The organism is Pseudomonas sp. NFACC16-2, from assembly GCF_900119205.1.
Classification (GTDB): Bacteria; Pseudomonadota; Gammaproteobacteria; order Pseudomonadales; family Pseudomonadaceae; genus Aquipseudomonas; species Aquipseudomonas fluorescens_Q.
This window is the reverse complement of the sequence record NZ_FPIX01000038.1, coordinates 1-57,124: the sequence shown is the minus strand read 5'-3', so window position 1 is coordinate 57,124 and position 57,124 is coordinate 1. Positions and strand designations below refer to the sequence as shown.

The following is a 57,124-nucleotide window of genomic DNA, read 5'->3' as shown; positions in this document are numbered from 1 at the left end:
CATTGGCCGTGGCAGGTGGGAAAGTCGATACAGGCCACGGCGGCGTAATTGGAGCTGACCCAGCCACCGAGGGCGATCTGGCCGATCACCAGCAGCAGCCCGGCGGTGGCCCAGTGTTGCAGGCGCTTGGGCACGGTCAGCGCCGGTAGCACGCCGGACAATCGCAAGGTCAGCAGGAACAACAGGCTCAACGTCGCGAAGCCGCCCAGCAAATGTCCGGTGACCACCTGGGGCCAGAGTTTCAGGGTCACGGTCCACATGCCGAACGCCGCTTGCGCAAAGACCACGGCCAGCAGGAACAGCGGCAACTTCAATGGCTGGCCCGGACGGCGGCGGTTCATCCAGGACCGTGCCGCCAACGCTACGATCATCAAGCCCAGGGTCCCGGCGAAGTAGCGATGGACCATCTCGTTCCAGCCCTTGTGGGCCTCCACCGGGGTGTCGGGAAAGTGCAACTCGGCATGGGCCAATTGGGCTTCGCTCTTGGGCACGCTGATGAACCCGTAGCAACCGGGCCAGTCCGGGCAGCCGAGGCCGGCGTGGGTGAGCCGGGTGTAGGCGCCCAGCAGGACGACGATCAGTGCCAGCAGCGTGGCAAACAGCGCGAGGCGAAATCCTGGTTTGGCCATGTCGATGCCCTCATCCGATGTTCGACAGTTTCAGCAGGTGGCGCAGGTCGTTGAGCAGGTCCTTGCCCTTGACTCGGGCGTCGTAGCGCAGCACCAGGTTGCTGTGGGGGTCGATGATCCACAGTTGGGCGCCACCGGAGCCCTGGGCGCCTTTCTGATAGGCCGGCAGGTCCAGTGGGTAGCGTTGCAGTTGCGGGTATTCGCGCTGCAGTTGGGCGTCGTACTCGGCGTCCAACGGTTGCGCCACCGCCAGGGCATGGCTGGCGCGAGAGGCTTCGCGGCCCAGGCCGATCTGGACTTGCCGGGCCAGGTACACCAGTTGCCGGCAATCCACCGAGCATTCCTGTGGCGCCGTGACCAGAATCTGCCAGCGCTGTTCATCGGCCTGCACGCCAATCTCGGCGCGAGTCTGGCCGGTGCCGATCAGTTCGCCGTGGTAGCTGCGGCTGTCGGGCACCCAGAACTGGAATTTGTACATGCCGGTGGCCAGGATCATCGGGCCGATCACCCCGAGCACGATCAGCAGCAATTGCACGCGGCCCTTGCGACGGTTGTGTGCCACGGGCGCCTCAGACGTGTTGGTTGGATTCATGGTGCTTCCCATGGTGTCTCCCTGCGTTGTGCCATCCGAGATAAAGAAAAAGGCCGAACAGCGCCGCCGCCATGGCGAACCACTGCACGGCATAACCGAGGTGTTTTTCCGGCCCCATGGCCACCACCGGCCAATCGGTCCGGTAGGCGCCGGGGCCGTTTTGCTGGCGTAATTCATAGGTGAAACCACTGCGGCCCAGTTCGGCCCAGAGCTTGTCGGGCTCCACGGCGGTGACCAGGCGCGGCCACGCGGCACCGGCCGGATCGGCGTGCAGTTGGAACGTGGCGCCAGGCGCTACGTAGACCCAGGCTTGCAGGCTCACCGGGGGTTCAGGTGTTTCGAACACCGGCGGCGTACGCCGGTCAGGCCAGGGCAGCCAGCCGCGATTGACCAGCAGCCATAGCCCGGTCCGGTGGTCGAGGAAAGGTTGCAGCAACTCGACCCCGACCTTGCCGTCGTGCTGGCGGTTGTCCAGCAGGACGCTGTGCTCGGCGTCGAACTGGCCTTGCAGCGTGACCGCTCGAAAGGCCGGATCGGCGGTGTGCGCCAGCTCGGTGCTGTCCATCGGCGGCGCCACGCGGCGCTCGGCGTAATTTTCCATGAGCACGCGCTTCTGTTCGCCCCGGCTCAATTGCCAGAACCCCAGGCACACCATCACCGGCACCAGCACGGCCACCACCAGCGACGGCACGATGCCCGGCCGGAAGCCTTTCATGGTGCCGTCCGAAAGCCGTCGAACGGGATAGCTATACTCACGTGCATCGCGTCCCCCCGGAGTGTCCCTAATGCTAAAAGCAGCCATCGTCCTGATGCTGATTGCCACGATTGCCAGCCTGTTCAGTGGTCTGTTTTTCCTGGTCAAGGACGACAGCAGTTCCAATCGCCTGGTCATCGCCCTGGCGATTCGGGTCAGTCTGGCCGCCGCCACCGTCGGCTTGATCGCCTGGGGCTTTTTCAGCGGCCAGTTGGTCTCCCACGCACCCTGGTAACGTTGGTTTCAGAGTACGTAGACGAAGATGAACAAGCCGATCCACACCACATCGACAAAGTGCCAATACCAGCTCGCCGCCTCGAAGCCGAACTGGTGCTCGTTGTCGAAGTGCCCACGCATGATGCGCATCAGCATGACGAACAGGATGATCGTGCCGATGGTGACGTGGGCGCCGTGGAAACCGGTGAGCATGAAGAAGGTCGCACCGTAGACGCCGGAGCCCAGGGTCAGGCCCAGCTCTTTATAAGCGTGGATGTATTCCTCGGCCTGGAAGCCCAGGAAGGCGCAACCCAGCAGCACGGTGATCGCCAGCCAGAGTTTCAACGCGCCACGATGGCCTTTTTTCAAGGCATGGTGGGCGATGGTGACGGTGACACTGGAACTGACCAGCAGCACGGTATTGAGCAACGGCAAGCCCCAGGGGCTGATGACTTCCTTGGGCGCCGGGAAGAGTTTCGGATCGGGGTTGTTCAGTAATGGCCAGGCGAACTCGAAGCTCGGCCAGAGCATGTGTGACAGGCCCTTGGTGCCTTCACCTGCCAGGCCCGGCGCCGAGATGTTGCGCACATAGAACAGCGCACCGAAGAACGCGATGAAGAACATCACTTCGGAAAAGATGAACCAGCTCATGCCCCAGCGGAACGAGCGATCGAGCTGTGCGCTGTACAGCCCGGCGCGGCTTTCCTTGACCACCGCGCCGAACCAGCCGAACAGCATGTAGGCCACCAGCAGGCCGCCAATGAAAAAGATCAGCGGGCCATGGGACTCGGGTCGGGCGGCTTTGAGGTCGTTGAACCAGGTCGCCAGGCCGTACACCGTGACGAACATCCCGACCGTGGCGATGATCGGCCATTTGCTCTGGGCCGGAACGTAATAGTGTTCGTGAGTTGCCATTTATTGTTCTCCTTATCGGGCACGCTATCGGTCAGTGTTTAAAGCCACCGGTGGATGACGAGCGGTGATATCGAACAGCGTGTAGGACAGCGTCAGGTGCTTCACTTCCTTGGGCATGTCCCGGTCGACGATGAAGCGCATGGGCATTTCGATGCGTTCGCCGGGTTGCAGCACTTGCTGGGTAAAACAAAAACATTCGGTCTTGTGGAAATACGCCGCCGCATTGCTCGGCGCGATGCTTGGAACCGCCTGGGCACTCATCGGCCGGTTGGTGGGGTTGTGGGCGACGAAGACCATCTCGTTCACCGCGCCCGGCCGCACCACCAATTGATCACCCTTGGGGTAGAAGTCCCAGGGCATGTCCACCGCATTGGTCGACACGAACTGCACGCGAACCTGCCGCGACTCATCGACGACCTGCTCGCCCTCGTACTGCCCGGCGGTCTTGCCATTGATGCCGAACGCCTTGCACATCACGTCGTAGATCGGCACCAGGGCAAACCCGAAGACGAACATGGCCACCACCACCAGCAACAGACGGGTGACCAACTTCTTCATCGAAATCGAATCAGCCATGGTTACAGCCTCTTGCACGGAACCCTGTGGGAGCGAGCTTGCTCGCGATAGCGGTGTGTCTGACACACCGAGTCGCGACCATCGCGAGCAAGCTCGCTCCCACAGGGATTCCATGCGTCATCTCATTTCACTTCCGGCGGCGTAGTGAAGGTGTGATACGGCGCTGGCGACGGCACGCTCCACTCCAGTCCTTCGGCTCCATCCCACGGCTTGGCCGGTGCGGGTGGGCCGCCGCGGATGGTCTTGATCACGATGAACAGGAAGAAGATCTGCGTGGTGCCGAACATGAACGCGCCGATGGACGAGACCATGTTGAAGTCGGCGAACTGCAGGTTGTAGTCGGGAATCCGCCGGGGCATGCCCGCCAGGCCCACGAAGTGCATCGGGAAGAACGCCATGTTCATCCCGACGAACGACAGCCAGAAGTGCAGCTTGCCGAGGGTTTCGTCGTACATGTGGCCGGTCCATTTCGGCAGCCAGTAGTAGGCCGAGGCGAAGATGCCGAAGATCGCGCCGGGGACCAGTACATAGTGGAAGTGCGCGACCACGAAGTAGGTGTCCTGGTACTGGAAGTCCGCCGGGGCGATCGCCAGCATCAGCCCGGAGAAACCACCGATGGAAAACAGGATCACGAACGCCACGGCAAACAGCATCGGTGTCTCGAAGGTCAGCGAGCCTTGCCACATGGTGCTGGCCCAATTGAACACCTTCACCCCGGTGGGCACGGCGATCAGCAGGGTCGCGTACATGAAGAACAGCTCGCCCACCAGCGGAATGCCGACCACGAACATGTGGTGCGCCCAGACGATGAACGACAGGAACGCGATGGCGGCCGTGGCATAGACCATCGAGGTATAGCCGAACAACGGCTTGCGCGAGAAGGCCGGAATGATCGAGCTGACGGCGCCGAAGGCCGGCAGGATCATGATGTATACCTCGGGGTGGCCGAAGAACCAGAACACGTGCTGGAACAGCACCGGGTCACCGCCACCGGCGGCGCTGAAGAAGCTGGTGCCGAAGTGGATGTCCATCAGCATCATCGTCACGCAGCCGGCCAGCACCGGCATCACCGCGATCAACAGGAACGCGGTGATCAGCCAGGTCCAGACGAACAGCGGCATTTTCATCAAGGTCATGCCGGGGGCACGCAGGTTGAGGATGGTAGCGATCACGTTGATCGCGCCCATGATCGAGCTGATGCCCATCAGGTGGATGGCAAAGATGAAGAACGTCACGCTTTCCGGCGCATAAGTGGTCGACAGCGGGGCGTAGAAGGTCCAACCGAAGTTGGGCCCGCCACCAGCTGTGAACAACGTCGACACCAGCAGCAGGAACGCGGCCGGCAACAGCCAGAAGCTGAAGTTGTTCATGCGCGGCAGGGCCATGTCCGGCGCGCCGATCATCAACGGGATCATCCAGTTGGCCAGGCCGACGAACGCCGGCATCACCGCGCCGAAGACCATCACCAGGCCATGCATGGTGGTCATCTGGTTGAAGAACGCCGGCTCCACGATCTGCAGGCCGGGTTGGAACAGCTCGGCGCGGATCACCATGGCGAACGAGCCGCCCAACAGGAACATGGAGAACGCGAACCACAGGTACAGCGTGCCGATATCCTTGTGGTTGGTGGTCAGTACCCAGCGCATCAGGCCCTTGGCGGGGCCATGGGCGTGGTCGGCGCCGGCATGACCGTGGTCATCGATCACAGCACTCATGTCCTGTCTCCTTCGAACGAGTGGGCTGGACGGCCCGGGGCAGTGAGCCCCGACCGGTTGCGGGAACGAACGTCAGGCCGGCTCATTTGCTTTCCGCCTGTTTGAGTTCCAGCACTTCTTTCGGCGTCACCATGTCGCCCTTGTTGTTGCCCCAGGCGTTGCGTTCATAGGTCACGACGGCGGCGATATCGACTTCCGATAACTGCTTGCCGAACGCGGCCATGGCGGTGCCGGGTTTGCCGTGGAAGACAAGGCTCAGGTGATCAGCCTTGGGCCCGGTGGCGATTTTCGAACCCTTGAGGGCCGGGAACATCGGCGGCAGGCCCTGGCCTTCGGCCTGGTGACAGGCCACGCAGGTGGTGTGGTAGATCTTGTCGCCACGCTCAACGAGTTCTTCGCGCGTCCATTCCTTGCTGGTCAGCTCTTTAAGCTGCGCGGCTTCGGCCTTGCGTTCGCCCAGCCATTTCTCGTAGTCGGGCTTGCTCTTGACCTCCACCACGATGGGCATGAAGCCGTGGTCCTTGCCGCACAGCTCGGCGCATTGGCCGCGGTACAGGCCGGGCTTGTCGACGCGGGTCCAGGCTTCGTTGACGAACCCGGGGATCGCATCGCGCTTGACCGCGAAGGCCGGCACCCACCAGGAGTGGATCACGTCGGCGGAGGTCACCAAAAAGCGCACCTTGGCATCGACCGGCAGCACCAGCGGCTTGTCGACCTCCAACAGGTAGTGCTCGCCCTTGGCGCTCTGGTTATGAATTTGTTCGGCGGGGGTCGCCAGGTTGCTGAAGAACTCGACGTCCTGGCCCAGGTACTTGTAGTGCCACTTCCATTGATAACCAGTGACCTGGATATCGATGTCCGACTCGCTGGAGTCGTACATCTTGATCAGGGTGGCGGTGGCAGGAATCGCCATCAGCACCAGGATCACGAAGGGTACGATCGTCCAGAGGATTTCGACGCGGGTGTTTTCGTGGAAATGCGCGGCATTTTGGCCGGTTGAGCGGCGGTGCATCATCATCGACCAGAACATGGCGCCGAAGACGATAATGCCGATGACCACACAGATCCAGAAAATGGTCATGTGCAGGTCGAACACTGCATTGCTGATCTGTGTCGCTCCAGGCGCCATATTCACAGTCCAGGCCGCTTGCGCCTGGCTGAAAATCGACCACAACAGGAGGCCCATCCATACGTGTGGATGTCGCGTCATTGCGGGTTCCCCTTATCGTTCTTGTTATCCCGTAGGCGTAAAGCCTGCGGCAAGGGATCGGCTATTCAGACTGCTTAATTGACTCGCCGCGCCTTGCTGCACATGCAATCGGGTGTCATCAGCTAACTCCATTCCAAACCGAGTATAGACAGCACCTGCAACCTCGCAACGCGATGGCGTAAATCGTTTGAAACAGCCGGGGCTTGCGCTAGAGCCCACGAATGGAGAAGGATGCAACCTGAGTGATGGCAAATCGATATAACTGCGACGTAGCAAGGAAGCGACGGTTATGAAAAATAGGTCTTAGGAGTGTTTTTGCGCCAGCTAAGTTATGTCTTCCCTATTTCATTGCCTTTGTTTCCTGGAGTTTTCATGAACACCGCCGCATTGCGCGAGCAGATCCAAAAAGCCCAACAACACGAGGCCGAGACTGGCCAGTTGGCCCGTCAGTTGACGGCCCAGCTGCCGAACCTGCACCGAGCCATTCAATTGCCGGACGCGGACGCCAACGACGTCCTGGCGCGTTTTGTCGCCGCCTACATTGAGGAAGTACCCGACCTGCTGGATGCAGCCAATGATGTCGCCAGGGAGGCGGGTATCGAGTCGCAGATCAAACCGGTATTGAAGATTGCCGAACAGTACTTCCTCCAGCCGCCGACCATCATGGCCGGGCATGTCGGGCTCGACAGCCTTCTGGACGAAGCCTACCTGGCACATCGGTTCGTCGAAGAGGTCAACGACCTGTACATCAAGCATTTCGGCCAGCCATTGATCCCCTTGGACATGACGGTCGCCAATCTGATCGCTCACCAGTTGATCGGTGAGGAGTTTGCCAACCAACTCGATGAAGTGGTCCATCACACGTTCGATGAGATGCTCAACGACGAGACGTTTGCATTGGAGTCGGTAGAAACCTACCGCGAGAAGCTCAGCAGCCCGCAAACCGGCGCGGCCTGGAAGCGCTGGCCGTGCATGTCCCGCCGCCTGGGCGTTGGGCTGGAGCTGGATCAGCCGGCGGCTTGATGGGCCACTCAAGAAAATAGCGGCCCCCGTGGCGAGGGAGCTTGCTCCCGCTTGAGTGCGAAGCACTCACAAAAATGGACCTGCTGCGCTGTCCAGCGGGAGCAAGCTCCCTCGCCACAATGAATCAAGCAAACCTTAAGTGAGCGGTTGCCCGTGGGAGCGTCAGGCAGAAGCCGCGCCAACCCCCACCGTGGTGCGCAACCGCCCCTCCAACCTGCGCTTGAGCCCGCGGGATTCGATCAGCAGCTTCGAACCCTTGCTGGCATTCGCCCGGCCCCATTCTTCCAGTAGCTCCAGGCACGAGTGATCGATGTAGCTCAGGTTATTGAGCGGCACATGCACGGTCGCGCCTGTCGGTATGCTGCCCAGCACCTGGGTCAGCGCCGGCACCTTGAGGAAGGTCGCCGCTCCGACCAGTCGCAGTTCCATCTCGCCTTCCTGGGGCAGGTCGATCAGGCTGATTTTCAGCCGTGAGGCTTTCCAGGCCAGTTTCGCCAGGGTCAGGCCGAAACCGATCAGCACACCGGTCAGCAGGTCGGTGAAGATGATCGCCAACGCCGTCGCGGCGTAAACGAACATCGGCATCCGGCCATAACGGCCCAGGCCGCGAAACGCCTTGAGGTCCACCAGTTTGAAACCGGTGTACACCAGCACGCCCGCCAGGCTCGCCACCGGAATGCTTTGCAGCACGCTGGACAGCAACAGCACGAAGAGCAACAGCCACAGGCCGTGGAAAATCGTCGACATCCTCGTGGTGGCCCCGGCCTGGACGTTGGCCGAGCTGCGCACGATCACCCCGGTCATCGGCAGGGCGCCGAGCAGGCCACAGAGCATGTTGCCGATACCTTGGGCCGACAGTTCGCGGTCGAAGTCCGCACGATCTCCGCTGTGCATACGGTCCACGGCGGCTGCCGACAGCAGGGTTTCGGCGCTGGCGATGAAGGCGACAGCGAAGGCGGCGATCAGCAGCGTCGGGTCGGCCAGGTTCAGCAGGTCCGCCGGGCGCAGCCAATCAATGGCTTCGGCGAGGTTCTCCGGGACTTCCACCCGTTTGACCTGCAAGGCTAGCAGCAGGCTGGCAATGGTCGCCAGGCCCACGCCAAGCAAGGCGCCGGGAATGAAGCGCAGGCTGTGAGGACGAAACTTCTCCCACAACCACATCACCGCAATCGTCGACAAACCTAGCAAGCCGGCCTGCCAGCCGAAGGACGGCAAGGCCTGGGCCACCGCCGCCGGGAACGCCGCGAGGTTATCCAGCCCCGACGGCTTGGGCGCGGCGTCGAGCATCACATGGACCTGGGACAATACGATCAGCACGCCGATACCCGCCAGCATCCCGTACACCACCGCAGGCGCGGTGACCCGGAACCAGCAGCCGAGGCGAAAGCGCCCGGCCAACAATTGCAACAGACCGGCCAGCAACAGGATCGGCCCGAGCATGGTCACGCCATGCTGGCGCACCAATTCGAAGACCAACACCGCCAACCCGGCGGCCGGGCCACTGACTTGCAGCTTGGAACCTGCCAGGAAACCCACCACCAGGCCACCGATGATGCCGGTGATCAGGCCTTTGGCCGGTGGCAGGCCGGACGCGATGGCAATGCCCATGCACAAGGGCAGCGCCACCAGAAACACCACCACCGAAGCCAATAGCTCCCGTGGCAGAACAGCTTTTAATTGAGCACGCATGGCGACTCTCCCGAAGTTTTCTTCAGGCATGGCGAGGCCCTACCGCGCAAATGGCGGCAAGGCTTGAACCACACAAGTTTAGGAGTGGTTAGAAGCGCGCTTTGGGCGTCGCCACCGGTATCGGATGGCTGCCATCGAGCGGCAGGAAACGTCCCTGGTCCGCGTCATAGGCTTTGATCTCGCTGGTCTCGATGTTGTACACCCAGCCATGGATGAACAACTGACCATTGGCCATGCGCGATGCGACCGAGGGATGCGTTCGCAAATGCTGCAGCTGTGCGATCACGTTCTCTTCGGTGAGGATCGGCATGGTCTGTTTTTCGTCGCCACACGGACAGTTGTCGTGGACCATGGTCTTGGCCACTTCGGCGTGGCGCAGCCAGGCCTTGACCGTGGGCATTTTTTCCAGGGTGTCCGGGTTGAGCACGGCACGCATGGCGCCGCAATCGGAATGGCCGCAGACAATGATGTGCTGTACGCCGAGGGCCAGTACGGCGTATTCGATGGCGGTGGAGACGCCGCCGTTCATTTGCCCATAAGGTGGAACGACGTTGCCGACGTTACGGGTCACGAACAGGTCGCCGGGGGAGCTATGGGTGATCAACTCGGGCACGATGCGCGAGTCGGCGCAGGTGATGAACATCGCCCGGGGTTTCTGGGCGGTGGCGAGTTTCTTGAAGAGCTCTTCCTGTTGCGGAAAGATTTCGTGATGGAAATGCAAAAAGCCGTCAACAATATGCTGCAGCGCTGCATCGGCGGTTTCCGCCTCGGGTTGGGCTGAAGCCGACGCAGCCAACGGCTGTTTATCCTTGTCACTCATGATTCATCCTCTTTTGACGGTATGACGCCAGTGGCTGGTTAAAATACGTCCAGGTCGGGGTGTTCGACCTGTCAGTCACTCGCTGAACAAGGTAGCGGCCGAAACTTAACTCAAACTGAAATCGAAGGCTCTAGGACAATGATTCCAGGGGTGGCGAAACGCTGGCGCAGATCATGTCCAGCGCCGTTCCAGGTTCAACTTTAATCAAATCAACGACATCTGTCGGCCCGGCGGACAGAAGGCATCGCAGTCAAGATTGTATCCGTCGCGGCGCTCCAGCCCCAGGCGCTTGAGTGCCTTGGCAAATCGCTGGGCCAGCAGGTCGGCGAACGGGCCTTCGCCGCGCATCCGCGCACCGAAGCGGCTGTCATACAGTTCGCCACCGCGGCTCTGGCGCACCAGGCTCAGCACGTGGGCGGCGCGTTGCGGGTAATGCGCCTGCAACCACTGCTCGAACAGCGGCGCGACTTCCAGCGGCAGGCGCAGCATGACGTAGGCGGCATTCTGCGCGCCGGCGGCGTGGGCTTCGGCCAGCAGGCTCTCGATCTCGCTGTCGTTGATCATCGGGATCATCGGTGCGCACAGCACCCCCACGGCGATCCCCGCCTCGCGCATGACCTTGATCGCCCGCAGCCGAGCCTTGGGTGCCGCCGCGCGGGGTTCGAGAATGCGCTTGAGTTCATCGTCCAGGGTGGTGAGGCTGATCATCACGTGCACCAGGCGTTGTTGCGCCAGCTCGGTCAGCAGGTCCAGGTCGCGCAGGATCAGCGAACCCTTGGTGACGATGGTCACCGGATGCCGATAACGCAGCAGCACCTCGAGAATCCGGCGGGTTATCCGTTGTTCGCGTTCGATAGGCTGATAGGGATCGGTGTTGGACCCCAGCGCGATCGGTGCGCATTGATAGCCGCGCCGGGACAATTGCTCTTCCAGCACATCGGCGGCATTGGTCTTGGCGATCAGCTTCGTTTCGAAATCCAGCCCCGGCGACAGGTCCCAATAGGCATGGCTGGGTCGTGCATAGCAGTAGATGCAGCCGTGCTCACAGCCTCGGTACGGGTTGATCGAGCGGTCGAACGGGAGATCGGACGAGGTGTTGCGGGTAATGATGGTCTTCGCCGTTTCGATGCGCACTTCGGTGCCCTGGGTCTGCGGGACTTCCTGATACCAGCCGTCGTCCTCGATCACCGAGCGACTCGGGGCAAAGCGGTTGTGCGGATTGGTCGCGGTGCCGCGGCCGCGCGGTGGAAGGGGGGCTGGCATGGGGATACTCCATTTGCTGTATATGCATACAGTATTCGAGTGCGCTGTTTTCAACCAGAGCCGTTCAGCAGTTGATTGCCTTCAGACGGTGGCACTATTCGATTCAAAGTTCGTTTACACAAACTTCCTGTGCTTGCAATTACTCTTCGTACAGCGGCGCTACTCCACGCAGTGCCCTACTACTGAATCGTGGGGCTTGTCAGTCGTCCCTCGCGGGCAAACCTGCGTCCCGCATAAGTTGCAGCTACGCTGGTTCGCCTTTGACGGACGGACACCCATGTACTTGAAGGCGACCCGCAGGCATCCCGCAGCTAGTACCTAGTACCAGTTGGCGGCGAGCACCGGCTGTAGGGCATGTGCCTGAGATACGTGGAAATTGCCGGAAATGTCGGTAGACAGCGTGAACGGAGCCATGGCCTGGACCAGGTTTTCGACATTGCGTTCAGCTAGACGCCGGCCGTTGCCGGCGATGATATCGCCCGGACGGGCGGACGAGGAGGCGTACCAGTTATGCACGATGACCTGCTGAGCGGTGCCAATACGACTCACCAGCAAATCATCGTCTTTGCGTTTGAACCACAGTTGATCGGGCATTACGTCCTCGCCGAAGCTAAGGGAACCCATAACACCACGAAACTCAATATCGGTCTGGCTGTCACCGACTTCGACACGGGCTCTTGTGCCATGTGCAATCACCGTATTGTGGCCTCTACCCAACTTGATGCTGGCGAAGGTGGCGGTATTATCGATCTGGTTGTCACCATCGCCGACCATCAGTTTGCTGACCCCTCCTTTAACCGTGTTGTTGCCATTGCCCAAGGTCACTTGGGCCCGGGAACCGGTCGCAATCACGGTCTGGTCCTCCTCTCCCAGCAGGGTCGCGGTGGCTCCGCCGCTGCCGATCAATACAATATGACGACCGCCGCTGGCGCTCACCTGAGTAAATGGGTTGGACAGGTCCACTGCCACTTGGTCATCGGTCAGGGTGACGCTTTGGAAGGTCGGCACAGTCAGTACTGTAGGTTGGACTATCAGATGCAGCATGGCGTTGGCCTGTGAGCCGGCATTAACCTTGAGATCGTAGTTGGTGCTGAGACCAGCCTCCGGTGTGCCGCTCAATGTCGCTTGGACCGGGTCGAAGGTCATCCAGGCGGGCAATGGCGAGCCGTCAGCCAGGGTCACTTGATAGAGAGGGGCTTGTTCTGACACCGATGTGCCAAACAACCCGGACAATGCTCCAGCGCTCCAGGCCATACCTGCGGCAACCAGTTGGTAGGGTTGTGCCGGTCTGACAGTGGAGTGACCGCTGCCTTCGAGGGTGGAAAACTCCCGTATAGGGGGCCGTGGGATATTGACAGTAGGGATCTCGAAGTTTGGGATTTCAATCGGTGGCCTTGATGGGAGGGTGACCTTTGCGGTGTGGTTCAAGTAGTCGCGCCAGTGGTCGTTCATTCTAGGATCCCGGCTCGGGCTCGTCAGGTCCGGGTTGAGCAAACGGTGCGGCGATGTGGGCTGCGTGGTTTCCATTGGCAGGTGCTGGGTGGCGAAGATGAAGTCTCCGACATTGAGCTGGGCCACTTCGATTGCGTCGATGTAGATCAGTTTCACCGGCTGGTCGGCGCCACGCAGAACCGTGGTGCTCAGCTCAACGCCATGGATCTGTGACAGACCGTTGATCGTGCCGCGGTCGTTCTGGACGATGTTCAGCTCTTCGAAACGCGTCACTCCAACCTGACTCAGGTCGATCTTGTCAATGCCATGACGGAAGCCTCGTAAGGCGTTGCGGTAGTCACTGGCATTGGTCTGGTGGGCGATGACAAACCTGTCGGATGTGGCGCTGTCGTGGCTGTAAACTTTACCCGCCAACGAGGCAACTAATTGGCCGTCCGGCCCGCTGGCCATGCTCACGCCTTGGGCACCGCCATTGAGCACCACGGTGTCGACGTCATTCGTGTGCATGGGTATTTGAGTGCTGCTGACGTAGTGGGCCGGAGCAACGAAGTGCTCTTGGAACTGGAAGTTCGCTGCTGTGATGGTCTGTAGCGATTGTCCGCTCAGCAGGATGTGTTGGCCATTGCCCAGCTCCACCCGGACATCATTGCCCTGCTGTTGCAGCTTCAGATCTGCGAAGGTCTTGCCGGTGAAGCCGACCAGACAGACGATTTCACCTTTTGCCGGTTCGAAACGGTGAAGAGTGTCTTGGCCACCTTCGCGGCGGTGCACAACGAAGAAATCCTTACCATTGCCGCCGGTCAGGCGATTGTCACCGCGGCCACCATTGAGTAGCGCATCGATATTGCCAGCGACCAGAGTGTCGTTGCCCTCCCCGGTGATGATGTTATGCAGGTTGCCCGGGTTGCGTATTATCAGAGCGCCGCCGCCGATGTTGGCCCTGCCCGTAAGAAGATCAATTTGGGTATCGTCGCTCACCGCAGCGGCATTAAGGGTGTTGCGTCCTCCCGCGGTACCGTTGATAGGGTCGTCCAGCACCCCGCGATCGGCTTGGTTTTGCACGGCCTTGAGGTATTCGTCAGTGTAGTAGTAGGTGTCATCGTCAGTGGCCTTGCTGCCATACAGGCGCAGGGTCCAACTGTTGAGAGTCAACGGTAGACCGTCAGCGGCGTTCATGACCTTCAGGGTCCAGGTACCGGCGGAGTGTTCAGCCCTGTCTCGGTTGCTCATGAAGCTGTATTTGAATGCACCGGAACGGTGGCTACCACGGTCTGTCTCGCTCGCTCCCTGCATGCCCTCGGGTACCTTTCCCGCGCGGTCGAGCAGGATACTTCGAGTGCCCTGTGGCGATATCAAGGTGACGATCAGGTCGCCAAGGCGACCGACCGTGGCATCAAGGTCAACCTCGACGTGTTCGATGCTCAATCCAGCATCCATTTGCAAGAGGTTATTCAGGTTGGCTCCCCCGGTCAGGGATTTGCCCAGAACACCGCTGTGGGCGCTGAACACAATTTCGTCGCTACCGGTGCTGCGTACCATCCAACTCTCGGCCAGGCGCACGGCGGCCCGGGCATCCACTTCCCCGAAACCATAGTCGTGGCTGATGTGCATACCGCCGCCGTTCCAATTGTGTGCCGCATTGTCATCCCAACGGGTGGCGCGGTCGTTTACCTGGTGAGCGGACAGCGCAAGGATCTGCTGGACGTCGCGGTAGCCAAGGTTTGGGTTCGCCTCGAGCATCAGTGCGACGACGCCCGAAATGATCGGTGCGGCGAAACTGGTGCCCTGCATGCTGGTGTAGTCGTCGCCGAAGGTCGAACCTCGTTCGGTCTCGAGCCGTCGGCTGGTGGACAGCACATTGCTGCCGGGGGCCGAAACCAGCAGACTGGCGCCTGGGTTGGAGAACGGCGTGGAACCTATCTGTAATGTCGATAGATCACTTTGGGCATTGATTGCGCCGACTTGGATCGAGAAGCGGTTGTTGTTGGTCAGCGAACCCTGGGCGCTGCCGCCGTGGGCGCGCTGGTTGCCACCGGCAGTAACGATCACCGTACCCAGACCGCCGCGGCCGTTGTGCGCGGCATAGCGGGCGTTGGCTGCCAGGGAGGTGGCGGTGTCAATGGTGCCGTTCTGCAGATTACTGATGGCAAAGTCTTGCTCGAAGTCCCAGCTGTGGTTGGCGATATCGTGGTTGACCATATTGCCCAGGTTGGTCAGATCGTTGCCGCTATTGGCCAGGTAGTAGCCGCTGAGTTTCGCGTCAGGGGCCACACCGACGCCACCGGTATCGTTGCGTGCAGCGACCATTACTCCAGCAACCATGGTCGAGTGGTTGGAGGCCAGTTCCGGCAGCACCTCTTTGTCGCGCTGGGTCTTGAGCCAGGTCTGATCGACGTTAGCGGCCAGATCGGGATGCTGGATGTCGAAGATCTCCGGCGCTGTGGCGAACTGGCCGCCAGGCTCGAACATGGCGATACGCACGCCCTTGCCGGTGTAGTCGCGCCATACCGGCAGCACGTTGGTATCGCTCAGGTACCACTGTTGAGAAACCAGCGGGTCGTCCGGCATGTCGGTGCTTCTCAGTGTCACGCTGGCGCGCATCGGTGCGCTCTGGCCGCTGCTGAGGTCGACCGCTGAGGCCGACTTGTTACCTTGGGCGTCGATGATGCCGTACTTGAAGCTCATCATGCCGGTGTAACCGGCCTTTGGTGTGAACAGGATATCGCCATGGCCAGTGAGGCTAACCGAACCACCGGTGGCGTCGCCGACGTTGTCGATGCGCAGGCCACCCTTGCTGCCTAGCAGCAGATCGTTGGCAAGTAAGCTGGCAGCGGCGATCAGGTGCGTGCGTCGGCGGTCGAAGCGTTGTCCGTCCTTGTCTTGTCGCAGGAAATCGGCGACTGGCATGGCATGGGGCTGTGACAGGTCGACTGAACTAATGTCGGAGAAGTTGAGTTTTTGTATGTTGCGCAACTGCACCGTGCCATCACGCCCGGGGAGACTGTCAGCCACTTGGTAGCCGGTATTGGTGCGGGTGATGCGGTATTCGCCATATTTTCCGTGCAGGCTGACCAGGTTCGTGCCACCGCCGCCGTCAATCCGTGCGTTACCGTGGCCGACCTCGATCACATCGTTACCGGCTCCGCCGTGGATGACGTCGTTGCCGCCGCCGGCATAGATGATGCTGCCTCCGGCGGAGGCATAAATCAGATCGCCCTGAGGACCGGCATAGATCACAGCCTTGCCGTTGCCGCCAATGAGGGTGTTATGTCCGCTGCCGCCGACCAGCACGTCGTTGCCCGCGCCTCCGATCAGCGTCGCATGTCCCTCGCCCCCCTTGATAAACACACCTGCGCTGCCGCCACTGCGGATCACGTCGTCGCCACGGCCGGCCTGAGCAATGGTCAGGCCGGCTTCGGCCATGTTCAGTGTCACGCCGCGGTCACCAACGATCAGCGCGGTATTACGACCGCCGTTACCGTGGATGTTCCTTGGATCGTCGCTGGCGCTGATTACGAAGACATCGTCACCGATACCGCCGATGTAGGTATCGCTGCCTCCACCTCCAACCAACCAGCTTCCGTCGGCTGCTGCGGTGAGCTGATCGTCGCCGCTGCCGCCATATAGGTTGTTCACGCCCAGCGCCGTGGCATCCAGATGCTCACCGTTGCTGTTGGTACTGCTATAAGCGATGGTCGTAACATCACCGCAGGTAGAGACCACACGGATACCGTTGCCTTGGCGGGTCGTGGTGCTGCTAACCGGTTCACCCAGGAAGTCCACCGCCAATACCTCTCGGCTAGCACCGCCTATGACAAACGAACCCCGAGCCAGCACGCGACTGCCATCGCGGGTCTCTCCCGGTGTACTCGAGGCCCGCACATTGATCTGCGTGATGCCCAGTTCGGTCAGGGTCTTAAGCTCACCGCCGTCAACCTTGGCGTCATGACTGGCATCCACCCATACGCGCAACTGGTTCCAGATCGGGTCCCGATCATCGATAACCCCATCGCCGTTACTGTCCTCGCTGGCAAGTGCGGCAAAGCTGTTCTTAAAGCGTGCCTCGCCTGCGGTTCCTCCGATGCCCGTCTTGCCCTTGTAGTACTCGGAGAACATCTGGCTGACGTCTTTGATCTGACCGCTACCATCGTCAATCACCAGCATGCCGGTGCGTCTGTCGGCCCAGGCAGTGCGCTTGAGTGTGCCGCTGTGGTCGGTATCGAATAGTACGGCGTCGCTCAAGTCGGTCATGCGCGCACCATCGCCGCCGAGATCAAGCAGCAACGGATCGACGAAAGTGTTAAACGTGGTCATGGCCGACAGGGCATTGAGGGTGACCGCATTGCGCAGACTTAAATTAGTGCTGCTTAGGTTTAGCTCGTTCTTGTAAAACTTTGACAGATGGCTATTGGGGCGGGCGTTCGGGTCCAGTTGCATTTCACCCGGGCGGATGCCGCCGGAGGTTAGGCTGGCCATTTGGGTCGAGGCGAAGTCGGTATTGTTCAGAATGCCGCCAAGGGCGAAAACATTGTGGGTCGCGGCGTTCAGCACGTAGCCGTTGGCCACGTCCTGGCGCGCCTGATCCTCGCCTTGGATACGCTGCTGCGGTTTGGGCGAAGTGTCGATGTGGATCTGGATCGACTGGTTGACGTCAGGCTGGGCAGGGGTGTTGTCGCCTGCGCCGAACCATTGGAAGACCTTATGACGGTTGTCGGCAGCGTAGCGTTCAAGTTCTCGCGCGTACTTGAACGCCGGTACGATATCCATTTCAGTGAAACTACTGAGATAGCGACTCAGGCCTGCGGCGTTTTGCATCGTCGCGATGATGAGATTTTTGGCGTACTCGGGACCGTCGCCGGAGATCTGTACAAAGTCGCGGCCCAAGCCGCCCGTCCAGGTAGGCAGGGCGTCGGCAACGGTACCCGCCCAGTTCCAGTTCTCAAGATTTAGCCCTTCTACCGCAGATTTGACATCTTCGCGGATGATGTAGCCGATCGGCGGGACACCGCGGCTATCGCGAATATGCTGACCTACCTTCTCAGCCAGATCATCCGAAGCCTTCTGAAATTGCGCATCGGTAAGTGGTCGTTGTTTTGCGGCAGCCGCAAATTGCATTGACCCCCGAACCATTTCGTTACTGAAGTTGCCGTCGTTTGCATTGATGCTGGTTGCAACACTTAACCAGTTCTCGGCGATTTTCATGTCCTTGAGTCGTGAGGGGGCTGTGGTTGCTCGGCGCTGGGCAGCGACTAAGCCGCGTAGGTACTGATACATCTGAGGGTAACGCTTGGCTTGACGCAGGCGCTCGACTTCCGACAGCTGTTCAGCTGTCATATTGATCATGTTCATCCGTTAACCTTTAATCAATAATGATGCGTTCCAGGAACTCCAAGGCAAACTCGTCCATAGCCTTGAAGTCTGTATGGGTGGCTCGGTATTGGTAACTGACTGCAAGCCCATGGAACATCCGCCTCGCTACCCACGAGATACCCATCTGGCTGATGGCAACGCTTTCCCCATCTGAGCCGCTGAAGTGAAGGCTTGTATATCCTCCTCTCTTGTAAATGAAGAGGCCGTTTTCTTCGCGGGTAGGGGTGAGCCCTTCGAATGACCCAATGACGCTATATCCGACGTCCACTTCCTTTAGCCAAAACAGCATGTATCGATCCCCGATTGCGTTCGGGACGACTTTGGCCGAGGGAAATTCAACAGTCATCTCTAACAGCGCCAAAGGGCTGGGATCTATCGTACGGCACTCTTCGGTATTCAAGTTAAGACGTGTGAGTCGCGATGACTTTCCGTCTATGTCAGGTGTGCAGTCGGCCAGTGCCAGTTGCTGGTATAAAATGATTAGCGCCGCCATCGACAATTTAATGGTATGCAGCATCCATGCTCCTTATTTGTCTTCAGTTATGGGGAAGGTTTGCTTAAGAAAATTCAGTACAATGTCGTCCACACCTCGGAGGTCTGAGCATGTTATCGAATATTTATAATTGACTATGTACGTATGAAATTTCCTGTGCCCTATCCAGATGTTATCTAATTTACTGACATACAGGTCCTGGCCATCTGAGCCAGTGAATCGGTACCGACTGACTTTCCCGTCCTCATAGATCTTCATGCCTTGCTCTTCTTGAGTCGGGATCGCGCTATCGAAGATCGCCAGCAAATCATGGTTTTGGTCTGCTTCGACAATGTGCACCCTGACGTCGGGATGGCCCACGGTTTCCGGTGCGTCCCATTCCAGCGGGTAGCCGATTGTCATCGCGACGCTGGGGTAACCGATGCGCTCGCTACGAGGGCAATTCTCCTCCCGAACGTTCAAGTGTTGCGCGCGAGAGGTTCGGTGATCGTTTTCCGCTGCCCAGCCGGCTTCAATGCCTTGGAAAGAAAACGTCAATAGTGCAGCGTAAATTTTCACAAGAATATTCATGTAACTTCCCTTTACATTTGTACTGCGTTCACGCAAATCCTATTTTGTTTGTTGTTACTGCGGTGAGGAAATAACCGATTACTGCTTCAGGTCGCCCGAGAAGGCGACCTATATAAGGGGGAGGGTTATAACAATTCGTGTTAACAGGCTCTGAAGAGAGTCCTATGCTTTCAAGTGCCTCTGAACAATTTGGAGATTGCCATACAGTTTTTCGAAAAAACGGATTCTAATATGACAAGGAGTTACACATGCTCCAACGGAGTGTCGTCAGTCGTCGGTCGTGTTGGTACAGTCCAGTTTTCCCGGCCTTCGATTTACAATTCGTTCACACACGTCTCACAGTATTTTGACTGGATCAGGCCGAAGCTACCTGCGCCCGTACTGTTGTGATCATTGAGCATGTTGAAACCCTCCGTTGTTGCCGTACTTTTCATTTCACTTTTGGGCTTGCTGGTGGTCGACCGATCAGAGGCAGACGAACTTGGCGAGCCTCGACCTGCGGAATGGGCGCAGCCAGTGGAAAAGGACTACAACCTCTACCAGATGTCCCCCACGCTCTACCGCAGCTCCCTGCCGGACGGCGGGGCGGTGCCCTTGCTGACGAAGCTCAGGATCGGCACGGTCATCACCTTCCTGCCGGAGTCGGACAAGCGCTGGCTGTCCACCCCCGGCATCGAGCAGGTGCAGTTGCCCTATCGCACCAATCACGTCGATGACAGCGACATACTCAGGGCCTTGCGCGCCGTCAAGGCGGCCGAAGCCAAGGGGCCGGTGCTGATGCACTGCAAGCACGGCTCGGACCGCACCGGGCTGGTGGCCGCCATGTACCGGGTGGTGGTCCAGGGCTGGAGCAAAGAAGATGCCCTGAACGAAATGACGGAGGGCGGCTTCGGTGACAGCCATCACTTCAAGGATGGCGTTCGCTACATGATGCAGGCCGATGTGGAAAAACTTCGCACGGCATTGGCGAACGGCGACTGCAGCACCAGCGTGTTTGCCCTGTGCTCCCTGGAAAGCTGGGTCAATTCAACGACGACGGCGCGACACCTCGATCCTCAGGTTTTGCAGCCGGAGCATTGACCGGCGGTGTGCCGATAAAGGCGGCGATGGATTCGGACAGTGGCCGCGAGTCGCCCGGACCAAACACGGTTTCGCGCAGCGCCCGGCCTGTCGCCGGGTTGAACAGGCCGTCGCGCTTGAACCGCTCGAGCACGCTGAGGGCCCATTCCTTCGACCAGGCATAGGCGTAAATCTTCGCCGCATAACCGGTCACCATATAGTCCAGGCCATTGGGCCAGCGTTCGTTCACGAACACAGGCAGATGCCCCGTGTGCGCGTTGACCTGGTCGAACACCTGCTGGACGCTACGGCCATCGCCGTGGGTTCGATGCAGCTCCATGTCGAATAACGCATTGCGCAACAGCACGGCGGTTTCCCAACTGGCCTGAGTATTGGCGAAGGTCAGCAGTTGATCGGCGACCTTCTCCGGCATCGCCGCACCGGTTTGGTAGTGCTTCGACACGCGGACCAGGCATGGCTTGGAGAAGCACCATTGTTCCAACAGCATGCCGGCAAACTCGGACGTATCGCGGGATAGATCGGTGATGCCCGAAATCTCGCGGTACTCGGCCCGGGTCAACAGATGATGCAGGCAATGGCCGAACTCATGAAACAGAATGCGCAACTGCAGGTGGTCGAGCACGGCTGGCTGGGCTCCCGAGCCGCGCGGCAGCCATCCGTGCAGGATCGCGATAGGGTAACGGGGCCGGCCTTCGGCGGTGATGGAGCGGTTTCGCAGGGTGGTGGTATTGGGGTAGCCGTTGCGGTTCGCGTCGTCGAACGGATCGAAATACAGGTAGCCGATGAGCTGATCCCATTCACGAACTTCGAAAAGCCGCACCTCCGGATGCCAGGTGGCAACCTCCTGACGTTCGATGAAATCCACCCCGAACAGCTCCGTTGCGATCAGCAGCAGTTGTGTAAATGTCGATGCCAAGGGAAACCAGGCACTGAGCGCATGTCGGGAGGTTCCCGCCGCCTGCTGGCGAAGCTTTTCCGTCAGGTACGGATAGTCCCAAGGTTGCAGCTCGCTGAAACCCTGCAGGCGGGCAAAGGCCTTGAGCTGTTCGGTTTCTTTGGCAAAAGCGCTTTGGTGCAGGGCGAGTTGCCCGCGCAAGAATGTCGTGACCTGCTCGGCCGATTCGGCTTGTTCTGGCTCGAGCGCCATTTGGGCGAAATTCGCGTAGCCGAGTGCTGTCGCGTACTGGTGTCGATCATCGAGCAATTGCTGGAGAACCTTGCCGTTATCGAACTGGCCGGCGTGGGGCCCCTGGTCCGATGCGCGGGTGCTGTAGGCCACGTACAGTGCTTGGCGCAAAAGGCGATTGTCGGCGTAGCCCGTGACAATGCCAAAAGACTCATCGCTGAGGGCCAGCCGCCATCCGGTGTGCCCGGCCTCGCGCGCCTGGCGGGCCATCTGCTGCTTGAAGGCCGATGGCAGGCCGCTCAACTCGCTTTCATTGTCGAAGGTTTTGCTCCAGGCGTTATTGGCCTTGTGCAGGTTCTCCAGAAACAGCTGTTCGGCCCCTTTGATGCGGCGCTTCAAGGCGTCCAGGTCGGGTCGCGACGTGTGCGCCAGACTGTTCTGGCGAAATTGTCGGAGGATTTTTTCCAGGACGCGTGTGCGCGCCGGTTCGAAATGCTGGGCGATCTGGCTGTCTGCCAGGCGCTGATAAAGTTGGAACAGTTCCGGATGCTGCCTCAGCCAGCGCTGGAAATCATGCAGCCGCTCCGTGCAGTCCAGTGAAGCCTGCGCCCACGCGTCCCCGCTCCGGGCCGAGGCCAGAAGGTCCAGCAAGGCGTCGAAACCTTCCAGCCGTGTATGGATTTCATCCATGGCCAGCACCAGGTCGTCCCACGTGGGAAACGCTGCCTGGGTCTTGATGATATGGGCGACTTGGGCGCGGCTCTCGGCCAGGATCCGGTCGAGGGCCGGTGAGAAATGCCTGGCTTGAATCCGGGCGAAAGGGGGCAGGTCGTGGGCCTGCAACAGCGGGTTGTCAGCGTGGGGCATGGAAGCCTTCCTGTCAGTGGACTTGATGAACAAGTCTGGGCAGGAAGGCCTTAAGCCCTGCGGTATATATGTACCGCTTCCGGGCCGGGCGGCCCGGAAGGTGATGCCGCAGATGTCAGTCGGTTTTTTTCTTCAACTTGGGGTTGGGGAAAAACTGCACCGCCTGGACATTGGCGTCCGGCGCCTTGGGCGCCGGGGTATTGACCCGGGTGCCCAATTCCTTGGGCACTGACAGGCCTTGCTCGTTGAGTGTGTCGGAATAACCGCAGGCCACACATTCACGGTGCGGTACACCGTCTTCGTTCCACATCATCAATTTATCCGGCTCGCTGCAGGCCGGGCAGACCGCCCCGGCGATAAAGCGTCGCTTGGTAATCACAGGTCCCTCACTCATGCTGCCGCGTCCTCGGTCAGGCCGCTGTGGCGCAAGAGTGCGTCAATCGACGGTTCACGGCCACGGAAGTCGACGAACAGCACCATCGGCTCCTGGGAACCGCCGCGGGCCAAGATCGCCTCGCGGAAGGCGCGACCGGTGTCGGCGTTGAGCACCCCGTCCTCTTCGAACTTGGAGAATGCATCGGCTGATAGCACTTCCGCCCACTTGTAGCTGTAATAGCCCGCCGCGTAACCGCCCGCGAAGATGTGGGCGAAGCTGTTAGGGAAACGGTTGTAGGCCGGCGGACGCATGACCGACACCTCGTCGCGCACGCCTTCGAGCACTTGCGCCACGCTGCGGCCGTCACCGTGAGTGGCGTGCAGCTCGAAGTCGAACAGCGAGAACTCCAGTTGGCGAACCATCATCAGGCCGGACTGGAAGTTTTTCGCCGCGAGCATTTTTTCCAGCAGGTCCTGGGGCAACGGTTCGCCGGTTTCGTAGTGGCCGGAAATCAGCGCCAGGCCTTCGGGTTCCCAGCACCAGTTTTCCATGAACTGGCTCGGCAGCTCCACCGCATCCCAGGCCACGCCGTTGATGCCGGACACGCCGGCGTGTTCGACGCGGGTCAGCAAGTGGTGCAGGCCATGGCCGAACTCGTGGAACAGGGTGGTGACTTCATCGTGGGTCAACAGCGCCGGTTTGCCACTGTCGGCCGGGGTGAAGTTGCACACCAGGTTGGCCACCGGGCTCTGCAGGACGCCTTCGAAGGTGCGACGACGGTCGCGGGCGCCATCCATCCAGGCGCCGCCACGCTTGTTGGCGCGGGCGTAGAGGTCGAAGAAGAAGCGGCCGACGTGCTGGCCGTTTTCCTTGATTTCGAACAGGCGCACGTCCGGGTGCCAGCTGTCGAAGCCTTTCAGTTCGGCGATTTCGATGCCGTACAGACGCTGGACGATGGCGAACAGGCCGCTCAGGACCTTGTCGATCGGGAAATAGGCGCGCAGGGCTTCCTGGGCCACGCTGTAACGCTGCTGGCGCAGTTTTTCACCGTAGAAGCCGCTGTCCCAGCTTTGCAAGTCGGGGCAGCCCTGTTCGGCGGCGAAGGCCTTGAGCTGTTCCAGGTCCTGGGCCGCGAACGGCTTGCTGCGCTTGGCCAGGTCGCGCAGGAAACTGAGCACCTGGTCGCTGGATTCGGCCATCTTGGTCGCCAGGCTCAACTCGGCGAAGTTGGCGAAACCGAGCAATTGGGCCAGTTCCTGGCGCAGGTCGAGGATCTGTTCCATCACCGGGCCGTTGTCGTTCTGGCCGGCGTTCGGGCCCTGGTCGGAGGCGCGGGTGCAGTAGGCGGCGTAGACTTCTTCGCGCAGGGCGCGGTCTTCGGCGTAGGTCATCACTGCGTAATAGCTGGGGAATTCCAGATTGATCAGCCAGCCGTCCAGCTCCTTGGCCTGGGCAGCGGCGGCCATTTGCGCCTTGGCCGAGTCGGTCAGGCCAGCGAGGGCGGCTTCGTCAGTGATGTGCTTGGTCCAGGCCTGGGTCGCGTCCAGCAGTTGATTGGAGAAGCGGCTGCCCAGCTCGGACAGTTTGCTCTGCACCTCGGCGTAACGCTTCTGCTGCTCCGGTGGCAGGTCGATACCCGACAGGCGGAAGTCACGCAGGGAATGTTCCAGGATGGTTTTCTGCGCCACGTCGAAACCCGCGGCTTCAGGGCTGCTCGCCAAGGCTTCGAAGGCCTGGAACAGCTCGCGGTTCTGGCCCAGTTCGGTGGAGTAGGCACTCAGTGCCGGCAGGCAGGCCTCGTAGGCTTCGCGCAGTTCCGGGCTGTTGCGCACGGCGTTCAAATGACTGACCGGGCTCCAGGCGGCGCCCAGGCGATCATTGAGCTCGTCCATCGCCAATACCAGGCCGGCCCAGGTAGGCTGGCTGCCCTGGGTCTTGAGAATTTCAGCGATGGCGGCACGGTTGTCAGCCAGGATCTGCTCGATGGCCGGTTGCACGTGCTCGGCACGGATCGCCGAGAATGGCGGCAGGTCATAGGATTGCAAAAGAGGGTTGTTCACGCTCACGGTTGACACCTTGGCTGGAAGAAACATGGGCCCATCTTAATTACAATCGACGTTCACCGCAGCTAGCAGCGCCTATCACCGGATAAGAGAGAGCCTATCGTGACCCTTCGCACGTACCAGAACCACAGCCCGCAGTTAGCCCGTGGCGCTTTTGTCGACAGCACCGCGGTGGTGATCGGCGACGTCGAAATCGGCGAAGACAGCTCCGTCTGGCCGCTGACGGTCATTCGCGGCGACATGCACCGCATCCGCATCGGCGCCCGCACCAGTGTCCAGGACGGCTGCGTGCTGCACATCACCCATGCCGGGCCGTTCAATCCCGAGGGCTTCCCATTGCTGATCGGCGACGACGTGACCATCGCCCACAAAGTCATGCTCCATGGCTGCTCCGTGGGCAGCCGGATCCTGATCGGCATGGGCAGCATCGTCATGGACGGCGCGGTGGTCGAAGATGATGTGATCATCGGTGCCGGCAGCCTGGTACCGCCGGGCAAACGTCTGGAAAGCGGCTTTTTATATGTGGGCAGTCCGGTGAAGCAGGCCAGGCCGCTGACGGACAAGGAGCGCGCTTTCTTCACCTACAGCGCGGCGAACTACGTGAAGCTCAAGGACCTGCATCTGGCCGAAGGCTACGACCAGCCACAATCCTGACCGACCTGCCCGGGACCCTGTGGCGAGGGGATTTATCCCCGCTGGGCTGCGCAGCAGCCCTCTGAGGTGTGTCAGGTTGGATAGTTTTCAGCCTGATCGGGGCTGCTTCGCACCCCAGCGGGGATAAATCCCCTCGCCACAAAAGCATTCGAGCCCGTCCATTACTCTGGAACTGACATGCATTACCAAACCGTACTCTTCGACCTTGACGGCACCCTCACCGACCCCCGCGAAGGCATCACCCGTTCGATCCAGTTCGCCTTGAGCAAGCTGGGCATTGACGAGCCCGACCTGAGCCGCCTCGAGCATTTCATCGGCCCGCCGCTGTTGCAGGCCTTCATGCGGTTTTACGACTTCGACGAAGCGAAGGCCTGGGAGGCGGTGAATTTCTATCGCGAGCGCTTCAAGGTCACTGGCCTATACGAAAATCGCGTCTTCGACGGCGTGATGCCACTGCTGGAAACCTTGGGCGGCCAAGGGCGCCAGTTGTACATCGCCACCTCCAAACCCTGGGTCTTCGCCCGGGAAATCGCCCGCCACTTCGACTTCGCCCGGCACTTCAAGGTGATCTACGGCAGCGAACTGGACGGCACCCGCACCAACAAAATCGAGCTGATCGCCCACCTGCTGGCCGAAGAAGGCCTCGACCCGGCCAGCACCCTGATGATTGGCGACCGCAAACACGACCTGATCGGCGCCCGCAGCAACGGCCTGGATGCGGCAGCGGTCGGGTACGGGTTTGGCAGTCATGAAGAACTCAGCGCCGAGGGCCCGGCGTATCACTTCGATACGGTGGATGCGTTGCATCAGGCGTTTTTGCGGCGCTGACTGGGCCTCAAGGCGCACACCATCTGTGGCGAGGGAGCTTGCTCCCGCTCGGCGGCGCAGCCGTCGTAATTCGGCTGATGCGGTTTGTCTGTGGGACTGCGCTGACCATCTTTGGGACGGCTTCGCCGTCCAGCGGGAGCAAGCCCCCTCGCCACAGTACTAGCCATATCCCGGTCCCCCCAAGTATTGGAAAGCGACGGTTCAAGGCCTGAACTGGCTGGGCGCCACGCCGCTCCAGCGCACGAAGGCGTGGCGGAAGCTGGCGGTTTCGCTGAAGCCCAGTCGTTCGGCGATTCGATAGATCGGCAATTGATCCTCGCAGAGCATCTGCTTGGCCCGTTCGAAGCGCAGTTCGTCCAGCAGTTCCTGGTAGTTGCAGCCCAGGTCCTTGAGGTGGCGTCGCAAGGTGCGCGCCGAGCAGTTCATTTGTTCGGCCAGGCCTTCCAGCCCGGGGGCGGCGTTCAGTTGGGCGTCGAGCAACTGGCGGATCCGTCCCAGCCAGGCCTGGCGTCCGGTGAATTCGGTGTTCTGTCGGCGGCAACGTTCGGCCATGGCGTGATGGGTGACGGGGTCGGCCAGGGGCAAGGGTTGGTCGAGCCAGTGACGGTCGAAGGCGAACGCGTTATCGACGCTGTCGAAGCGCACCGGGCACATGAAGAGCTCGGCGTAGCGCGCCTGGTAATCGGGCGCCGGATGTTCGAAGCGTGCCGCACGCAAGGGCAGTGCATGACCGAGGAGGTCGTTACAGATGACCCTCAGCGAAACCATGCAGAACTCGGCATTGAACACCGCCAGGGCCGGATTCTCCCGATAATCGCTGGCGCTGAACCAGATGTACTGGCCGTCATCGTCCAGGTTCAGTTCGAAGAGTGTTCCCAATAGCGCCGGATAGCGCAGCGCCAGGCGCAAGGCGTCACCTAAGGTGGCACTGGTCAGCAGCGCATAGCCGAGCATGCCGTAGGACGAAACGTGCATGCGCAGGCCCAATTCCAGGCCGATGTCGCGCTTGAGGGCCACTGCGTTGGCGCAGACCTGCATCTCCTGGTTGGTGGTGATGCGCGTATCGGCCCGGCTCAGGTCCGCCGCGCTGATGCCGCTGCCGGCCAACAAGGCATCGCTGGGCAAGCCTTCGCTTTTGAAGGTGCTCAGTACCAGTGAGACGGCGTTGAGGGTGGTGAGGTGGGAATGAAGCATGTCCGTTTCCAGCCTGGGGAAGCTGGAAACGGAGCAAGTTATATGCCTGACTTCGCAAGGGCGTGCCGCTTTTGTGGCGAGGGGGTCAGATAAGCTCGCCGCACAGATCCAGCTCTACCAGCCGCCGCACCTCTTCCACCGGCAGACCGGCGCCAATCAAAGCCTGCAACTTGCCGAACGCGGCTTCGCGGGTCATGCCGCCGCCGGAGAGCACGCCAACGCCACGCAAGCGATTGCCAGCCTCGTAAACGTCCAGCTCGACGCCCCCTTCATGGCATTGGGTCACCGCCACGATGACCACACCGCTGTCCCGCGCCCGCTCGAGGCTGGCGAGGAAGGCCGGGTTGTCGCTCGGCCCGGTGCCGCTGCCGTAGCATTCCAGCACCAGGCCCTGGATGCCGCTGCCCAGCAGGCCGTCCAGGATCTCGGCGCTGATGCCTGGAAACAGCGGTAGCGCCGCGATGTTCGCCAGTTGCTTGGGCTGGTTGTAATTCAACTGCGCCGGCAGCGAGGAGGCTTTGAGGCCGCCACCCTGACGTTCGAGGCGCTTGAACGGGTGACGGCCAAAGCTGCGCACTTTCGCACAACGGGTTGGCGCCAGCAGTTCACCATGGAAGTACAGATGCACACCCGGCGCCAGGCCTTGGCCGAGAGCGACCAGGGCACCGCTGAGGTTTTCCCAGGCGTCACTGTCGGTCACGCCGGCAGGCAGCATGGAGCCGGTGAAGCAGACCCGCGCATGCAGGCCCAGCAGTTGGAAACTCATCGCCGCGGCGCTGTAGGCCAGGGTGTCGGTGCCATGCAGGATCAGTACGCTGTCACAGCCCTGCACGTCCACGGCATCGACCACCGCTTCGCGCAGTTGCTGCCAGTAGGCCGGTGTCATGTTGGCGCTATCGATCAGCGGCGACATTTCCCGGAAGCGCCATTGCGGGACGACTAGTTCAGGTTGGCTGTGCAGGTAATCGCGCATCCGCGCTTCGAAACCGGATGCCGGGGCCAGGCCGTGGGCGCTGGCTTGCATGCCGATGGTGCCGCCGGTGTAGAGCACCATGACGTGCTGGGCGGCAGGGTAGGTCGAGCCATTCATGGGGGTGTTCTCCGAGGACGAAAACGGCAGCGTGGGTTAGCTGCCACAACATAAGGTCGAGCATGACGCCGACCTTAGGTTGTGTCACGCCGGACGCAGGGGATGCGTCCGGTTTTTACAAACAGCTTTTACCGATCAGCGTTGCGCTGCGGTCGCGCCAGCAACAGCGGCGTCAGGTTTGGCAACCGGCGTCGAGGGGCTGGCAGGCCAAGCCTTGCGGTCCAGATCCAGGTCCGGGAACTTGCTGGAATCGAACACAGGGGTCTTGATGCCGGCCGAACGCTGGTCATCGTAGTCACGCAGGATGCGCATGCCGACCTTGAACAGCAGGAACAGCGCGATCAGGTTCACGAACGCCAGCAGGGTCATGGTGATGTCGGCGAAGGCGAACACGGTGCTGAGGTTTTCGATGGCGCCCCAGAAAATCAGGACCAGGACCAGTGCGCGGTAGGCGATCAGGGCCTTGCGGTTTTCACCCAGCATGAAGCGCAGGTTGTTCTCGCCCAGGTAGTAGTTGTAGAGGATCGAGGTGAAGACGAACAGCGCCAGGGCTACAGAGATGAACATCCGGCCCCAGTCACCCACGACGGCCGCCAGGGAGTTCTGGGTCAGGGCAATGCCATCGCCTTCGAAACCTGGGGTGTAGAAGCCCGACAGCAGGATCAGCAGCGCGGTGCAGGTGCAGATCACGAAGGTGTCCAGGAACACGCTGAACGCCTGTACCACACCCTGGGCAACCGGGTGTTCGACCGACGCGACAGCAGCGACGTTAGGCGCACTGCCCAGGCCGGCTTCGTTGGCGAACACGCCACGCTTGACGCCCATGACGATGGCACTGCCGATCAGGCCGCCAAAGGCCTGGTCCAGGCCGAAGGCGCTCTTGACGATAGTCGCCAGCATGGCCGGTACGTGGTCGAATTGCAGCACGATCACGTAGATGGTCACGGCGATGTACGCCAGGGTCTTGACCGGTACCAGCAGGTCGGCGACCTTGGCGATACGCTTGATCCCGCCAATGAACACCAGGCCCAGCAGCACCGCCAGGCCTATGCCGGTGTAGGTGGTGTCGAAACCGAAGGCGTTGTTCAGCGAGTGGGTGACGGCATGGGCTTGCAGGCCGTTGAAGGCGAAGCCGAAGGTAACCAGCAGCAGGAACGCCATGATCATGCCCAACCAGCGCTTCTGCAGGCCGTGCTGGATGTAATAGGACGGGCCGCCGCGGAACTGGCCTTCGGAGTCGCAGCGCTTGTAGAGCTGGCCGAGGGAGCATTCGAAGAAGCTGCTGGACATGCCGACCAGCGCGGTCACCCACATCCAGAACACCGCACCAGGACCGCCGAGGGTCACGGCGATACCGACACCGGCGATGTTGCCCGCGCCGACACGACCGGCCAGGCTGAGCATCAGGGCCTGGAAGGAACTGAGCTGGTCAGTGCTGCTTTTCAGGCTGTCACGGAACACCGTGAACATATGAAAGAAATGACGGAACTGGACGAAACGCGAGCGGATCGTGAAATAGCTCCCGAGCCCGACAATGAGCACGATCAGCACTTTCCCTGAGAGGAAGTCGTTGATGACTTCAAGCATGAGTATTCCTCGCTGTTTTTTGTTTAAGCAAATGCTGGCCATTTGGAAATATCGCGTTACATCGGTCGGCGCGCGGCACAACAGGTGAGGCGATGTTTCGTCCCGGTCCATTTTCGCGGGTTTGTTATTAGTTCGGTTTTCGCATGTTTAAGGATCTCGCTGCAGACGACCGCTCATGCGAAGAGGGGCGGCACTATACCTATCAGTGCGGTGCCCGTCTGCACAGTTGTGGTGCGTCCGACGAAGCGAACCCTTTGAAACACCTGGCCTTTCGGTCAGGTTATTGTGGGAACGAGCCTGCTCGCGTTGGCTGGCGACGCGGTTTACAACGGGCAGCGTGTCGTCGTTTATCGCGAGTAGGTTCCTTCCCACAGGTCCAGTCATCCTTTGCTGCTATCCATTAAAAAAAGGGCTTGGGGAAGATCCCCAAGCCCTCAAAAGGTGAGAGGTGTCTAGTCCCTCGACCTGGTGAGCGGTGGTCGTGTCGATCACGCTTTGAGCGGGACCAGACGCGGAGCAATCATGTTTTCCGGGCGCAGGATGTCGTCGAGCATGGCGTCGTCGAGCAAGCCTTCTTCGCGCACCAGTTCCAGCACGCCGCGGCCACTTTCCAGGGCAACACGGGCGATGCGGGTGGCGTTTTCGTAGCCGATGTACGGGTTCAGGGCGGTGACCAGGCCGATCGAATGCTCGACCAGTTCACGGCAGCGCGCTTCGTTGGCGGTGATACCGACGATGCAGTGCTCGCGCAGCATGTCCATGGCCCGTTGCAGCAGGCGGATCGAGTCGAAGATCTTGAAGGCGATCAGCGGCTCCATCACGTTCAGTTGCAGTTGGCCGCCTTCGGCCGCGATGGTCAGGGCCAAGTCGTTGCCGATGATCTGGAACGCCACCTGGTTGACCGCTTCCGGGATCACCGGGTTGACCTTGCCGGGCATGATCGAGCTGCCTGGCTGGCGGGCCGGCAGGTTGATTTCGTTGATGCCGGTGCGTGGGCCGCTGGACAGCAGGCGCAGGTCGTTGCAGATCTTCGACAGCTTGACCGCGGTGCGCTTGAGCATGCCGGAGAACAGCACGAAGGCGCCCATGTCAGAGGTGGCTTCGATCAGGTCCGCGGCCGGAACCAGCGGCTGGCCGCTGATGGTTGCCAGGCGCTGCACGGCCAGGGCCTGGTAGCGCGGGTCGGCGTTGATGCCGGTGCCGATGGCGGTGCCGCCCAGGTTCACTTCGGTGAGCAGCTCAGGCGCCAGGGTTTTCAGGCGTGCCAGGTCTTCGCTCAGGGTGGTGGCGAAGGCGCGGAATTCCTGGCCGAGGGTCATCGGCACGGCGTCTTGCAGCTGGGTGCGGCCCATTTTCAGGACGTGGCTGAATTCTTCACCTTTGGCCGCGAACGCCTGGATCAGGCTGTCGAGGCTGGCCAGCAACGCGTCGTGGCCCAGCAGCAGACCCAGGCGGATCGCGGTCGGGTAGGCGTCGTTGGTGGACTGCGCCATGTTCACGTCGTTGTTGGGGTGCAGGTACTGGTACTCGCCTTTCTGGTGGCCCATGGCCTCCAGTGCGATGTTGGCGATGACTTCGTTGGCATTCATGTTGGTCGACGTGCCGGCGCCGCCCTGGATCATGTCCACCACGAATTCTTCGTGGAAATCGCCGCGGATCAATCGTGCACAGGCTTCACTGATGGCTGCGTGCTTGGCTTCGCTGAGCTGGCCCAGTTCGCGGTTGGCGTCAGCGGCGGCCTGTTTGACCATGGCCAGGCCGACCACCAGCTTAGGGTAATGCGAGATCGGGACGCCAGAGAGACGGAAGTTGTTTACCGCTCGCAGGGTCTGGATGCCGTAATACGCTTGCGCTGGTACTTCGAGTACGCCAAGCAGATCTTTTTCTGTGCGGAATGATGCAGCGGAGGACATGATGGAAATCATCTCGATAAGGACCCGGTCTGAGCCGGAACGCTGCGAATCCTAGGCTCTCGAAAAAAATAGGGCCAATGCTGTTAAGCACTGGCCTATGCATATTCGGCATAATGTCGGTGTGACGTCGGCGGTGCGACGAACGTGTGACCTGTTTTGGTGCGTTTAAGGGAGGCGTGATGAATCTTGAAAGCAAATGGCTTGAGGACTTCAGTGCCCTGGCCGCCACCCGCAGTTTCTCCCAGGCGGCCGAGCGGCGTTTCGTCACGCAACCGGCCTTCAGTCGGCGAATCCGCAGCCTCGAGGCGGCGCTGGGGCTGACCCTGGTCAACCGTTCGCGCACGCCCGTCGAGCTGACGGCGGCGGGGCAGTTGTTCCTGGTGACGGCGCGCACGGTGGTCGAGCAACTGGGTGAAGTGTTGCGCCATTTGCATCACCTGGAGGGCGGGCAGGGCGAAGTCATACAAGTGGCGGCCGCCCACTCCCTGGCGCTGGGCTTCTTCCCGCGTTGGATCGCCCAACTGCGCAACGAAGGGATGAACATCGCCACGCGGCTGGTGGCGACCAACGTCGGCGATGCCGTCCATGCCTTGCGTGAAGGGGGCTGCGACCTGATGCTGGCCTTCTACGATCCGGATTCGGCCATGCAAATGGACCCGGAAATCTTCCCGTCGCTGCACCTGGGCCAGACCGAGATGCTGCCGGTGTGCGCCGCCGGTGCCGATGGCAAGCCGCTGTTCGACCTTGAAGGCGAGGCCAGCGTGCCGCTGCTGGCCTACAGCGCCGGCGCCTTCCTCGGGCGCTCGGTCAACCAGTTGTTGCGCCAGCGGGCGTTGCGGTTCACCACGATCTACGAGACGGCAATGGCCGACAGCCTCAAAAGCATGGCCCTGGAAGGCCTGGGCATCGCCTGGGTGCCTCACCTGAGCGTACGCGCCGAACTGGCCCGGGGCGAACTGGTGATCTGCGGTGGGACACAATGGCACGTGCCTCTGGAGATCCGCCTGTACCGCTGCGCCCTGGTGCGCAAGGCCAATGTGCGGTTGTTGTGGCGCAAGCTCGAAGGTGGCGTGGCGCAGGGTGTGGCCGGATCCTGAAGACAACGCGGATCCCCTGTGGTGCGGGCTTGAGGCTACCTCAACTCAACAGCACTTGGGCCCACCCTTGCCACCGTAACCAACAGCGCAATCAAGCCAGGCAACTACCCTGTGGCGAGGGAGCTTGCTCCCGCTCGGCTGCGCAGCAGTCGCAGAACCGGCTGATACGGTCGGCCTGAAGGACCGCCGGGGCCTGCTTCGCACGCCAGCGGGAGCAAGCTCTCTCGCCACAAGGGATCTGTGGCGTATGCAAATCTTGAGAACACCCAAAATAAACTGTGGGCTTGCTCGCTCCCACAGGGGATTTGCGTCGTTGCTCTGCTGACCTGAGAGTCAATAAAACCGCCCTTTCACCGCAAATGACAGATGGTCGGCGAAAGTGCGTTTAACGCACCATTTTCGGTATACTGCCCGGCCTTCGGTCGGTTCGCCCGGCCATAATTCGTACAACAAGCCACGCCGGTTTCCTGCGTGGCTTGTTGTTTTTTGACGCGCCTGCGGGCGCCCAGAGAGAAGAGGCACGACGATGAGTGCACTGGTTGGCGTGATCATGGGCTCCAAGTCCGATTGGTCCACCCTTAGCCACACCGCCGATATGCTGGAAAAGCTCGGCATCCCTTACGAGGTGAAAGTGGTCTCCGCCCACCGTACCCCGGACCTGCTGTTCCAGTACGCCGAAGAGGCCGAGGCGCGTGGCATCGAGGTGATCATCGCCGGTGCCGGTGGCGCCGCCCATTTGCCAGGCATGTGTGCGGCCAAGACCCACCTGCCGGTGCTGGGCGTGCCGGTCCAGTCTTCGATGCTTTCGGGCGTCGATTCGTTGCTGTCGATCGTGCAGATGCCAGCCGGCATCCCTGTCGCGACCCTGGCCATCGGCAAGGCTGGTGCGATCAACGCGGCCCTGCTGTCGGCGAGTATTTTGGGCGCCAAGCATCCACAATTTCATACCGTGCTGAAAAAATTCCGCGCTGAGCAGACAGACAGCGTCCTGGACAATCCAGACCCACGCATTGCCTGAGGTTGTTGACGAATGAAGATCGGTGTAATCGGTGGCGGCCAGTTGGGTCGCATGTTGGCCCTGGCAGGTACGCCGCTGGGGATGAACTTCGCTTTCCTGGACCCGGCGCCGGACGCCTGTGCTAGCGCGTTGGGTGAGCACCTGCGGGCCGACTACGGCGACCAGGATCACCTGCGCCAATTGGCCGATGAAGTCGACCTGGTGACCTTCGAGTTCGAAAGCGTCCCGGCCGAGACCGTGGCCTTCCTGTCCCAGTTCGTCCCGGTCTACCCGAGCGCCGAAGCCTTGCGGATCGCCCGTGACCGTTGGTTCGAAAAGAACATGTTCAAGGACCTGGGCATCCCCACGCCGGCTTTTGCCGACATTCAGTCCCAGGCCGACCTGGACGCCGCGGTCGCTGCCATCGGCCTGCCCGCCGTGCTCAAGACCCGTACCCTGGGTTACGACGGCAAGGGTCAGAAAGTCCTGCGCAAGCCTGAAGACGTGGTCGGTACGTTCGCCGAACTCGGCAGCGTGGCCTGCCTGCTGGAAGGCTTCGTGCCGTTCACCGGGGAAGTCTCGCTGATCGCCGTGCGCGCCCGTGACGGTGAGATCCGTTTCTATCCGCTGGTGCACAACACTCACAAGGACGGCATCCTCAAGCTGTCCGTCGCCAGCACCGACCATCCGTTGCAGGCCCTGGCCGAGGACTATTCCAGTCGGGTGCTCAAGCAGCTCGATTATGTCGGCGTGATGGCATTCGAGTTCTTTGAAGTGGACGGCGGCCTCAAGGCCAACGAAATCGCCCCTCGGGTACACAACTCCGGGCACTGGACCACTGAAGGCGCCGAGTGCAGCCAGTTCGAAAACCACCTGCGGGCGGTGGCCGGGCTGCCACTGGGGTCGACCGCCAAGGTCGGTGAGAGCGCGATGCTCAACTTCATCGGCAAGGTTCCGGACAGCGACAAGGTCCTGGCGATTGCCGACTGCCATTTGCATCACTACGGCAAGGCGTTCAAGGTCGGGCGCAAGGTCGGTCACGCCAACCTGCGCTGCGCGGACCGAGCGACGCTGGCCCAGCAGATCATCAAGGTCGAGACGCTGATCGCCGAGCAATAATTCGCGCCATCGGTGGAACCATTCGTCGGCTAATCTCTCTCATGGCTAAGTGCCAAAGCCTGATCGGGCTTTGGCATCGCTATCCAATCAGAGGGCAATGCCATGGGAATCATCGGAACCATCTTTATCGGCTTGATCGTTGGCCTGCTGGCGCGCTTCCTGAAACCGGGCGATGACAGCATGGGCTGGATCATGACCATTCTGCTCGGTATTGGCGGTTCGTTGGCGGCCACTTACGGCGGCCAGGCCCTGGGCATCTACCAGGCCGGCCAAGGCGCAGGTTTCATCGGTGCCCTGGTCGGTGCGATCGTGTTGCTGGTGATCTACGGCCTTATCAAAAGAAACTGATTCAAATGCGATAAAGCCCTCTCTGCCTGGCGCGCAGAGGGGGCTAGAATGCTCGGCGTTTCACTTTCCACTCATTGCCGAGCCCTTTCATGCGCCGTCTAGTATTGACCCTTCTTCTGCTGGGCAGTGGCCTGGCCCATGCTGCCGAGCTGCCGGAAACCGACTGGCTCGAACTGATGCCCAAGTCGGACCAGAAAGCCCTCGAGGCCATGCCTGAAATCGACCACGACTCCCCCGAAGCCAGCGGCACTTTCACCGAGAAGGGTGGCCTGAAGCAGAGCAAAGGCTTGCCGGCGGTGATGTATTCGACCAAGACCGTGGCGTCGATGAACGACAAGCACATCCGCATTGGCGGTTACCCGGTGCCGCTGGAGACCGACGCCAAGGGCCGCAGCACGCTGTTTTTCCTGGTGCCTTACCCCGGCGCCTGCATTCACGTCCCGCCACCACCGCCGAATCAACTGGTGCTGGTGCGCTACCCCAAGGGCCTGAAGCTGGATGACATCTATACACCGCTGTGGGTGACCGGCACGCTGAAGATCGAAAAGGTCGACAACGACCTGGCGAGCGCGGCGTATGCGTTGGATGCCGAGAAGGTGAGGGTGGTGCAGGAGGCGGATTTGTAACCGGCTGGTTGGCTCGACCCAAAATCCAATGTGGGAGCGAGCAAGCTCCCACAGGGGTATTTGTGGTGTGGGTTAGAGCGGCTTGCTACTGATGCTCACGCCAAGGGTATGGCTGGCGTCGGGCAACAACGTCACCACATCGTCCATCACATTCGCCGTCTCGATGCACAGCATGCGCTGCCAGCCGTCGTCGGCCATGTCGCTGAAGGCCTTGGCGCGTTCGGTCCAGGGGTTCCAGATCACCGCCGAGCGCGAACCGCTGCTGGCCAGCTCGATCCGGCGTTCCCACTGCGGGTCGATGATGCTCAGCTTTGGTGGGGTATCGAGGTAGATGCGGTCGGTCTCGCCAGCGAAGTGCAGGTTGCCGGCCTGGGTGACGGTTTTCCAGTCGTCCAGGGTCTCGATGTAGCTCAGACCATCGACCCCTTCGACCTGCACGTTGCGCACGTCGCTCACGGCGAAGTAGCTGTGCAGCGCCTGGCTGAGGCTGACGGTTTCGCTGCCACGGTTATGACTGGTGAGGCGGATGCTCAGTTGCTCGTCCATCACGATGGTCAGCGTCAGGTCCACCTGGTGAGGCCAGCCCGAGAGGCCGTTTTCGGGGTAGGGCAGCACGAATTCCACCTTGAGGCTTTCGCCTTCGGCTTCGATGCCCTTCAATTCCCAATCCATCGCCCGCACCAGGCCGTGGGCCGTGGCCGGGTCGTTGCTCACGCGCATGGCCTGTACGCTGTCGGGGTTGCGCGTCAGGTTGCCGAACCACGGCCAGCACACCGGCACGCCCGCGCGAATGCTCTTGCCGGCCTTGAACGTGGCCTGGTCGTTGAGCCAGATCAGCGGCGGCTGGCCGTCCACTTGATAGCTGAGGATATGCGCGCCTTGTTGGGCCACCAGCAACTCGGCCTGACCGTGGCGGATGCGCCAGGCGTTCAGTTCATCCAGTTTGACGGCTTCGACGTTGGGCGTAGGCATGTTGCAAATCTCGCTCGGGGAACAGGAACTGCAATGGACCGCAAAACGGCCGCCGTGTTTAACGGGCGCGCGGCGGAACCGAACGGGTCCGACCACTACCGTCGATGGCGACGAAGACAAACACCGCCTCGGTCACCTTGCGCCATTCACTGGACAACGGATCGTCGCTCCAGACCTCAACCATCATCTGGATCGAGCTGCGGCCGATTTCCAGCGCCTGGGTATAAAAGGAAAGTTGCGCGCCCACTGCCACCGGCACGAGGAACGCCATGCGATCGATCGCCACGGTGGCCACGCGTCCGCCGGCCACTTTGCTGGCCATGGCGGTACCGGCCAGGTCCATCTGGGACACCAGCCAGCCACCGAAAATATCGCCGAAGCCGTTGGTCTCGCGAGGGAGCGCGGTGATTTGCAGGGCCAGGTCGCCTTGCGGGATTGGATCTTCTTGTTCGAGCTCTATCATGCAGGGGGTGCCTCTGACCCGTAACGCTGTCTTGTACTTCAGGTGAATAGCCGTCTTTGTAAAAAACGATTCAGCCCGAACATACTGCGTTCGTCACGTTTTTCGTAAAGGCGTGCCAAAGGGAAACTCTGCGAAACCGGCTGGTTCTGGTACTACGCCACCAACGACGTTTTCGCACAGCAACCCCTTACAGAGTACTGCAAGGTTGCGAGTATATCGGGCGATAGACGTCGAGACGACCATTCGGTTCTGATTTTGACTATCAAATACGCACCTCTATGTGCTTTTTCGAACAATTTGCTATCGTGCCGGACCTGCCCAGGCCCCCCGACCCGTGTTGCCAGGGTTGCAGAACCGACTATAAGAGAAACCCTTGCCATGACCACTGCGCCTTCGAGCACGGCGACGCCCGCACAACCCGCGCGTCCATTGACCCGCAACGATTACAAGACCCTGTCGCTTTCTGCCTTGGGCGGTGCGCTGGAGTTCTACGATTTCATCATTTTCGTGTTCTTTGCCACCGTGGTCGGCAAATTGTTCTTCCCGGCCGAAATGCCTGAGTGGCTGCGCTTGATGCAGACGTTCGGCATTTTTGCCGCCGGTTACCTGGCCCGGCCGCTGGGCGGGATCGTCATGGCCCACTTTGGCGATCTGCTGGGGCGCAAGAAGATGTTCACCCTGAGCATTTTCATGATGGCCGTGCCGACCCTGATCATGGGCCTGCTGCCCACTTATGCACAGATCGGCATGTGGGCGCCCATCCTGCTGTTGCTGATGCGGGTGATCCAGGGCGCGGCCATCGGCGGGGAAGTGCCAGGCGCCTGGGTCTTCGTTTCCGAACACGTTCCGGTGCGCCACATCGGCTATGCCTGCGGCACGCTGACCTGCGGCCTGACGGCGGGGATTTTGTTGGGTTCGCTGGTCGCCACGGCGATCAACAGCCTCTATACACCGGTGGAAGTGGCCGATTACGCCTGGCGGATTCCGTTCTTGCTGGGTGGCGTATTTGGGCTGTTTTCGGTGTATCTGCGCCGCTGGTTGCACGAAACCCCGGTGTTCGCCGAGCTGCAACTGCGCAAGGCCCTGGCCGAGGAAGTGCCGCTGCGGGCCGTGCTGCGTGATCACCGCGGCGCCATCGCCATTTCCATGCTGTTGACCTGGTTGTTGTCGGCCGGCGTCATTGTGGTGATCCTGATGACCCCGACGGTGTTGCAGACCGTTTATCACTTCAGCCCGACCACCGCGTTGCAGGCCAATAGCCTGGCGATCGTGTGCCTGAGTTTCGGCTGCGTCGGTGCGGGTGTGCTGGCCGACCGTTTTGGTGCTGGTCGGGTGTTTGTCTTCGGTAGCGGTTTGCTGTTGATCACATTCTGGACCTTCTACCATTGCCTGTTCGATCACCCCGAATGGCTGTTCCCGCTGTATGCCTTGAGTGGCTTGCTGGTGGGTACCATCGGCGCGGTGCCTTATGTCATGGTCAATGCTTTCCCGGCCGTGGTGCGTTTCAGCGGCTTGTCGTTCTCCTACAACCTGGCGTACGCCATCTTCGGCGGTCTGACCCCGATGATCGTGACCCTGCTGTTGAAAGAGAGCTCGATGGGGCCGGCGTATTACGTGGCGGCCATCTGTGGGATCGGGATTGTGGTGGGCGGCTACCTTTGGAAGAAAGGGCGCTAGATGGCGCTGAACAAGCTTCTGTGGCGAGGGGATTTATCCCCGTTGGGCTGCGTAGCAGCCCCCCATGGCTGGATGCAATCAGCCTGAAGCACCGAGGCGCTGGCTTGAGGGCCGCTTCGCACCCCAACGGGGATAAATCCCCTCGCCACAACATCTTGTAAAACTCGATACTGGCCTTTCATCCAATTGTCATATTTCAGCCATAGAGTGTTCACACGGCTTACCGATACTTGGCCGACTTAACACACTCTATCTGCTAGGAGTAAGGCATGAAACTGAAGCGTTTGATGGCGGCAATGACTTTTGTCGCTGCTGGCGTTGCGACTGCCAACGCGGTTGCCGCTGTTGATCCTGCGATCCCGAGCTACACCAAGACCACTGGTGTGTCGGGCAACCTGTCCAGCGTCGGCTCCGATACCCTGGCCAACCTGATGACCTTGTGGGCCGAGAACTACAAGAAAGAATACCCGAACGTAAACATCCAGATTCAGGCCGCCGGTTCCTCCACCGCGCCACCTGCTCTCACCGAAGGCACCTCCAACCTGGGCCCGATGAGCCGCAAGATGAAGGACAACGAGCTACAAGCCTTCGAACAGAAGTACGGCTACAAACCAACCGCTATCCCAGTTGCCGTGGACGCCCTGGCAGTATTCGTACACAAGGACAACCCGATCCAGCACCTGACCATGGAACAGGTCGATGCGATCTTCTCGTCGACTCGCCTGTGCGGCGCTAAAGCCGACGTGAAAACCTGGGGCGACCTGGGTGTGACCGGCGACCTGGCCAACAAGCCAGTGCAACTGTTCGGTCGTAACTCGGTATCCGGCACCTACGGCTACTTCAAGGAAGAAGCCCTGTGCAAAGGCGACTACAAGCCAAACGTCAACGAACAACCTGGCTCGGCTTCGGTCGTGCAGTCGATCAGCTCTTCGCTGAACGGCGTTGGTTACTCGGGCATCGGCTACAAGACCGCCAGCGTGAAGACCGTGGCCCTGGCCAAGAAAGGCAGTACTGAGTTCATCGAAGACACCGAAGAAAACGCCCTGAACGGCAAGTACCCGCTGTCGCGCTTCCTCTACGTTTACGTCAACAAGGCACCGAACAAGCCTCTGGCCCCGCTGGAAGCCGAGTTTGTGAAGCTGGTCCTGTCCAAGCAAGGCCAGGAAGTTGTAGTCAAGGACGGTTACATCCCGTTGCCAGCCAAAGTAGCCGCCAAGGCACTGGCTGACCTGGGTCTGTCGGAAGGCGGCAGCGTCGCCAAGAAGTAATACCTGAGCCCGGGCCGAAGCCCGGACTGCTGTGGGAGCGGGCTTGCTCGCGAAGAGGTCAGTGCATTCAACAGGGATGTTGACTGACTTTGCGAGCACGCTGTCCCACAACCCCAAATTACTGTCCGCTGCCGGTTCCCTCGGCGGCGGATTTGTTGCGTCACTGCATTGTCATCTTTCTGTCATACAGGATCGCTAGGGTGTGCGCATGAATGATCTGGCCAATTCCACAATGACTACGACTTCCCCTCCCAAGCGCATTGACTTCAATACGCCTGAGCTGCAACGCAAGCGCCGTATTCGTGCGCTCAAGGATCGCCTGACCCGCTGGTACGTGCTGGTCGGCGGCCTCGCTGTCCTGGCTGCCATTACGTTGATCTTCTTCTTCCTGGCCTACGTGGTGCTGCCCCTGTTCCAAGGCGCGGACCTGACCGCCAAGGACTCGATCACCCCGGCCTGGATGCAAGACGCCGGCAAACCCCTGATGATCTCCATCGAAGAACAGAACCAAGTCGCCATGCGGGTTTCCGACAAGGGCCAGGCGCTGTTCTTCGACATCAGCAGTGGCGCCGAACTGCGCCGCGTCGACCTGCCGATTCCGGCCGGCGCCAGCGTGACCGCCATTGGCGAAGGCCAGCCCGGCAGCCCACTGGTGGCAATCGGTCTGTCCAACGGCCAAGCCCTGGTATTTCGTCACACTTATAAGGTCAGTTACCCGGACGGCAAGAAAACCATTTCGCCTGCCGTCGAATACCCTTACGGCGAGACGCCGATTGCATTGAACGAACAGGGCGCGGCCCTGGAACATGTCAGCCTCAACGCCACCGACTCGACCCTGCTGCTGGCCGGTTCCAGCGGTGCCCAACTGCAAGTGCTGTCGCTTACCAGCGAAGAAAACATGATGACCGGTGAGGTCACCAGCGAGCAGACCCGCATCGACCTGCCGCAGATGACCGAGCCGGTGAAGAACATCTTCGTCGACCCGCGTCAGCAATGGCTGTATGTGGTCAACGGACGTGCTCAGGCCGACGTGTTCAGCCTGCGGGACAAGAGCCTCAACGGCCGCTACAAGCTGCTCGAGAACGCCGAGGCCCAAGTCACCGCCGCCACCCAGTTGGTGGGGGGGATCTCGCTGATCATCGGCGACTCCAAGGGGGGCCTGGCCCAGTGGTTCATGGCCCGCGATCCGGACGGCGAGTTGCGCTTCAAACAGATTCGTACTTTCCAGATGGGCACCACGCCGATTGTTGAAATCAGCGCCGAAGAGCGTCGCAAGGGCTTCGTTGCGCTCGACGCCGCCGGCAAGCTTGGCGTGTTCCACAGCACCGCCCACCGCACCCTGCTGGTGGACCAGGTGGTCGACGGCCAGGGCCTGTTCGGCATGTCGCCCCGGGCCAACCGCCTGATCGTGGAGCAGGGCGGCAAGCTGCAACCGCTGACGCTGGACAACCCGCACCCGGAAGTTTCGTGGAGCGCGTTGTGGAGCAAGGTCTGGTATGAAAACTACGACGAACCCAAGTACGTCTGGCAATCGACCGCCGCCAACACCGACTTCGAACCGAAGCTGAGCCTCTCGCCGCTGACCTTCGGTACCCTGAAAGCGGCGTTCTACGCGATGCTGCTGGCCGCTCCGCTGGCGGTTGCCGCGGCGATCTACACTGCCTATTTCATGGCCCCGGGCATGCGCCGCAAGGTCAAGCCGGTGATCGAACTGATGGAAGCCATGCCGACGGTGATCCTCGGCTTCTTCGCGGGTCTGTTCCTGGCGCCGTATGTCGAAGGGCATCTGCCAGGTATTTTCAGCCTGCTGATGTTGCTGCCAATCGGCATCCTGGTCGCCGGTTTCGTCTTCAGCCGCCTGCCCGAATCCGTTCGCCTGAGAGTGCCGGACGGTTGGGAAAGCGCCCTGTTGATCCCGGTGATCCTGTTCGTGGGCTGGCTCTCGCTGTACATGAGTCCGTACATGGAAGCGTGGTTCTTCGGCGGCGACATGCGCATGTGGATCTCCCATGACCTGGGCATCACCTACGACCAGCGCAACGCCCTGGTGGTCGGTCTGGCGATGGGCTTCGCGGTGATCCCGAACATCTACTCCATCGCCGAAGACGCCGTGTTCAGCGTGCCGCGCGGCCTGACCCTGGGCTCCCTGGCCCTCGGTGCCACGCCGTGGCAGACCATGACCCGCGTGGTCATCCTCACCGCCAGCCCCGGTATCTTCTCGGCGCTGATGATCGGCATGGGCCGTGCGGTGGGCGAGACCATGATCGTGTTGATGGCCACCGGTAACACGCCGGTCATGGAAATGAACCTGTTCGAAGGCTTGCGCACCCTGGCGGCCAACGTGGCGGTGGAGATGCCCGAGTCGGAAGTCGGCGGCAGCCATTACCGCGTGCTGTTCCTGTCGGCCCTGGTGCTGCTGTTGTTCACCTTCGTCATGAACACCCTCGCCGAGCTGATCCGTCAGCGTCTGCGCAAGAAATATTCGTCGCTTTAAGAAAGGTAGAAGTCTGTGAAACAGAACTCCCTGAAAGGATGGTTCAAGAGCGGCGCCCCCGGCGTCTGGATCAGCGGTGGCGCGGTGTCCATCGCGGTCATCATGACCGTTGGCCTGCTGGCGGTGATCGCCGTGCGCGGCCTGGGCCACTTCTGGCCGGCGGACCTGGTCCATGCCAACTACAACGTGCCGGGCATGCCTGCGCACCTGGTGGTCGGCGAAGTCGTGCAGAAGGAAGAAGTGCCGCGCGAGCGCCTGAAAAGCGCTGGCCTGCCGGTGCCGGACGAAGGCCCCGAGTTCATGACCCGCGAGCTGATCAAGGTGGGCAACCGGGACCTGAACGGCACTGACTTCACCTGGATCGTCGGCGAGTGGCTGACCAACCAGAGCACGCCGCCGGAACTGATGGCCATCGAGCGCCGTGAATGGGGCAACTTCTACGGCTACCTGGTCAACGTCAAGGAAGACGGCAAGGTCATCGCCGAAGGCGAGGCCGCCTGGCCGCAACTGCAGGCCCGCGTACAGCGGGTCAACCAGTTGGCCGCCGAGCTCAAGACCCTGGAAAAAGTCGACATCGGTGCAATCAACGCTGGCCTGGAGCGCATTCGCCTGCACGGTCGCAAACTGGAGCTGGACGGTAAGCTCGACGCCGCCGCCCAAGCCGACCTGGAAAGCGAGCGCGCCGAACTCAATGCCCGCTACAAGGACATCGAAGCGCGCCTGTCCGACCTGCATGCACAATTCAACCGCGACAGCCTGACCGCCCGCGATGCCAACGGCAAGGAAGTGGAGATCGGCATCGGCAAGGTGGTACACGCCTATCAACCGAACGGCATGGGCACGTTTGACAAGCTCGGTTTCTATTTCAGCAAGGTCTGGGAATTCCTCAGCGACGACCCTCGTGAAGCCAACACCGAAGGCGGCATCTTCCCGGCGATTTTCGGCACTGTGATGATGACCCTGATCATGGCGATGATCGTGACGCCGTTCGGTGTACTGGCGGCGGTCTACCTGCGCGAATATGCCCGTCAGGGCCCGATGACCCGCCTGATCCGCATCGCGGTGAACAACCTGGCCGGCGTTCCGGCCATCGTCTACGGTGTGTTTGGCCTGGGCTTCTTCGTCTACGTGCTGGGTGGTTCGGTCGACCGCTTGTTCTTCCCCGAGGCCTTGCCGGCGCCGACTTTTGGCACCCCGGGCCTGCTCTGGGCGTCCCTGACCCTGGCGCTGCTGGCGGTGCCGGTGGTGATCGTGGCCACCGAGGAAGGCCTGGCGCGGATCCCGCGTACCGTGCGCGAAGGCTCCCTGGCCCTTGGTGCGACCAAGGCCGAGACCCTGTGGAAAATTGTCCTGCCCATGGCGAGCCCGGCGATGATGACCGGGATGATCCTCGCCGTGGCCCGTGCTGCCGGTGAAGTGGCGCCGTTGATGCTGGTAGGCGTGGTGAAGCTGGCCCCGTCGCTGCCGCTGGACGGCAACTACCCGTACCTGCACTTGGACCAGAAGATCATGCACCTGGGCTTCCATATCTATGACGTGGGCTTCCAGAGCCCGAACGTCGAAGCGGCGCGACCGCTGGTATACGCCACGGCGCTGCTGCTGGTGCTGGTGATCGCCACGCTCAACCTGTCGGCCGTGTGGATCCGTAACCACCTGCGCGAGAAGTACAAGGCGTTGGATAGCTAACAGCCAATAGCTACAAGCGGCAAGCTAGAAGCCGCTTTTGCCCAAACTTGCAGCTTGCAGCTCAAAGCTTGCAGCTACGAACGGAGTGAGCCCATGCAACACGAAGCACATACACACGGCATCAACATGTCGGCCCTGGGCCGCGACAAGCAGAGCCTGGATCTGGCGCAGGAAACCGTCGCCATCGAAGTACCTGGCCTGAGCCTGTTCTACGGCGAGAAGCAGGCGCTGTATGACGTCAGCCTGAATATCCCGAAACAGCGCGTCACCGCGTTCATCGGTCCGTCGGGCTGCGGCAAGTCCACCTTGCTGCGCACCTTCAACCGCATGAACGACCTGGTGGACGGCTGCCGCGTCGAAGGTGAAATCAACCTCTACGGCAACAACATCTACCGCAAGGGCGAAGACGTGGCCGAGCTGCGCCGTCGCGTCGGCATGGTGTTCCAGAAGCCGAACCCGTTCCCGAAAACCATCTACGAGAACGTGGTCTACGGCTTGCGCATCCAGGGCATCAACAAGAAGCGCATCCTCGACGAAGCCGTGGAATGGGCCCTCAAGGGCGCAGCGCTGTGGGATGAGGTCAAGGACCGTCTGCATGAATCGGCCCTCGGCCTGTCCGGCGGCCAGCAGCAACGTCTGGTGATCGCCCGCACCATCGCCGTGGAGCCGGAAGTGCTGCTGCTCGATGAACCCTGCTCGGCCCTGGATCCGATCTCGACGCTGAAAGTCGAAGAATTGATCTACGAGCTCAAGTCCAAGTTCACCATCGTCATCGTGACCCACAACATGCAACAGGCGGCGCGGGTTTCCGATTACACCGCGTTCATGTACATGGGCAAACTGGTGGAGTTCGGCGACACCGATACGCTGTTCACCAATCCGGCCAAGAAGCAGACCGAGGACTACATTACGGGCCGCTATGGCTAGCGGCAGCTGCGAGCCGCAAGCTTCAAGCGGCAAGTAAAAGCAGTTTAGCGTAACGACACACATCAGCTTGCAGCTTGTAGCTTGCAGCTCACAGCTTTTGCGGAGCAAAACCATGATTTCGAAGGAAGGCCTCACCCATCACATTTCCGCACAGTTCAACGCCGAGCTGGAGGAAGTGCGCAGTCACCTGCTGGCCATGGGCGGGCTGGTGGAAAAGCAGGTCAACGACGCGGTGACCGCGCTGATCGAGGCCGATTCGGGCCTGGCCCAGCAGGTGCGCGAGATCGACGACCAGATCAACCAGATGGAGCGCAACATCGACGAGGAATGCCTGCGCATCCTCGCCCGTCGTCAGCCGGCGGCTTCCGATCTGCGCTTGATCATCAGCATTTCCAAGTCGGTGATCGACCTGGAGCGGATCGGCGACGAGGCCACCAAGATCGCCCGTCGAGCCATCCAGTTGTGCGAAGAAGGCGAAGCGCCGCGCGGTTACGTCGAGGTGCGCCATATTGGCGACCAAGTGCGCAACATGGTCCGCGATGCACTGGACGCTTTCGCCCGCTTCGACGCCGACCTGGCGTTGTCGGTGGCCCAGTACGACAAGATCATCGACCGCGAATACAAGACCGCCCTGCGGGAGCTGGCGACTTACATGATGGAAGACCCGCGCTCCATCTCCCGGGTATTGAGCATCATCTGGGTGCTGCGTTCTCTGGAGCGCATCGGCGATCATGCGCGCAACATCTCGGAACTTGTCATCTACCTGGTGCGCGGCACCGATGTCCGGCATCTGGGGCTCAAGCGCATGAAGGAAGAAGTTGAGGGCACCCCGTCCGAAACTGCTAATGTTCCGGACGGAGCTGACGATAAGTAAGATTGCCAGGAAAAGTGCCCGGCCTTCTGGTCGGGCTTTTTTTTGGGTTTTTTTTATCGAAAGCAGCACCCCGCGAACGAAAAGTCCCGGCGTGACTGAAGGTTTTTGGCGATGTGCCATCAGTAAAAGCGGTATGCTTGCCGGGATTTTTTAGAGGTGTATCTGGATGAGTAAGGTCAGTGTGTTGGTCGTGGACGATGCTTCGTTCATTCGTGACCTGGTGAAGAAGTGCCTGCGCAACTACTTCCCGGGCGTGCGCATCGAAGACGCGGTGAACGGCAAGAAAGCCCAAGCCCTGCTGGCTCGCGAAGCGTTCGACCTGGTGTTGTGCGATTGGGAAATGCCGGAAATGTCCGGCCTGGAACTGCTGACCTGGTGTCGCCAGCAGGACAACCTCAAGGGCATGCCGTTCGTGATGGTCACCAGCCGCGGCGACAAGGAAAACGTGGTCCAAGCCATCCAGGCCGGCGTTTCCGGCTACGTCAGCAAGCCGTTCACCAACGAGCAGCTACTGACCAAGGTCAAGCAGGCCCTGCATAAGGTCGGCAAGCTCGACACGCTGATGAACAGTGCCCCGACCAAGATGAACTCGGCGTTCGGCAATGACTCCTTAAGCGCCCTGACAGGCGGCAAGGCACCGGTTGCCGCTGTGGCTTCGGCCCCCGCCCCCGCCGCCCCTGCTGCAGCCGCTCCGGCGCGTGGCTTGCTAAACAGCCCACCGGTCAAGGCGCCGACCGCCGCCACCGCTTCGTCGGCCAACCGCGGCCAAGGCCAGTTGCGCCTGTCCAGCGGTACCCAGCAATGCGTGATCAAGGCCCTGAGCCTCAAGGAAGCGCTGCTGGTGGTCAAGCGCTCCGACTCCCTGCCGCAAGTCCTCGAAGGTGCGGTGCTGGACATGGAGCAGGGCGACAACGCTGAAACCGCTCGTCTCAACGGCTACCTGCACGCCATTGTCGCCCATGAACAGACGCCCGATAGCGAATGGCTGCAGTTGACGTTCCGCTTCGTCGACAAAGACCCGCAGAAACTCGACTACATCTCCCGCCTGATCGCCCGCGGCACCGCGCAGAAGCACTTTGTACCGGGCGCCTGATACAGCCGCAGATCGTTCCCATGCTCCGCGTGGGATGCCTCTACGGACGCTCTGCGTTCGGCGCTCGAGGGGACGCGGAGCGTCCCTGGCTGCATTCCTACGCGGAGCGTAGGAACGATCACCAACACCGATCGCTGATCCAATTTTGAAACATCCGTCGACTACGCTGGTCCATCCCAGCTGCTAGGCTGCTGTGCAGGCCTTCATTTTTCGACAGAACCTTACCCATGCTCGCTCCCCTGCTGTTTGCCTGTGGTCTTGTCCTGGCCTCCACCTCGGCCCTGGCCATGACGATCTACAAATCCACCGATGCCAATGGCGTGGTGTCCTATAGCGACCGCCCCAGCAAGGGCGCCCAGGTGTTCGTGTTCCGCGACCGCATGGTCGAGCGCCTGGAGCGACAGGTGTTCCTGGATATCAAGAAGCAGAATGGCGCGGACGCGGTGTTCGTGCGCAACGATTTGTACGCGCCGGTGGAGATCGAGTTGAGTTTCGCTGGGCTTCGCAACGTCAGCGGGGCGCCGAGCAGGCCGATTCGTCGGGTGCTGCCGGCGCGCAGCAACCTGCGCCTGGCGCTGCTCACGGCCACCCGGCCCGGGAGGCCGCTGGTCTACACCCCAAGATTCGAATATTCCCTGGGCGACCCCGCCGGCGCGGCACAGGCTTATCAGTACCCGTTACCGTGGCGTGGCGGGCCGTTCCGGCTCAGCCAGGGTGCCAACGGCCAATACAGCCATTACGGCCCGAAGAACCGCTACGCCATGGACATCGCCATGCCCGTCGGCACGCCGATCATTGCCGCGCGGGGCGGCGTGGTCATCAAGACCGAAAACGAGCAGACCGGCCGCGGGGACGACCCTTCGGGCAACTTCGTTCGGGTGCTGCACGATGACGGGACCATGGGCGTCTACCTGCACTTGCAGAAAGGTTCGGTGAGCGTACGGGAAGGGCAGCGGGTCGGGGTGGGCACGCCGCTGGCGTTGTCGGGCAATACCGGCAACAGCTCAGGCCCGCACCTGCATTTCGTGGTGCAGCGCAATACCGGCCTGGGGCTGGTGTCGATTCCCTACCAGTTCAATCAACCGGTGGGCGACCTGCCCAACTTTGCGTTGGGCAAGCAGTAGGCTCTGCACAAGCGAAGGAGCTTTTTGTGGCGAGGGGATTTATCCCCGCTGGGGCGCGAAGCGGCCCCAACACTGTCGGCTCAATTCACCAGGCAAACTGGAATCTCAGGTTTTAGGGCTGCTTCGCAGCCCAGCGGGGATAAATCCCCTCGCCATAAAAGGGGGGCACCGGAAGGGAGGCTGACACTCAATCGAGCATCAACACCTTCGCCAGGATGATCTTGGGTCCTTTCATCTTCTTGATGATGATCCGCAGGCCTTCGACCTCCAGCACTTCTTCCTCTTCCGGCACGCGCTTGAGGGTTTCATAGACCAACCCTGCCAAGGTTTCGGCTTCGATGTGGTCCAGGTCGATCCCCAGCAGGCGCTCGACCTTGAACAGCGGCGTATCACCCCGTACCAGCAGCTTGCCCGGCTGGTAGGCCAGGATGCCGCGTTCGGCTTTGCGGTGTTCGTCCTGGATGTCACCCACCAGCACTTCCAGCACGTCTTCCATGGTCAGGTAGCCGATGATGTTGCCGTCGGCTTCCTCGACCAAGGCGAAGTGCGAACCGCCCTTGCGGAACTGCTCCAGCAATTGCGATAGCGGCATGTGCCGCGACACGCGCTCCAGCGGCCGGGTCAGTTCGGCCAGGTTGAACGACTCGGGAATGTGATCCAGGGCCGCCAGTTCCAGCAGCAGGTCCTTGATGTGCAGCAGGCCGACGAACTCCTGGCGCTCGCTGTCATACACCGGATAACGGCTGAACTTGTGGCGCCGGAACATCGCCAGGATTTCCTTGAGCGGCGCGTTGAACTCCAGCGTCACCAGGTCTTCCCGGGAGTTGGCCCAGTCCACCACTTCCAGCTCGCCCATTTCCACGGCCGAGGCCAGCACGCGCATGCCCTGGTCGCTCGGGTCCTGGCCACGGCTGGAGTGCAGGATCAGTTTCAGTTCTTCGCGGCTGTAATGGTGCTCGTGATGCGGGCCGGGTTCGCCTTGGCCGGCGATGCGCAGGATGGCGTTGGCGCTGGCGTTGAGCAGGTAGATCGCCGGGTACATCGCCCAGTAGAACAGGTACAGCGGCACGGCGGTCCACAGCGACAGCAGCTCGGGTTTGCGAATGGCCCAGGATTTGGGCGCCAGTTCACCGACCACGATGTGCAGGTACGAAATGATGAAGAACGCGGTGAAGAACGACACGCCCTTGATCACTTCCGGCGACTGTACGCCGACCGCGCCCAGCAACGGCTCAAGGATATGGGCGAACGCCGGCTCACCGACCCAGCCCAGGCCCAGGGAGGCCAGGGTGATACCCAACTGGCACGCCGACAGGTAAGCGTCGAGCTGGCTATGAACGGTGCGCAGGATGTGCCCGCGCCAGCCGTTCTGCTCGGCAATGGCTTCGACCCGGGTCGAGCGCAGCTTGACCATGGCAAATTCGGCCGCAACGAAAAAACCGTTGAGCAAAACCAGGATCAGAGCAAAAAGAATCATGCCGAATTCGGCGAAGAGTGTGACGAGGGACAAGCCAGGGGAAGGGTCCATGATGGAGTTTTGCGGGTTCCGTATAGTCGTAGGAATTGAAAATGAGCGCCTGAAAAGGCAGGCGCAAGTCAGTCAATGTAGCGGCTGACTCGGCGATTGCCTAGGGGGCGTGCTCAATCAGCGGGGCGGGCGAGGCGTGCGCGAACCACCTGGGTCGGCGCGAAATGGCAGGTAAAGGTGCTGCCATGGCCGGGTACGCTGCTGATTTCCATGCGGGCGCGATGGCGCAGCAGGACGTGTTTGACGATGGCCAGGCCCAGCCCGGTGCCGCCGGTATTGGAGTTGCGGCTGGAGTCGACACGGTAGAAGCGTTCGGTCAGGCGCGGCAGGTGTTTGCTGTCTATGCCAATGCCCGAATCACGCACGCTCAGGTGCGCGCCTTGCTCATCGCCCCACCAGCGCACATGGATCCGGCCTTGCTCCGGCGTGTATTTGACCGCGTTGAACACCAGGTTGGAAAACGCACTGCGCAGTTCTGCCTCGCTGCCTTTGAGCTGCACGGCCGCGTCGGCTTCCAGGGTGATGGTCTGCTGCTTGGAGCCGGACAGTTCCTGCGCGTCTTCGACAATGGTTTGCAGCAGATCGTCGATGGGCACTGGCTGGTTGTCCGACGGGTAATCGGTGGCTTCCAGCTTCGCCAGCAGCAACAAGTCGTTGAGCAGGGTCTGCATGCGCCCGCTTTGCTGGTGCATCTGCTGCAAGGCCCGGCTCCAGCGCGGGTTCACTTCCTCGACGTTGTCGAGCAGGGTTTCCAGATAACCACAGATCACCGTCAATGGCGTGCGCAGTTCGTGGGAGACGTTGGCGATGAAGTCCTTGCGCATCTGTTCCAACTGATGGATACGCGTGACGTCGCGTACCAGCATCAAATGCTCATTGTTGCCATAGCGCGTGATGTACAGCTGGATACGTAGCCGATCATTGGTGGGCGAAGGAATCTCCAGTGGCTCGGCGTAATTGGCCTGCTCGAAATATTCCTTGAAGCGCGGATGACGCACCAGGTTGGTTACCGGCTGGCCGCTGTCCTGTGGCGTCTTGAGGCCCAACAGGGTTTCGGCGGCGCGGTTCCACCATTCCAGGTTGCCATCGCTGTCGAGCATGATCACGGCGTCTTTGAGTGCCGCAGTGGACTCCTGGACACGGTCGATCACCGCTTGCAGGCGCCCGCGCACGCGCTGGTCGCGCCGTTGCAGGTGGTAAATGCTGTCGAACACCTCACCCCACAGGCCATAGCCATCGGGCGGGGCTTCGTCGGGTTGGTGCAGGCGTAGCCATTCATGCAGGCGCAGCAATTGCTTGAGGGTCCAGGCCAGGTAGAGCCCCAGGCCCGCGGCCAGGCTCCAGCCGTAGTAGCCGCTGATCAAGCCGATCACCAGACAGCCGGTCACCAGCAACAACATGTGGCGAATCAGGGTGCCATGCCAGTTTTGATTCACGGAGCATCCTTAGAAGCAGATGTAAGCTGCAAGCTTCAAGCTGCAAGTTTGAAGCGGATCGGCGGTGACTTGCCGCTTGTAGCTTGGAACTTGCAGTTGCCTTTAAGCTTTCGTCGAAAAACGATAACCGGTGCCGCGCACGGTTTGTACCAGATTTTCGTAGGCGTCGCCGAGGGCCTTGCGCAGGCGTCGGATGTGCACATCCACGGTGCGCTCTTCCACGTAGACGTTACCGCCCCAGACCTGGTCCAGCAGTTGGCCACGGGTGTAGGCACGCTCCTGGTGGGTCATGAAGAATTGCAGCAGGCGGTATTCGGTGGGGCCCATCTCGGCGGGCTTGCCGTCGATGGTCACGCGGTGACTGATGGGGTCCAGCAGCAGGCCGCCGACCTCGATCGGTGCTTCGCCGTCGGTGGGACCAGCGCGACGCAGCACGGCTTTCAGGCGCGCCACCAGCTCCCGTGGGGAAAACGGCTTGGTGATGTAGTCGTCGGCGCCGACTTCCAGGCCCTGGATCTTGTTGTCCTCTTCGCCCTTGGCGGTGAGCATGATGATCGGAATATCACCGGTCAGCTCGTCGCGCTTGAGGCGTCGCGCCAGTTCGATGCCCGAAGTGCCGGGCAGCATCCAGTCCAGCAGGATCAGGTCGGGCTTGCGGTCGACGATGATGGCGTGGGCCTGTTGAGAGTTTTCTGCTTCCATGCAGTCATAGCCGGCCATCTCCAACGCAACGGCGATCATCTCGCGGATGGGTGCCTCGTCGTCGACGATCAGAATGCTCCTGCCAACCATGGGGTAATCCTCTTGTCATTTAACTGTCTTGCGCCGCATTAGATAACGGAATTATTGCAGTCGTGTGACAGTTATTTCCTCGAGCGGCAGCGAAGGGGATCCTGGACTAAGCTTTTCAGTCCGAATCCTGACAACCACACAAGAAGGTTTCCATGACTTACCTTACCCAATCCATCCGGGCACTGGCGGTAACGGCTGCCCTGGCGCTGCCGACATGGGCATTCGCGGCTGAGCCGGCGATGGTCGATAAAGAGAAGGGCATACTGACGGACCACCAAAACATGACGTTGTATACGTTTGCCAAAGACTCGGGCGGCAAATCGATGTGCAACGACAAGTGCGCCGCCAACTGGCCGCCGCTCATGGCCGAAGAAAGCGACAAGTCCATGGGCAAATGGACCGTGATCACCCGCGATGACCGAAAGAAGCAGTGGGCCTACGATGGCAAGCCGCTGTACACCTTTGTGAAGGATACAAAGGCCGGTGATATGACCGGTGACGGCTTGATGGACGGCGCCTGGAAGGTCGCCAAGCCCGACTGATAGTTTTTCGCCAACGTAGCGGCAGATCATTGTGGCGAGGGGATTTATCCCCGTTGGGGCGCGAAGCGGCCCTAGATCTGTCGCCTTGGTGTATCAGGCCAAACTCATTGGCTGTATGGGGGTTGCTGCGCAACCCAGCGTGGATAAATCCCCTCGCCACAAGGTAACGGTGGGCCTCAGCGCAACGCGTAATCCAGCACAATCCCCACGAAAATCGCCAACCCGGCCCAATGGTTGTGCAGGAACGCCTTGAAGCAGCGCATCCGGTCCCGGTCACGGGTGTACCAGAATTCCCAGGCGAAGCACGCGGCAGCGGCCACGAGCCCCAGGTGGAACCAGCCGCCCAGCTCGAATTTCGACCCGGCCAGCAGCAGGCAGCCCAAGGCCAGGCCTTGCAGCGTCAGGATGATCACCCGGTCGGCATCGCCAAACAGAATTGCCGTAGATTTCACGCCAATGCGCAGGTCATCGTCCCGGTCGGTCATTGCGTAATAGGTGTCGTAGCCCACCGTCCACAGCAGGTTGGCGATGTACAGCAACCAGGCGGCGGCCGGCAGATGACCGGTTTCGGCGGTGAACGCCATCGGCATGCCCCAGGAGAACGCCGCGCCCAGGACCACTTGCGGGTAGTAGGTATAGCGCTTCATGAACGGGTAGCTGAACGCCAGCGCCAAGCCACCGAGGGAGAGCAGGATAGTCGGGGCGTTGGTGCACAGCACCAGCAGGAAACTCACGCTCATCAGCACGGCGAAGAACACCAGCGCCTCTTTCGAACTGATCTTGCCGCTCACCAGCGGGCGCTGCTCGGTGCGCTTGACGTGACCGTCCACCTTGCGGTCGGCCCAGTCATTGATCACACAGCCGCCGGCGCGGGTCAGCACCACGCCGAGGACGAAAATCACCAGGTTGGCGATGGACGGTGAGCCTTCACCGGCAATCCATAGCGCCCACAACGTCGGCCACAGCAGCAGGTAGATGCCAATGGGCTTGTCCATGCGGGTCAGTTGCACGAAGTCCCAGGCCCGCGGGTTCAGGCGGTTCAAGGATTTGAGCAGTTGCACGTACATCAGCAATTCTCCGAATAGGCACGGGCGACGGTCCACAGGCGCGGCAGGAAAATTTCCGCCACCAGCACGCTCAATGCACCGCGGTCGAAACGTGAGCGGCGACCCCACAGCCCGCTGGTGCGCACTTCTTCGGGCAACCCGGCGTCGGGGTAATGGCAAACTTCGATGGCTCGGCGCTGGAACGCCTGGTCACAAAATAGCAACTCCCCCAGGGAACGGCTGCCCAGTTCGTCCATCTGCAAGCCGTCACCCTGCAAGGCGCTGCGCGCCGCCACACTGCGGGCGAACACCCACGGCTGGTCATGGCCGCGCAGATACACCTCGCGTACCCAGCCTTCGCTACCCTCGGCCAGGTCCAGGGCGGCGCATTCGTCGGCGCGCAGTGGCTGCCAGCCTTCGAACAACGGCGTCACGCTGAAATGGCCGTCCGACAGGCGCGTCAGGCGCCGGGTCAGGGAGCCTTCATCGAACAGCCAGTCGAGGACACCCGCATCGGGCCGGGGCGACAGCAGGGGCTGGGGCAGCCATTGGAGTGTTGGAAATATCGAATTTGTATGCGGCACGAGGGTCTTGATAGGCAACAAATGAGGCCGCGAGCTTACCATGACGGTCGCCGATTTTGACGGCTCCAACCTGCTGCACTGCCGATCGTGCTTGCATCTGCGACGACCGATCAGTACAAAACGCCCTGAGCCGGAAAACAGCCTCGAGCGACCCTATACCGGCAAACGCCTGACACCTGAGGAAGTACCTGAATGAAAAAGTGGCAATGTATCGTCTGCGGCCTGATCTACAACGAAGCCGACGGTTGGCCGGATGATGGCATCGCACCTGGCACCCGTTGGGAAGACGTACCGGCAGACTGGCTGTGCCCGGACTGCGGCGTCGGCAAGATGGATTTCGAAATGATCGAAATCAACTGATCGTTTCTCAACGGGCATGGAAAGCATCACATGGAGAGCAGCATGAGCGCACCTGTCGTCATCGTCGGTACGGGGCTGGCCGGTTACAACCTGGCCCGGGAATTTCGCAAACTCGACAGCGAAACCCCATTGCTGCTGATCAGCGCCGATGACGGTCGCTCGTACTCCAAGCCCATGCTTTCCACGGGCTTTGGCAAAAACAAAGACGCCGACGGCCTGAGCATGGCCGAGCCCGGGACCATGGCCGAGCAACTGAAGGCCGAAGTGCGCACCCATACCCGCATCAGCGGCATCGACCCGGGCCACAAACGGCTGTGGATCGGCGAAGAAGCGGTGAGCTACCGCGACCTGATCCTGGCCTGGGGCGCAGAAACCGTGCGCGTGCCGGTGCAGGGCGATGCCGCGGACCTGATCTTCCCCATCAACGACCTGGAAGACTACGCACGCTTTCGCGTAGCGGCGGCTGGCAAACGTCGCGTGCTGCTGCTCGGCGCCGGGCTGATTGGCTGCGAGTTCGCCAACGACCTGATCCTGGGCGGCTATGAAGTGCAATTGGTGGCGCCGTGCGAGCAAGTCATGCCGACCCTGCTGCACCCGGCCGCCGCTGCGGCTGTACAGGCCGGGCTGGAAAGCCTCGGCGCGCGCTTCCACCTGGGGCCGGTGCTCAATCGCTTGCAACGGGTCGCCGACGGGTTGGAAGCCCACCTGTCCGATGGCCAGGTGATTGCCTGCGACCTGGTGGTCTCGGCCATTGGCTTGCGTCCCCGCATCGACCTGGCCGCCGCTGCCGGCCTGGTGGTCAATCGCGGCGTGGTGGTCGACCGTCACCTCAAGACCTCCCACGCCAACATCTACGCCCTGGGCGACTGTGCCGAGGTCGACGGCTTGAACCTGCTGTACGTCATGCCACTGATGAGCTGCGCCCGTGCCCTGGCCCAAACCCTGGCCGGCAACCCGACCGCCGTGAGCTATGGCGCCATGCCGATCACCGTCAAAACCCCGGTATGCCCGCTGGTGGTCTCGCCACCGCCACGCGACCGCGAAGGGGTATGGAGCGTCGAAGGGCAGAGCGCCGACATCAAGGCCCTGTGCCGCGATGCCCAGGGCAACCTGCTGGGCTACGCCCTGACAGGGGCCGCGGTGATGGAAAAACTGGCGCTGAACAAAGAACTTCCTCCCTTGCTGGCGTAAATACTGGTCGTTCTGTCGCAAAAACCCTACTTTTGGTGCCACAAAGGTCGTTGGGCCACTGGCGCCGCCTGCGGCCTCGTGCCATCCTCACTCCGGTCTGCCGCAGAGTAGAGCCTGCGGCGCCTTAGGGGCCGTTCCAAAGAGAACGGCACGGACATAACAACAAAAAAACCGTCAAAGGGGCTTCATTCATGCGTAAACCAGAACTCGCCGCCGCCATCGCGGAAAAAGCAGACCTCACCAAAGAACAAGCCAACCGCGTCCTCAACGCCGTTCTCGAGGAAATCACCGGCGCCCTGCACCGCAAGGACAGCGTCACCCTGGTGGGCTTTGGCACTTTCCTGCAACGCCACCGCGGCGCCCGCACCGGCAAAAACCCACAGACCGGTGAACCGGTGAAGATCAAGGCCAGCAATACCGTTGCCTTTAAACCAGGCAAGTTCCTGAAAGACAGCGTCAACCCGTAATTGCTGCAAGTACCTCAGCCAGGGGGAAGAAAGCGGATCGAGTAGGAGGCGGCCTCACGGCCGCCGTCCTCTCACACCACCGTACGTACGGTTCCGTATACGGCGGTTCCTGCCTACTGATAAACAGCTTCAGCGAGCTTGGTTCCGTTGATGTGTCGCCTGTGGTATCTAAGCGCCCAGACCGGCCCTCGGAGCTTCCGGCTCCTACCTCCTGATGGTCTCGACCCCCGCTGCGCGGAGTTTCTGCTTTACGCTCCAACAGAGATCACACCCGACTGTCCACTCATGGCAGGTTCAGCCCTTCGTCACTCCGGCTTCGAGCAACTACTACGGCCTCGGCTGACTTCT

50 protein-coding genes (1 of these 50 cut by a window edge) are annotated in these 57,124 nt (G+C 61.0%); 23 read left to right on the top strand and 27 right to left on the bottom strand.

Going from position 1 to position 57,124, the window contains the following annotated elements:
* The 3 genes in view from BT116_RS23970 to BT116_RS23960 are tightly spaced (at most 10 nt apart) and all read right to left on the bottom strand, a layout consistent with a single transcriptional unit that may run on beyond the window.
* Positions 1 to 629, bottom strand: partial view of a COX15/CtaA family protein gene (locus BT116_RS23970; RefSeq protein ID WP_072347592.1) — the 5' portion only. 451 nt of this gene lie to the left of the window's left edge; 629 of the gene's 1,080 nt are visible here — the first part of the coding sequence; the start codon lies at positions 627 to 629; the stop codon falls past the left edge of the window.
* Between the two features lie 10 nt (positions 630 to 639).
* Positions 640 to 1,233 carry a hypothetical protein gene (locus BT116_RS23965; RefSeq protein WP_072347608.1) on the bottom strand — a complete coding sequence of 198 codons (594 nt, stop codon included), beginning with the start codon at positions 1,231 to 1,233 and terminating at the stop codon, positions 640 to 642.
* Positions 1,199 to 1,936: an SURF1 family protein gene (locus tag BT116_RS23960; protein ID WP_072347591.1), complete on the bottom strand. Its 738-nt coding sequence runs from the start codon at positions 1,934 to 1,936 to the stop codon at positions 1,199 to 1,201. Before BT116_RS23960 ends, BT116_RS23965 begins: the two co-directional genes overlap by 35 nt.
* A gap of 70 nt (positions 1,937 to 2,006) precedes the next feature.
* On the opposite strand from BT116_RS23960, the gene BT116_RS23955 reads away from it, so the two are divergent.
* The gene (locus tag BT116_RS23955) at positions 2,007 to 2,210 is read left to right on the top strand and encodes a twin transmembrane helix small protein (protein ID WP_014335867.1); all 204 of its coding nucleotides are present in this window, start codon (positions 2,007 to 2,009) and stop codon (positions 2,208 to 2,210) included.
* 8 nt (positions 2,211 to 2,218) lie between these two features.
* Here the strand turns inward: BT116_RS23955 and BT116_RS23950 are convergent, their stop codons facing one another.
* The 4 genes from BT116_RS23950 to coxB form a co-directional block, all read right to left on the bottom strand.
* The gene (locus BT116_RS23950; RefSeq protein WP_072347590.1) at positions 2,219 to 3,106 is read right to left on the bottom strand and encodes a cytochrome c oxidase subunit 3; all 888 of its coding nucleotides are present in this window, start codon (positions 3,104 to 3,106) and stop codon (positions 2,219 to 2,221) included.
* 24 nt (positions 3,107 to 3,130) lie between these two features.
* Complete coding sequence (locus tag BT116_RS23945) at positions 3,131 to 3,682, bottom strand: cytochrome c oxidase assembly protein (RefSeq protein ID WP_072347589.1); 552 nt, start codon at positions 3,680 to 3,682, stop codon at positions 3,131 to 3,133.
* Positions 3,683 to 3,804: 122 nt separating this feature from the next.
* Positions 3,805 to 5,397: a cytochrome c oxidase subunit I gene (ctaD, locus tag BT116_RS23940; RefSeq protein WP_003196332.1), complete on the bottom strand. Its 1,593-nt coding sequence runs from the start codon at positions 5,395 to 5,397 to the stop codon at positions 3,805 to 3,807.
* Positions 5,398 to 5,479: 82 nt separating this feature from the next.
* Entirely contained in the window at positions 5,480 to 6,607 is a 1,128-nt protein-coding gene (coxB, locus tag BT116_RS23935; RefSeq protein ID WP_072347588.1) for a cytochrome c oxidase subunit II, read from the bottom strand.
* A 372-nt stretch (positions 6,608 to 6,979) separates the two neighbouring features.
* Here coxB and BT116_RS23930 point away from each other — a divergent pair, with 372 nt between their 5' ends.
* Positions 6,980 to 7,630, top strand: coding sequence for a hypothetical protein (locus BT116_RS23930; RefSeq protein WP_072347587.1), 651 nt, complete (start codon positions 6,980 to 6,982; stop codon positions 7,628 to 7,630).
* 162 nt (positions 7,631 to 7,792) lie between these two features.
* Here BT116_RS23930 and BT116_RS23925 read toward each other — a convergent pair whose 3' ends face one another.
* The 6 genes from BT116_RS23925 to BT116_RS23900 form a co-directional block, all read right to left on the bottom strand.
* A complete protein-coding gene (locus BT116_RS23925; RefSeq protein ID WP_072347586.1) occupies positions 7,793 to 9,319 on the bottom strand; it encodes a SulP family inorganic anion transporter in 1,527 nt (508 codons plus the stop codon).
* Between the two features lie 88 nt (positions 9,320 to 9,407).
* Complete coding sequence (locus BT116_RS23920; RefSeq protein ID WP_063323564.1) at positions 9,408 to 10,139, bottom strand: carbonic anhydrase; 732 nt, start codon at positions 10,137 to 10,139, stop codon at positions 9,408 to 9,410.
* 204 nt (positions 10,140 to 10,343) lie between these two features.
* Positions 10,344 to 11,402, bottom strand: a complete 1,059-nt coding sequence (locus BT116_RS23915; RefSeq protein WP_072347585.1) for a PA0069 family radical SAM protein — start codon at positions 11,400 to 11,402, stop codon at positions 10,344 to 10,346.
* A gap of 318 nt (positions 11,403 to 11,720) precedes the next feature.
* Complete coding sequence (locus tag BT116_RS23910; protein WP_256572598.1) at positions 11,721 to 18,203, bottom strand: S8 family serine peptidase; 6,483 nt, start codon at positions 18,201 to 18,203, stop codon at positions 11,721 to 11,723.
* A gap of 10 nt (positions 18,204 to 18,213) precedes the next feature.
* Positions 18,214 to 18,741 (bottom strand): hypothetical protein, encoded by a 528-nt coding sequence (locus tag BT116_RS23905; protein WP_072347584.1) that lies wholly within the window; start codon positions 18,739 to 18,741, stop codon positions 18,214 to 18,216.
* Between the two features lie 9 nt (positions 18,742 to 18,750).
* Positions 18,751 to 19,287 carry a hypothetical protein gene (locus tag BT116_RS23900; RefSeq protein ID WP_072347582.1) on the bottom strand — a complete coding sequence of 179 codons (537 nt, stop codon included), beginning with the start codon at positions 19,285 to 19,287 and terminating at the stop codon, positions 18,751 to 18,753.
* Positions 19,288 to 19,686: 399 nt separating this feature from the next.
* Here BT116_RS23900 and BT116_RS23895 point away from each other — a divergent pair, with 399 nt between their 5' ends.
* A complete protein-coding gene (locus tag BT116_RS23895; RefSeq protein WP_072347580.1) occupies positions 19,687 to 20,367 on the top strand; it encodes a phosphatase domain-containing protein in 681 nt (226 codons plus the stop codon).
* Here BT116_RS23895 and BT116_RS23890 read toward each other — a convergent pair.
* The 3 genes from BT116_RS23890 to prlC form a co-directional block, all read right to left on the bottom strand.
* A complete protein-coding gene (locus BT116_RS23890; protein WP_072347578.1) occupies positions 20,309 to 22,360 on the bottom strand; it encodes a M3 family metallopeptidase in 2,052 nt (683 codons plus the stop codon). The two genes, BT116_RS23895 and BT116_RS23890, sit on opposite strands and share 59 nt — an antisense overlap.
* Before the next feature lie 115 nt (positions 22,361 to 22,475).
* A complete protein-coding gene (locus BT116_RS23885; RefSeq protein WP_072347576.1) occupies positions 22,476 to 22,754 on the bottom strand; it encodes a YheV family putative zinc ribbon protein in 279 nt (92 codons plus the stop codon).
* Complete coding sequence (prlC, locus tag BT116_RS23880) at positions 22,751 to 24,829, bottom strand: oligopeptidase A (RefSeq protein WP_170845979.1); 2,079 nt, start codon at positions 24,827 to 24,829, stop codon at positions 22,751 to 22,753. Before prlC ends, BT116_RS23885 begins: the two co-directional genes overlap by 4 nt.
* A gap of 72 nt (positions 24,830 to 24,901) precedes the next feature.
* Here prlC and BT116_RS23875 point away from each other — a divergent pair, with 72 nt between their 5' ends.
* Together BT116_RS23875 and BT116_RS23870 are read left to right on the top strand one after the other, a co-directional pair.
* Positions 24,902 to 25,453 (top strand): gamma carbonic anhydrase family protein, encoded by a 552-nt coding sequence (locus tag BT116_RS23875; RefSeq protein WP_063323560.1) that lies wholly within the window; start codon positions 24,902 to 24,904, stop codon positions 25,451 to 25,453.
* Positions 25,454 to 25,630: 177 nt separating this feature from the next.
* Positions 25,631 to 26,281 (top strand): HAD family hydrolase, encoded by a 651-nt coding sequence (locus BT116_RS23870; RefSeq protein WP_072347574.1) that lies wholly within the window; start codon positions 25,631 to 25,633, stop codon positions 26,279 to 26,281.
* A 201-nt stretch (positions 26,282 to 26,482) separates the two neighbouring features.
* Here the strand turns inward: BT116_RS23870 and BT116_RS23865 are convergent, their stop codons facing one another.
* The 4 genes from BT116_RS23865 to aspA all read right to left on the bottom strand — a co-directional run bounded on the left by BT116_RS23865 (position 26,483) and on the right by aspA (position 32,065).
* Positions 26,483 to 27,475, bottom strand: a complete 993-nt coding sequence (locus BT116_RS23865) for an AraC family transcriptional regulator (protein WP_072347572.1) — start codon at positions 27,473 to 27,475, stop codon at positions 26,483 to 26,485.
* A gap of 85 nt (positions 27,476 to 27,560) precedes the next feature.
* Positions 27,561 to 28,565, bottom strand: a complete 1,005-nt coding sequence (locus tag BT116_RS23860) for an asparaginase (RefSeq protein ID WP_072347570.1) — start codon at positions 28,563 to 28,565, stop codon at positions 27,561 to 27,563.
* Positions 28,566 to 28,700: 135 nt separating this feature from the next.
* The gene (locus BT116_RS23855) at positions 28,701 to 30,152 is read right to left on the bottom strand and encodes an alanine/glycine:cation symporter family protein (RefSeq protein WP_072347568.1); all 1,452 of its coding nucleotides are present in this window, start codon (positions 30,150 to 30,152) and stop codon (positions 28,701 to 28,703) included.
* A 488-nt stretch (positions 30,153 to 30,640) separates the two neighbouring features.
* Positions 30,641 to 32,065, bottom strand: a complete 1,425-nt coding sequence (aspA, locus tag BT116_RS23850; protein WP_003196363.1) for an aspartate ammonia-lyase — start codon at positions 32,063 to 32,065, stop codon at positions 30,641 to 30,643.
* Positions 32,066 to 32,244: 179 nt separating this feature from the next.
* Here aspA and BT116_RS23845 point away from each other — a divergent pair, with 179 nt between their 5' ends.
* From BT116_RS23845 to BT116_RS23825, 5 genes are all read left to right on the top strand, one after another.
* Complete coding sequence (locus BT116_RS23845; RefSeq protein ID WP_072347566.1) at positions 32,245 to 33,162, top strand: LysR substrate-binding domain-containing protein; 918 nt, start codon at positions 32,245 to 32,247, stop codon at positions 33,160 to 33,162.
* A gap of 526 nt (positions 33,163 to 33,688) precedes the next feature.
* Positions 33,689 to 34,180, top strand: a complete 492-nt coding sequence (gene purE, locus BT116_RS23840) for a 5-(carboxyamino)imidazole ribonucleotide mutase (protein WP_003196369.1) — start codon at positions 33,689 to 33,691, stop codon at positions 34,178 to 34,180.
* A gap of 12 nt (positions 34,181 to 34,192) precedes the next feature.
* Complete coding sequence (locus tag BT116_RS23835; protein ID WP_072347564.1) at positions 34,193 to 35,278, top strand: 5-(carboxyamino)imidazole ribonucleotide synthase; 1,086 nt, start codon at positions 34,193 to 34,195, stop codon at positions 35,276 to 35,278.
* A gap of 102 nt (positions 35,279 to 35,380) precedes the next feature.
* Positions 35,381 to 35,626, top strand: coding sequence for a GlsB/YeaQ/YmgE family stress response membrane protein (locus BT116_RS23830; RefSeq protein ID WP_003187057.1), 246 nt, complete (start codon positions 35,381 to 35,383; stop codon positions 35,624 to 35,626).
* Positions 35,627 to 35,715: 89 nt separating this feature from the next.
* Positions 35,716 to 36,252 carry a DUF3299 domain-containing protein gene (locus BT116_RS23825; RefSeq protein WP_063323553.1) on the top strand — a complete coding sequence of 179 codons (537 nt, stop codon included), beginning with the start codon at positions 35,716 to 35,718 and terminating at the stop codon, positions 36,250 to 36,252.
* 72 nt (positions 36,253 to 36,324) lie between these two features.
* On the opposite strand, the gene BT116_RS23820 is transcribed toward BT116_RS23825, so the two are convergent.
* Positions 36,325 to 37,224 (bottom strand): D-hexose-6-phosphate mutarotase, encoded by a 900-nt coding sequence (locus tag BT116_RS23820; RefSeq protein ID WP_072347561.1) that lies wholly within the window; start codon positions 37,222 to 37,224, stop codon positions 36,325 to 36,327.
* A gap of 58 nt (positions 37,225 to 37,282) precedes the next feature.
* Positions 37,283 to 37,687, bottom strand: coding sequence for an acyl-CoA thioesterase (locus BT116_RS23815; protein WP_003177184.1), 405 nt, complete (start codon positions 37,685 to 37,687; stop codon positions 37,283 to 37,285).
* A gap of 378 nt (positions 37,688 to 38,065) precedes the next feature.
* Here BT116_RS23815 and BT116_RS23810 point away from each other — a divergent pair, with 378 nt between their 5' ends.
* The 8 genes from BT116_RS23810 to BT116_RS23775 all read left to right on the top strand — a co-directional run bounded on the left by BT116_RS23810 (position 38,066) and on the right by BT116_RS23775 (position 48,830).
* Complete coding sequence (locus BT116_RS23810) at positions 38,066 to 39,364, top strand: MFS transporter (protein ID WP_072347559.1); 1,299 nt, start codon at positions 38,066 to 38,068, stop codon at positions 39,362 to 39,364.
* A gap of 269 nt (positions 39,365 to 39,633) precedes the next feature.
* On the top strand, positions 39,634 to 40,632 hold the full coding sequence (locus BT116_RS23805) for a phosphate ABC transporter substrate-binding protein PstS (RefSeq protein ID WP_072347557.1): 999 nt from the start codon (positions 39,634 to 39,636) through the stop codon (positions 40,630 to 40,632).
* A gap of 208 nt (positions 40,633 to 40,840) precedes the next feature.
* On the top strand, positions 40,841 to 43,126 hold the full coding sequence (locus tag BT116_RS23800; RefSeq protein WP_072347555.1) for an ABC transporter permease subunit: 2,286 nt from the start codon (positions 40,841 to 40,843) through the stop codon (positions 43,124 to 43,126).
* 15 nt (positions 43,127 to 43,141) lie between these two features.
* Positions 43,142 to 44,812 (top strand): phosphate ABC transporter permease PstA, encoded by a 1,671-nt coding sequence (gene pstA, locus BT116_RS23795; RefSeq protein ID WP_072347553.1) that lies wholly within the window; start codon positions 43,142 to 43,144, stop codon positions 44,810 to 44,812.
* Positions 44,813 to 44,905: 93 nt separating this feature from the next.
* Positions 44,906 to 45,739 carry a phosphate ABC transporter ATP-binding protein PstB gene (gene pstB, locus BT116_RS23790; protein ID WP_058544183.1) on the top strand — a complete coding sequence of 278 codons (834 nt, stop codon included), beginning with the start codon at positions 44,906 to 44,908 and terminating at the stop codon, positions 45,737 to 45,739.
* A gap of 112 nt (positions 45,740 to 45,851) precedes the next feature.
* Positions 45,852 to 46,613, top strand: coding sequence for a phosphate signaling complex protein PhoU (phoU, locus tag BT116_RS23785; protein WP_063323546.1), 762 nt, complete (start codon positions 45,852 to 45,854; stop codon positions 46,611 to 46,613).
* Between the two features lie 166 nt (positions 46,614 to 46,779).
* Positions 46,780 to 47,706 (top strand): response regulator, encoded by a 927-nt coding sequence (locus BT116_RS23780; protein ID WP_072347551.1) that lies wholly within the window; start codon positions 46,780 to 46,782, stop codon positions 47,704 to 47,706.
* Between the two features lie 227 nt (positions 47,707 to 47,933).
* Positions 47,934 to 48,830: a peptidoglycan DD-metalloendopeptidase family protein gene (locus tag BT116_RS23775; RefSeq protein ID WP_072347549.1), complete on the top strand. Its 897-nt coding sequence runs from the start codon at positions 47,934 to 47,936 to the stop codon at positions 48,828 to 48,830.
* A gap of 187 nt (positions 48,831 to 49,017) precedes the next feature.
* Here the strand turns inward: BT116_RS23775 and BT116_RS23770 are convergent, their stop codons facing one another.
* The 3 genes from BT116_RS23770 to phoB form a co-directional block, all read right to left on the bottom strand.
* Positions 49,018 to 50,358 (bottom strand): hemolysin family protein, encoded by a 1,341-nt coding sequence (locus tag BT116_RS23770; protein WP_014335895.1) that lies wholly within the window; start codon positions 50,356 to 50,358, stop codon positions 49,018 to 49,020.
* A 113-nt stretch (positions 50,359 to 50,471) separates the two neighbouring features.
* A complete protein-coding gene (phoR, locus tag BT116_RS23765; protein ID WP_256572599.1) occupies positions 50,472 to 51,758 on the bottom strand; it encodes a phosphate regulon sensor histidine kinase PhoR in 1,287 nt (428 codons plus the stop codon).
* A gap of 138 nt (positions 51,759 to 51,896) precedes the next feature.
* Positions 51,897 to 52,586 (bottom strand): phosphate regulon transcriptional regulator PhoB, encoded by a 690-nt coding sequence (phoB, locus tag BT116_RS23760; protein ID WP_003177195.1) that lies wholly within the window; start codon positions 52,584 to 52,586, stop codon positions 51,897 to 51,899.
* Between the two features lie 152 nt (positions 52,587 to 52,738).
* Here phoB and BT116_RS23755 point away from each other — a divergent pair, with 152 nt between their 5' ends.
* The gene (locus tag BT116_RS23755; RefSeq protein WP_072347545.1) at positions 52,739 to 53,128 is read left to right on the top strand and encodes a COG4315 family predicted lipoprotein; all 390 of its coding nucleotides are present in this window, start codon (positions 52,739 to 52,741) and stop codon (positions 53,126 to 53,128) included.
* A 176-nt stretch (positions 53,129 to 53,304) separates the two neighbouring features.
* Here BT116_RS23755 and ubiA read toward each other — a convergent pair whose 3' ends face one another.
* The gene (gene ubiA, locus BT116_RS23750) at positions 53,305 to 54,195 is read right to left on the bottom strand and encodes a 4-hydroxybenzoate octaprenyltransferase (RefSeq protein ID WP_072347543.1); all 891 of its coding nucleotides are present in this window, start codon (positions 54,193 to 54,195) and stop codon (positions 53,305 to 53,307) included.
* On the bottom strand, positions 54,195 to 54,758 hold the full coding sequence (locus BT116_RS23745) for a chorismate--pyruvate lyase family protein (protein ID WP_072347602.1): 564 nt from the start codon (positions 54,756 to 54,758) through the stop codon (positions 54,195 to 54,197). Before BT116_RS23745 ends, ubiA begins: the two co-directional genes overlap by 1 nt.
* 40 nt (positions 54,759 to 54,798) lie before the next feature.
* Here BT116_RS23745 and BT116_RS31105 point away from each other — a divergent pair, with 40 nt between their 5' ends.
* The 4 genes from BT116_RS31105 (at position 54,799) to BT116_RS23730 (ending at position 56,776) form a co-directional block, all read left to right on the top strand.
* Positions 54,799 to 54,954 carry a hypothetical protein gene (locus tag BT116_RS31105; RefSeq protein WP_170845978.1) on the top strand — a complete coding sequence of 52 codons (156 nt, stop codon included), beginning with the start codon at positions 54,799 to 54,801 and terminating at the stop codon, positions 54,952 to 54,954.
* Positions 54,951 to 55,118, top strand: coding sequence for a rubredoxin (locus BT116_RS23740; RefSeq protein ID WP_003177199.1), 168 nt, complete (start codon positions 54,951 to 54,953; stop codon positions 55,116 to 55,118). The genes BT116_RS31105 and BT116_RS23740 overlap by 4 nt, the downstream gene beginning before the upstream one ends.
* A gap of 42 nt (positions 55,119 to 55,160) precedes the next feature.
* Positions 55,161 to 56,309, top strand: a complete 1,149-nt coding sequence (locus BT116_RS23735; protein ID WP_072347600.1) for an NAD(P)/FAD-dependent oxidoreductase — start codon at positions 55,161 to 55,163, stop codon at positions 56,307 to 56,309.
* Between the two features lie 191 nt (positions 56,310 to 56,500).
* The gene (locus BT116_RS23730; protein ID WP_003177201.1) at positions 56,501 to 56,776 is read left to right on the top strand and encodes an HU family DNA-binding protein; all 276 of its coding nucleotides are present in this window, start codon (positions 56,501 to 56,503) and stop codon (positions 56,774 to 56,776) included.
* Positions 56,777 to 57,124: the final 348 nt, after the last annotated feature.

Coding starts and splice junctions, on each gene's coding strand:
- BT116_RS23965 (WP_072347608.1), bottom strand. CDS start 1,233: ATGGGAAGCACCATGAATCCAACCAACACGTCTGAGGCGCCCGTGGCA.
- BT116_RS23960 (WP_072347591.1), bottom strand. CDS start 1,936: ATGAAAGGCTTCCGGCCGGGCATCGTGCCGTCGCTGGTGGTGGCCGTG.
- BT116_RS23955 (WP_014335867.1), top strand. CDS start 2,007: ATGCTAAAAGCAGCCATCGTCCTGATGCTGATTGCCACGATTGCCAGC.
- BT116_RS23950 (WP_072347590.1), bottom strand. CDS start 3,106: ATGGCAACTCACGAACACTATTACGTTCCGGCCCAGAGCAAATGGCCG.
- BT116_RS23945 (WP_072347589.1), bottom strand. CDS start 3,682: ATGGCTGATTCGATTTCGATGAAGAAGTTGGTCACCCGTCTGTTGCTG.
- ctaD (WP_003196332.1), bottom strand. CDS start 5,397: ATGAGTGCTGTGATCGATGACCACGGTCATGCCGGCGCCGACCACGCC.
- coxB (WP_072347588.1), bottom strand. CDS start 6,607: ATGACGCGACATCCACACGTATGGATGGGCCTCCTGTTGTGGTCGATT.
- BT116_RS23930 (WP_072347587.1), top strand. CDS start 6,980: ATGAACACCGCCGCATTGCGCGAGCAGATCCAAAAAGCCCAACAACAC.
- BT116_RS23925 (WP_072347586.1), bottom strand. CDS start 9,319: ATGCGTGCTCAATTAAAAGCTGTTCTGCCACGGGAGCTATTGGCTTCG.
- BT116_RS23920 (WP_063323564.1), bottom strand. CDS start 10,139: ATGAGTGACAAGGATAAACAGCCGTTGGCTGCGTCGGCTTCAGCCCAA.
- BT116_RS23915 (WP_072347585.1), bottom strand. CDS start 11,402: ATGCCAGCCCCCCTTCCACCGCGCGGCCGCGGCACCGCGACCAATCCG.
- BT116_RS23910 (WP_256572598.1), bottom strand. CDS start 18,203: ATGAACATGATCAATATGACAGCTGAACAGCTGTCGGAAGTCGAGCGC.
- BT116_RS23905 (WP_072347584.1), bottom strand. CDS start 18,741: ATGCTGCATACCATTAAATTGTCGATGGCGGCGCTAATCATTTTATAC.
- BT116_RS23900 (WP_072347582.1), bottom strand. CDS start 19,287: ATGAATATTCTTGTGAAAATTTACGCTGCACTATTGACGTTTTCTTTC.
- BT116_RS23895 (WP_072347580.1), top strand. CDS start 19,687: ATGTTGAAACCCTCCGTTGTTGCCGTACTTTTCATTTCACTTTTGGGC.
- BT116_RS23890 (WP_072347578.1), bottom strand. CDS start 22,360: ATGCCCCACGCTGACAACCCGCTGTTGCAGGCCCACGACCTGCCCCCT.
- BT116_RS23885 (WP_072347576.1), bottom strand. CDS start 22,754: ATGAGTGAGGGACCTGTGATTACCAAGCGACGCTTTATCGCCGGGGCG.
- prlC (WP_170845979.1), bottom strand. CDS start 24,829: ATGTTTCTTCCAGCCAAGGTGTCAACCGTGAGCGTGAACAACCCTCTT.
- BT116_RS23870 (WP_072347574.1), top strand. CDS start 25,631: ATGCATTACCAAACCGTACTCTTCGACCTTGACGGCACCCTCACCGAC.
- BT116_RS23865 (WP_072347572.1), bottom strand. CDS start 27,475: ATGCTTCATTCCCACCTCACCACCCTCAACGCCGTCTCACTGGTACTG.
- BT116_RS23860 (WP_072347570.1), bottom strand. CDS start 28,565: ATGAATGGCTCGACCTACCCTGCCGCCCAGCACGTCATGGTGCTCTAC.
- BT116_RS23855 (WP_072347568.1), bottom strand. CDS start 30,152: ATGCTTGAAGTCATCAACGACTTCCTCTCAGGGAAAGTGCTGATCGTG.
- aspA (WP_003196363.1), bottom strand. CDS start 32,065: ATGTCCTCCGCTGCATCATTCCGCACAGAAAAAGATCTGCTTGGCGTA.
- BT116_RS23845 (WP_072347566.1), top strand. CDS start 32,245: ATGAATCTTGAAAGCAAATGGCTTGAGGACTTCAGTGCCCTGGCCGCC.
- purE (WP_003196369.1), top strand. CDS start 33,689: ATGAGTGCACTGGTTGGCGTGATCATGGGCTCCAAGTCCGATTGGTCC.
- BT116_RS23835 (WP_072347564.1), top strand. CDS start 34,193: ATGAAGATCGGTGTAATCGGTGGCGGCCAGTTGGGTCGCATGTTGGCC.
- BT116_RS23830 (WP_003187057.1), top strand. CDS start 35,381: ATGGGAATCATCGGAACCATCTTTATCGGCTTGATCGTTGGCCTGCTG.
- BT116_RS23825 (WP_063323553.1), top strand. CDS start 35,716: ATGCGCCGTCTAGTATTGACCCTTCTTCTGCTGGGCAGTGGCCTGGCC.
- BT116_RS23820 (WP_072347561.1), bottom strand. CDS start 37,224: ATGCCTACGCCCAACGTCGAAGCCGTCAAACTGGATGAACTGAACGCC.
- BT116_RS23815 (WP_003177184.1), bottom strand. CDS start 37,687: ATGATAGAGCTCGAACAAGAAGATCCAATCCCGCAAGGCGACCTGGCC.
- BT116_RS23810 (WP_072347559.1), top strand. CDS start 38,066: ATGACCACTGCGCCTTCGAGCACGGCGACGCCCGCACAACCCGCGCGT.
- BT116_RS23805 (WP_072347557.1), top strand. CDS start 39,634: ATGAAACTGAAGCGTTTGATGGCGGCAATGACTTTTGTCGCTGCTGGC.
- BT116_RS23800 (WP_072347555.1), top strand. CDS start 40,841: ATGAATGATCTGGCCAATTCCACAATGACTACGACTTCCCCTCCCAAG.
- pstB (WP_058544183.1), top strand. CDS start 44,906: ATGCAACACGAAGCACATACACACGGCATCAACATGTCGGCCCTGGGC.
- phoU (WP_063323546.1), top strand. CDS start 45,852: ATGATTTCGAAGGAAGGCCTCACCCATCACATTTCCGCACAGTTCAAC.
- BT116_RS23780 (WP_072347551.1), top strand. CDS start 46,780: ATGAGTAAGGTCAGTGTGTTGGTCGTGGACGATGCTTCGTTCATTCGT.
- BT116_RS23775 (WP_072347549.1), top strand. CDS start 47,934: ATGCTCGCTCCCCTGCTGTTTGCCTGTGGTCTTGTCCTGGCCTCCACC.
- BT116_RS23770 (WP_014335895.1), bottom strand. CDS start 50,358: ATGGACCCTTCCCCTGGCTTGTCCCTCGTCACACTCTTCGCCGAATTC.
- phoR (WP_256572599.1), bottom strand. CDS start 51,758: ATGTTGTTGCTGGTGACCGGCTGTCTGGTGATCGGCTTGATCAGCGGC.
- phoB (WP_003177195.1), bottom strand. CDS start 52,586: ATGGTTGGCAGGAGCATTCTGATCGTCGACGACGAGGCACCCATCCGC.
- BT116_RS23755 (WP_072347545.1), top strand. CDS start 52,739: ATGACTTACCTTACCCAATCCATCCGGGCACTGGCGGTAACGGCTGCC.
- ubiA (WP_072347543.1), bottom strand. CDS start 54,195: ATGTACGTGCAACTGCTCAAATCCTTGAACCGCCTGAACCCGCGGGCC.
- BT116_RS31105 (WP_170845978.1), top strand. CDS start 54,799: ATGACGGTCGCCGATTTTGACGGCTCCAACCTGCTGCACTGCCGATCG.
- BT116_RS23740 (WP_003177199.1), top strand. CDS start 54,951: ATGAAAAAGTGGCAATGTATCGTCTGCGGCCTGATCTACAACGAAGCC.
- BT116_RS23735 (WP_072347600.1), top strand. CDS start 55,161: ATGAGCGCACCTGTCGTCATCGTCGGTACGGGGCTGGCCGGTTACAAC.
- BT116_RS23730 (WP_003177201.1), top strand. CDS start 56,501: ATGCGTAAACCAGAACTCGCCGCCGCCATCGCGGAAAAAGCAGACCTC.